Source organism: Deefgea chitinilytica (genome assembly GCF_016881405.1).
Classification (GTDB): domain Bacteria; phylum Pseudomonadota; class Gammaproteobacteria; order Burkholderiales; family Chitinibacteraceae; genus Deefgea; species Deefgea chitinilytica.
In genome coordinates, this window is the sequence record NZ_WOFE01000002.1 from 1 (window position 1) to 57,671 (window position 57,671).

The 57,671-nt window shown below is 48.2% G+C and carries 54 protein-coding genes and 1 other RNA gene; 25 read left to right on the forward strand and 30 right to left on the reverse strand.

Annotated features, from left to right (window positions below):
• Positions 1–196: hypothetical protein (locus tag GM173_RS05625; RefSeq protein WP_203570392.1), on the forward strand; the 196-nt coding region annotated here is incomplete at its 5' end.
• A 108-nt stretch (positions 197–304) separates the two neighbouring features.
• Positions 305–1,660 (forward strand): sodium-dependent transporter, encoded by a 1,356-nt coding sequence (locus GM173_RS05630; protein WP_203570393.1) that lies wholly within the window; start codon positions 305–307, stop codon positions 1,658–1,660.
• 73 nt (positions 1,661–1,733) lie between these two features.
• On the opposite strand, the gene GM173_RS05635 is transcribed toward GM173_RS05630, so the two are convergent.
• On the reverse strand, positions 1,734–2,342 hold the full coding sequence (locus GM173_RS05635) for a TetR/AcrR family transcriptional regulator (RefSeq protein WP_203570394.1): 609 nt from the start codon (positions 2,340–2,342) through the stop codon (positions 1,734–1,736).
• Positions 2,343–2,450: 108 nt separating this feature from the next.
• Here GM173_RS05635 and GM173_RS05640 point away from each other — a divergent pair, with 108 nt between their 5' ends.
• From GM173_RS05640 to GM173_RS05675, 8 genes are read left to right on the forward strand one after another with little or no spacing between them, the layout of a single operon-like run.
• Positions 2,451–3,731: an NAD(P)/FAD-dependent oxidoreductase gene (locus tag GM173_RS05640; RefSeq protein WP_203570395.1), complete on the forward strand. Its 1,281-nt coding sequence runs from the start codon at positions 2,451–2,453 to the stop codon at positions 3,729–3,731.
• On the forward strand, positions 3,728–4,543 hold the full coding sequence (locus tag GM173_RS05645; protein ID WP_203570396.1) for a DUF1365 domain-containing protein: 816 nt from the start codon (positions 3,728–3,730) through the stop codon (positions 4,541–4,543). Before GM173_RS05640 ends, GM173_RS05645 begins: the two co-directional genes overlap by 4 nt.
• Positions 4,540–5,751, forward strand: a complete 1,212-nt coding sequence (locus tag GM173_RS05650) for an SAM-dependent methyltransferase (RefSeq protein WP_203570397.1) — start codon at positions 4,540–4,542, stop codon at positions 5,749–5,751. The genes GM173_RS05645 and GM173_RS05650 overlap by 4 nt, the downstream gene beginning before the upstream one ends.
• Before the next feature lie 4 nt (positions 5,752–5,755).
• Positions 5,756–6,286: a chalcone isomerase family protein gene (locus GM173_RS05655; RefSeq protein WP_239078398.1), complete on the forward strand. Its 531-nt coding sequence runs from the start codon at positions 5,756–5,758 to the stop codon at positions 6,284–6,286.
• A complete protein-coding gene (locus tag GM173_RS05660) occupies positions 6,283–7,563 on the forward strand; it encodes an MFS transporter (RefSeq protein ID WP_203570398.1) in 1,281 nt (426 codons plus the stop codon). Before GM173_RS05655 ends, GM173_RS05660 begins: the two co-directional genes overlap by 4 nt.
• The gene (locus tag GM173_RS05665) at positions 7,560–8,084 is read left to right on the forward strand and encodes a DUF3833 domain-containing protein (protein WP_203570399.1); all 525 of its coding nucleotides are present in this window, start codon (positions 7,560–7,562) and stop codon (positions 8,082–8,084) included. Before GM173_RS05660 ends, GM173_RS05665 begins: the two co-directional genes overlap by 4 nt.
• Before the next feature lie 2 nt (positions 8,085–8,086).
• Positions 8,087–8,869 carry an SDR family NAD(P)-dependent oxidoreductase gene (locus tag GM173_RS05670; protein ID WP_239078401.1) on the forward strand — a complete coding sequence of 261 codons (783 nt, stop codon included), beginning with the start codon at positions 8,087–8,089 and terminating at the stop codon, positions 8,867–8,869.
• Positions 8,866–9,297: a nuclear transport factor 2 family protein gene (locus GM173_RS05675; RefSeq protein WP_203570400.1), complete on the forward strand. Its 432-nt coding sequence runs from the start codon at positions 8,866–8,868 to the stop codon at positions 9,295–9,297. Before GM173_RS05670 ends, GM173_RS05675 begins: the two co-directional genes overlap by 4 nt.
• A gap of 103 nt (positions 9,298–9,400) precedes the next feature.
• Here GM173_RS05675 and GM173_RS05680 read toward each other — a convergent pair whose 3' ends face one another.
• Entirely contained in the window at positions 9,401–9,856 is a 456-nt protein-coding gene (locus GM173_RS05680) for a glycine zipper 2TM domain-containing protein (protein WP_203570401.1), read from the reverse strand.
• Between the two features lie 278 nt (positions 9,857–10,134).
• Here GM173_RS05680 and alaS point away from each other — a divergent pair, with 278 nt between their 5' ends.
• From alaS to GM173_RS05695, 3 genes are all read left to right on the forward strand, one after another.
• Positions 10,135–12,750 carry an alanine--tRNA ligase gene (gene alaS / locus GM173_RS05685; RefSeq protein WP_203570402.1) on the forward strand — a complete coding sequence of 872 codons (2,616 nt, stop codon included), beginning with the start codon at positions 10,135–10,137 and terminating at the stop codon, positions 12,748–12,750.
• 74 nt (positions 12,751–12,824) lie between these two features.
• On the forward strand, positions 12,825–13,703 hold the full coding sequence (locus GM173_RS05690) for a restriction endonuclease (RefSeq protein ID WP_203570403.1): 879 nt from the start codon (positions 12,825–12,827) through the stop codon (positions 13,701–13,703).
• A gap of 326 nt (positions 13,704–14,029) precedes the next feature.
• Complete coding sequence (locus tag GM173_RS05695) at positions 14,030–14,254, forward strand: DUF1653 domain-containing protein (RefSeq protein WP_203570404.1); 225 nt, start codon at positions 14,030–14,032, stop codon at positions 14,252–14,254.
• Positions 14,255–14,387: 133 nt separating this feature from the next.
• Here the strand turns inward: GM173_RS05695 and GM173_RS05700 are convergent, their stop codons facing one another.
• From GM173_RS05700 to GM173_RS05755, 12 genes are all read right to left on the reverse strand, one after another.
• Positions 14,388–15,236, reverse strand: a complete 849-nt coding sequence (locus tag GM173_RS05700) for a CPBP family intramembrane glutamic endopeptidase (RefSeq protein WP_203570405.1) — start codon at positions 15,234–15,236, stop codon at positions 14,388–14,390.
• Between the two features lie 96 nt (positions 15,237–15,332).
• On the reverse strand, positions 15,333–15,902 hold the full coding sequence (locus GM173_RS05705; protein ID WP_203570406.1) for a PEP-CTERM sorting domain-containing protein: 570 nt from the start codon (positions 15,900–15,902) through the stop codon (positions 15,333–15,335).
• Between the two features lie 363 nt (positions 15,903–16,265).
• Positions 16,266–16,622, reverse strand: coding sequence for a glutathione S-transferase N-terminal domain-containing protein (locus GM173_RS05710; RefSeq protein WP_203570407.1), 357 nt, complete (start codon positions 16,620–16,622; stop codon positions 16,266–16,268).
• 834 nt (positions 16,623–17,456) lie between these two features.
• On the reverse strand, positions 17,457–17,636 hold the full coding sequence (locus GM173_RS05715; protein WP_203570408.1) for a hypothetical protein: 180 nt from the start codon (positions 17,634–17,636) through the stop codon (positions 17,457–17,459).
• Positions 17,637–17,802: 166 nt separating this feature from the next.
• The gene (locus tag GM173_RS05720; RefSeq protein WP_203570409.1) at positions 17,803–18,309 is read right to left on the reverse strand and encodes a hypothetical protein; all 507 of its coding nucleotides are present in this window, start codon (positions 18,307–18,309) and stop codon (positions 17,803–17,805) included.
• A gap of 81 nt (positions 18,310–18,390) precedes the next feature.
• The gene (locus GM173_RS05725) at positions 18,391–19,488 is read right to left on the reverse strand and encodes a ribonucleotide-diphosphate reductase subunit beta (protein ID WP_203570410.1); all 1,098 of its coding nucleotides are present in this window, start codon (positions 19,486–19,488) and stop codon (positions 18,391–18,393) included.
• A 31-nt stretch (positions 19,489–19,519) separates the two neighbouring features.
• Positions 19,520–20,158 (reverse strand): hypothetical protein, encoded by a 639-nt coding sequence (locus tag GM173_RS05730; protein WP_203570411.1) that lies wholly within the window; start codon positions 20,156–20,158, stop codon positions 19,520–19,522.
• 57 nt (positions 20,159–20,215) lie between these two features.
• Positions 20,216–20,782 (reverse strand): hypothetical protein, encoded by a 567-nt coding sequence (locus GM173_RS05735; protein ID WP_203570412.1) that lies wholly within the window; start codon positions 20,780–20,782, stop codon positions 20,216–20,218.
• A 2-nt stretch (positions 20,783–20,784) separates the two neighbouring features.
• A complete protein-coding gene (locus GM173_RS05740) occupies positions 20,785–21,810 on the reverse strand; it encodes an adenosine deaminase (RefSeq protein WP_308439580.1) in 1,026 nt (341 codons plus the stop codon).
• Positions 21,811–22,559: 749 nt separating this feature from the next.
• Positions 22,560–25,427: a ribonucleoside-diphosphate reductase subunit alpha gene (locus GM173_RS05745; protein ID WP_203570414.1), complete on the reverse strand. Its 2,868-nt coding sequence runs from the start codon at positions 25,425–25,427 to the stop codon at positions 22,560–22,562.
• A 360-nt stretch (positions 25,428–25,787) separates the two neighbouring features.
• Positions 25,788–26,267 carry an FKBP-type peptidyl-prolyl cis-trans isomerase gene (locus GM173_RS05750; protein WP_203570415.1) on the reverse strand — a complete coding sequence of 160 codons (480 nt, stop codon included), beginning with the start codon at positions 26,265–26,267 and terminating at the stop codon, positions 25,788–25,790.
• Between the two features lie 5 nt (positions 26,268–26,272).
• On the reverse strand, positions 26,273–26,740 hold the full coding sequence (locus tag GM173_RS05755) for a peroxiredoxin (RefSeq protein ID WP_203570416.1): 468 nt from the start codon (positions 26,738–26,740) through the stop codon (positions 26,273–26,275).
• Positions 26,741–26,797: 57 nt separating this feature from the next.
• Between GM173_RS05755 and GM173_RS05760 the strand changes: the two genes are divergently transcribed.
• From GM173_RS05760 to ssrA, 6 genes are all read left to right on the forward strand, one after another.
• The gene (locus tag GM173_RS05760) at positions 26,798–27,931 is read left to right on the forward strand and encodes a cupin domain-containing protein (RefSeq protein ID WP_203570417.1); all 1,134 of its coding nucleotides are present in this window, start codon (positions 26,798–26,800) and stop codon (positions 27,929–27,931) included.
• 46 nt (positions 27,932–27,977) lie between these two features.
• Positions 27,978–28,412, forward strand: coding sequence for a DUF7931 domain-containing protein (locus GM173_RS05765; RefSeq protein WP_203570418.1), 435 nt, complete (start codon positions 27,978–27,980; stop codon positions 28,410–28,412).
• 201 nt (positions 28,413–28,613) lie between these two features.
• Positions 28,614–28,820 carry a hypothetical protein gene (locus tag GM173_RS05770; protein ID WP_203570419.1) on the forward strand — a complete coding sequence of 69 codons (207 nt, stop codon included), beginning with the start codon at positions 28,614–28,616 and terminating at the stop codon, positions 28,818–28,820.
• 239 nt (positions 28,821–29,059) lie between these two features.
• The gene (gene ubiG, locus GM173_RS05775; RefSeq protein WP_203570420.1) at positions 29,060–29,770 is read left to right on the forward strand and encodes a bifunctional 2-polyprenyl-6-hydroxyphenol methylase/3-demethylubiquinol 3-O-methyltransferase UbiG; all 711 of its coding nucleotides are present in this window, start codon (positions 29,060–29,062) and stop codon (positions 29,768–29,770) included.
• Positions 29,770–30,441 (forward strand): HAD family hydrolase, encoded by a 672-nt coding sequence (locus GM173_RS05780; RefSeq protein ID WP_203570421.1) that lies wholly within the window; start codon positions 29,770–29,772, stop codon positions 30,439–30,441. Before ubiG ends, GM173_RS05780 begins: the two co-directional genes overlap by 1 nt.
• A gap of 32 nt (positions 30,442–30,473) precedes the next feature.
• Positions 30,474–30,837, forward strand: a transfer-messenger RNA (tmRNA) gene (gene ssrA, locus GM173_RS05785).
• A 200-nt stretch (positions 30,838–31,037) separates the two neighbouring features.
• Here the strand turns inward: ssrA and GM173_RS05790 are convergent.
• From GM173_RS05790 to GM173_RS05800, 3 genes are read right to left on the reverse strand one after another with little or no spacing between them, the layout of a single operon-like run.
• Positions 31,038–32,354, reverse strand: coding sequence for a TniQ family protein (locus tag GM173_RS05790; RefSeq protein WP_203570422.1), 1,317 nt, complete (start codon positions 32,352–32,354; stop codon positions 31,038–31,040).
• Positions 32,351–33,388 (reverse strand): AAA family ATPase, encoded by a 1,038-nt coding sequence (locus GM173_RS05795; RefSeq protein WP_203570423.1) that lies wholly within the window; start codon positions 33,386–33,388, stop codon positions 32,351–32,353. Before GM173_RS05795 ends, GM173_RS05790 begins: the two co-directional genes overlap by 4 nt.
• An 8-nt stretch (positions 33,389–33,396) precedes the next feature.
• The gene (locus GM173_RS05800) at positions 33,397–36,096 is read right to left on the reverse strand and encodes a TnsB C-terminal domain-containing protein (RefSeq protein ID WP_203570424.1); all 2,700 of its coding nucleotides are present in this window, start codon (positions 36,094–36,096) and stop codon (positions 33,397–33,399) included.
• 140 nt (positions 36,097–36,236) lie between these two features.
• Between GM173_RS05800 and GM173_RS05805 the strand changes: the two genes are divergently transcribed.
• On the forward strand, positions 36,237–36,503 hold the full coding sequence (locus GM173_RS05805; protein WP_203570425.1) for a DUF6471 domain-containing protein: 267 nt from the start codon (positions 36,237–36,239) through the stop codon (positions 36,501–36,503).
• Positions 36,504–36,872: 369 nt separating this feature from the next.
• Here GM173_RS05805 and GM173_RS05810 read toward each other — a convergent pair whose 3' ends face one another.
• Positions 36,873–37,679, reverse strand: a complete 807-nt coding sequence (locus GM173_RS05810; RefSeq protein WP_203570426.1) for a GNAT family N-acetyltransferase — start codon at positions 37,677–37,679, stop codon at positions 36,873–36,875.
• Between the two features lie 66 nt (positions 37,680–37,745).
• Here GM173_RS05810 and GM173_RS05815 point away from each other — a divergent pair, with 66 nt between their 5' ends.
• The gene (locus tag GM173_RS05815) at positions 37,746–39,545 is read left to right on the forward strand and encodes a DUF7380 domain-containing protein (protein WP_203570427.1); all 1,800 of its coding nucleotides are present in this window, start codon (positions 37,746–37,748) and stop codon (positions 39,543–39,545) included.
• A gap of 170 nt (positions 39,546–39,715) precedes the next feature.
• Here the strand turns inward: GM173_RS05815 and GM173_RS05820 are convergent, their stop codons facing one another.
• The 6 genes from GM173_RS05820 to GM173_RS05845 all read right to left on the reverse strand — a co-directional run bounded on the left by GM173_RS05820 (position 39,716) and on the right by GM173_RS05845 (position 48,101).
• The gene (locus GM173_RS05820) at positions 39,716–40,858 is read right to left on the reverse strand and encodes a Wadjet anti-phage system protein JetD domain-containing protein (protein WP_203570428.1); all 1,143 of its coding nucleotides are present in this window, start codon (positions 40,856–40,858) and stop codon (positions 39,716–39,718) included.
• Positions 40,858–44,478 (reverse strand): SbcC/MukB-like Walker B domain-containing protein, encoded by a 3,621-nt coding sequence (locus GM173_RS05825; protein WP_203570429.1) that lies wholly within the window; start codon positions 44,476–44,478, stop codon positions 40,858–40,860. The genes GM173_RS05820 and GM173_RS05825 overlap by 1 nt, the downstream gene beginning before the upstream one ends.
• A 14-nt stretch (positions 44,479–44,492) precedes the next feature.
• On the reverse strand, positions 44,493–45,173 hold the full coding sequence (locus tag GM173_RS05830) for a DUF4194 domain-containing protein (protein ID WP_203570430.1): 681 nt from the start codon (positions 45,171–45,173) through the stop codon (positions 44,493–44,495).
• 96 nt (positions 45,174–45,269) lie between these two features.
• Positions 45,270–46,010: an IS21-like element helper ATPase IstB gene (gene istB, locus GM173_RS05835; RefSeq protein WP_203570431.1), complete on the reverse strand. Its 741-nt coding sequence runs from the start codon at positions 46,008–46,010 to the stop codon at positions 45,270–45,272.
• Positions 46,004–47,563: an IS21 family transposase gene (istA, locus tag GM173_RS05840; protein ID WP_203570432.1), complete on the reverse strand. Its 1,560-nt coding sequence runs from the start codon at positions 47,561–47,563 to the stop codon at positions 46,004–46,006. Before istA ends, istB begins: the two co-directional genes overlap by 7 nt.
• A 235-nt stretch (positions 47,564–47,798) precedes the next feature.
• A complete protein-coding gene (locus tag GM173_RS05845) occupies positions 47,799–48,101 on the reverse strand; it encodes a helix-turn-helix domain-containing protein (protein ID WP_203570433.1) in 303 nt (100 codons plus the stop codon).
• A gap of 85 nt (positions 48,102–48,186) precedes the next feature.
• On the opposite strand from GM173_RS05845, the gene GM173_RS05850 reads away from it, so the two are divergent.
• Both GM173_RS05850 and GM173_RS05855 read left to right on the forward strand, forming a co-directional pair.
• Positions 48,187–48,753, forward strand: a complete 567-nt coding sequence (locus GM173_RS05850; protein ID WP_203570434.1) for a helix-turn-helix domain-containing protein — start codon at positions 48,187–48,189, stop codon at positions 48,751–48,753.
• A gap of 25 nt (positions 48,754–48,778) precedes the next feature.
• Complete coding sequence (locus GM173_RS05855; protein WP_203570435.1) at positions 48,779–49,333, forward strand: hypothetical protein; 555 nt, start codon at positions 48,779–48,781, stop codon at positions 49,331–49,333.
• Between the two features lie 177 nt (positions 49,334–49,510).
• Here the strand turns inward: GM173_RS05855 and GM173_RS05860 are convergent, their stop codons facing one another.
• The 5 genes from GM173_RS05860 to GM173_RS05880 form a co-directional block, all read right to left on the reverse strand.
• Entirely contained in the window at positions 49,511–52,201 is a 2,691-nt protein-coding gene (locus GM173_RS05860; RefSeq protein ID WP_203570436.1) for a carbohydrate-binding protein, read from the reverse strand.
• Positions 52,161–52,376 (reverse strand): hypothetical protein, encoded by a 216-nt coding sequence (locus tag GM173_RS05865; protein WP_203570437.1) that lies wholly within the window; start codon positions 52,374–52,376, stop codon positions 52,161–52,163. The genes GM173_RS05860 and GM173_RS05865 overlap by 41 nt, the downstream gene beginning before the upstream one ends.
• Before the next feature lie 12 nt (positions 52,377–52,388).
• The gene (locus tag GM173_RS05870) at positions 52,389–52,652 is read right to left on the reverse strand and encodes a hypothetical protein (RefSeq protein WP_203570438.1); all 264 of its coding nucleotides are present in this window, start codon (positions 52,650–52,652) and stop codon (positions 52,389–52,391) included.
• 8 nt (positions 52,653–52,660) lie between these two features.
• A complete protein-coding gene (locus GM173_RS05875; RefSeq protein WP_203570439.1) occupies positions 52,661–53,407 on the reverse strand; it encodes a hypothetical protein in 747 nt (248 codons plus the stop codon).
• A gap of 337 nt (positions 53,408–53,744) precedes the next feature.
• Positions 53,745–55,172 carry a Wadjet anti-phage system protein JetA family protein gene (locus GM173_RS05880; protein WP_203570440.1) on the reverse strand — a complete coding sequence of 476 codons (1,428 nt, stop codon included), beginning with the start codon at positions 55,170–55,172 and terminating at the stop codon, positions 53,745–53,747.
• A 280-nt stretch (positions 55,173–55,452) separates the two neighbouring features.
• Here GM173_RS05880 and GM173_RS05885 point away from each other — a divergent pair, with 280 nt between their 5' ends.
• On the forward strand, positions 55,453–56,337 hold the full coding sequence (locus tag GM173_RS05885) for a BrxR family transcriptional regulator (protein WP_203570441.1): 885 nt from the start codon (positions 55,453–55,455) through the stop codon (positions 56,335–56,337).
• A gap of 144 nt (positions 56,338–56,481) precedes the next feature.
• Complete coding sequence (locus GM173_RS05890; RefSeq protein WP_203570442.1) at positions 56,482–56,814, forward strand: helix-turn-helix domain-containing protein; 333 nt, start codon at positions 56,482–56,484, stop codon at positions 56,812–56,814.
• A gap of 96 nt (positions 56,815–56,910) precedes the next feature.
• On the opposite strand, the gene GM173_RS05895 is transcribed toward GM173_RS05890, so the two are convergent.
• On the reverse strand, positions 56,911–57,666 hold the full coding sequence (locus GM173_RS05895; RefSeq protein ID WP_203570443.1) for a DUF6933 domain-containing protein: 756 nt from the start codon (positions 57,664–57,666) through the stop codon (positions 56,911–56,913).
• Positions 57,667–57,671 lie beyond the last annotated feature (5 nt).

Genomic DNA, 57,671 nt, shown 5'->3' on the forward strand with positions numbered 1-57,671 from the left:
CCTGCGCGCAAATAAAATCCACACAAAACAACAAACCTTTGATAATAAAGAATTATTATTTTATGAATATTTTACTTCAAAGCTCATCGTGCAAAGAAGCCAACAGACTGAGACAGCCCCCACACACCCAATTTCACCGCAACTCCATTCAATTGCTGCAATCCACCCAAAGCAAGCAACACAATCTAAGACATGAGAAAAATCAAAATACCGCTTCGTGGCGGGTTTTCCCGCATGGACAAGTAACGTGCTTAATATGAATAGTGTAAGGATATTAAATTAAACAATATCCTAGGGAGACATCATGAGCAGCAATCGTGACGGATTTACTTCCACCTTTGGCGTTTTAGTCGCCACACTTGGCTCAGCAGTCGGTCTTGGCAATATTTGGAAATTCCCCTATATGACAGGCACCAATGGGGGTGCCAGCTTTCTCGTTGTATATCTACTAGCGACACTTTTGGTGGCACTGCCCGTGATGATTGCCGAAATCATGCTCGGCCGCGCCTCGCGCGCTAATGCAGTTACCGCTTTTGAAACACTCGCACCGAAGTCGCAAAAATTCTGGCCCGTCATTGGCTATATGGGGCTAATTTCTGCGGTCTTGATTTTGGCGTTTTACACAGGCGTCGCGGGTTGGGTCTTTGCTTATATTTTCAAGTCAATCACTGGCAGCATTCACAGCACTGACCCTGCCAGCGCGAAAGCTGCTTTTGGGGCAATGGTATCGAACCCACTACAAGCACTCTTTTGGCAGTGGGTTGTCTTAGCTTGGGCTGGCGCGATTATTATGCTCGGGGTATCCAAAGGGATTGAAGCCGCCGCAAAAAAACTAATGCCGATCTTATTTCTGCTCTTGGTATTACTTTGTGTGCGCAGCCTCACACTACCAGGCGCAATGGAAGGCGTTAAATTCTTGTTTGCGCCTGACTTTAGCAAAATCACCGCTTCAGTCATGCTCACCGCCGTTGGCTTGGCATTTTTCAAGCTCTCAATTGGGATGGGAACGATGCTGACGTATGGCAGCTACTTCCGCAACGAACAAAACATTCCCTTGACCGCAACGCGCGTGATGCTGGCAGATTTATCGGTATCGCTACTTGCGGGCCTAGCAATCTTCCCTGCGGTGTTTTCATTTGGCTTTGAACCCGCAGCAGGCCCATCGTTGGTCTTTATGACCATTCCAGCTGTTTTTGCCAGCATGCCGTTTGGACAATTCTTTATGGCACTGTTTTTTATTCTTGCCGCAATTGCCGCCACCGGCGCGATTTTGTCGATTTTAGAAGTGCCCGTCGCCATGCTTTCTGAGCGTTTTCAGTTCAGTCGCAAGCAAGCCACATTGATGAGTATTAGTGTAATTGGATTATTCGGGGTTCCGGCGACACTCTCAATGTCACTCACTGCAGGCTGGACTGTATTTGGCCTAAATCCATTTGATTTATTTGATTACATCAGCTCCAACATTCTGATGCCGATTGGCGGGATTTTGATTTGTTTATTTGTGGGCTGGGTGTACGGCTTGCCACAACTACAGAAGCAATTGAGTAATCAAGGTCAATTAAATAATGGCTGGATCATTAAAGCTGTATTTATGCTAGTTCGCTACATCACGCCAGCACTAATTTTAATTATCATGCTCAAAGGACTTGGGTTAATCTAAGGTGTATTGCCTGCTAATGCTTATTTGGCAATGCTTAGCAGGCAATACGTAAAAGCCACTCCGAACCCATACCTTATTTAGTTAGTCCACCCAAGGCAACTTGCAGCATATGCTGAATAATGGCCTCATTGTCCATTTTGCTAAATCGCTGCAAATATTCAACCGCCGGATCACATGTTCGCGAGTAATAACTAAATAAAATCACATCGCTGGGCAGCTCTGGATTGAGATCGCCAGTTTTTTGCGCTGCCAGTACCAGCTTTTCGATTTGACCATTCAACTTGAGCACCCGCGTAATGTATTTCAAATTACGCATCAGCATCTCTCGCACGTGATTGCTAGTGGACGGCAAGAACGGCATCCCCCCCTCTAAGCGCACTCGCAAAGCCCATTCGAGTAAAGACTTAAGCTTCTCAAAAGGAGGCAACTCATCATCTAGCTGCGCCAAAAAATCAATTGCACCATCGATCAAACGAATCAATGCCTCACCCACCAAGTCTTCTTTCGATTTGAAGTGCTTATACAAACTAGGCTTAGAAATGCCGACTGCGTTGGCGACATCATCCATCGTCATCAGATCATAGCCTTTCGAACCCAAAATGCTCGTGGTTGCATCCAAGATCGCATTTTCACGCAGCTTGAAGGCTTGATCTTTGAAGCTTAACTTGCTAAAAATACTCATCGGTAAATTTCCGCTACTAATTAGTAGATATTATTTTAAATTAGTAGTAATCTTAGCATTGAAGTATAAAAACACAAACCATCCATTATGATGAACGGTAGAAAAATCATGAATTCAGCTCGGCAACGCATTGCAGTGATTGGCTCTGGCATCTCTGGCTTGGCCAGCGCTTATTTTTTAAGTCGCAGCCATGATGTTGTGTTGTTTGAAGCTGGATCTTATTTAGGTGGTCACACCAATACGGTCGACATCACTGTTGAAGGCCAAACCCATCCCGTCGATACGGGTTTTTTAGTGTTTAACCATGCCACGTATCCAAATCTAATCGCCTTATTTGCTGAGCTAGGAGTCAATACCTATGCTACCGATATGTCGTTTGGCGTTTCATTGGATGACGGCGATCTTGAATGGGCGGGTACCAATCTTGATACCGTATTTGCCCAGCGCCGTCGGCTGATTTCGCCCTCGTTCATCGGCATGCTACGTGATATTTTGCGTTTTAATGCAGCGGCACACGACAACTTAGCCGCATGCTTAGCCAACAAAGCGACACTAGGCCAATTGCTAGCAAGTGGCAATTATGGCGACACCTTCCGCGATGCTTATCTATTACCGATGGCGGCCGCAATTTGGTCGAGTTCGCCCAATGATATTTTAGAATTTCCAGCTTCTACCTTTTTGCGCTTTTGCCTTAATCACGCACTATTGCAAGTCAATAACCGCCCGCAGTGGCAAACCGTCCAAGGCGGCGCGCGTGAATACGTGCGCAAAATCGCCGCCACGCTTAACGACGTGCGCTTGCAATCTCCAGTTTTCCGCGTCGAACGAATTTCGACGGGCGTGATGGTACATACGGATGGAAAAGCGGAGCAATTCGACTCGGTCGTATTCGCCACGCATGCGCCCGATACGCTGGCCATCCTCAGTGATGCCAGCGAAGCCGAAACGGCGGTGCTTTCTGCGGTACGCTACCAAGCCAATACCGCGATACTGCATACCGATCCACAGCAATTGCCGAAATCAAAAAAGGTCTGGTCCGCATGGAATTACCTTGGCGGTGCCAATATCGATGGGCAACGCCCAGTGTGCGTCAGTTATCTGCTCAATCAATTGCAAAATTTACCGTTTACAACGCCCGTCGTCGTTACGCTTAATCCATTTACCCCACCCGCTGCAGATAAAATCCTTGCGCAATTTGAATATCAACACCCGGTATTTGATCACGCAGCGATTGCAGCACAAGCACAACTACACACCATTCAAGGCCAAAATCGGACATGGTTTGCTGGCGCGTGGACGGGTTACGGTTTTCACGAAGACGGTTTGAAATCGGCCTTGCGGGTTGTTGCTGACTTTGGCCTCACACCAAGCTGGACGACCTTACCATGATTGCACCCGCCCAAATCATTCGTGGTCAAGTGATGCACGAACGGTTGCGTCCCGCCAACAATCGCTTTGTCTATCCGGTTTTTTGCTTGCGAGTCAATCTAGCGAAACTCGATGAAATCAAAGTCACTGGCTTTGGCATGAACCGCCTGCGACCCGTCTCAATTTACACCGCCGATTACGGCCCCAAAGACGGCAGTAATCTTGAGCAGTGGATGCGCGACTTGCTAGCGCAACACCATATCGATGCCGATGGCGAAATCTGGCTGCATACTTTTCCACGCGTTTTAGGCTTTGTGTTTAATCCGGTGAGCTTTTGGTATTGCTACGACCGCCAAGGCGGGCTGCGTGCGGTTCTGGCTGAAGTCAACAACACCTTTGGCGAAACCCACCAGTATCTAATTACAAGCCATGATCAACAATGCATTGATGGTAATACCCAGCTTAAATGCATCAAAATGATGCACGTATCGCCATTCTGCCAAGTACAAGGCCACTATCAATTTACATTCCGCGATACCGCGCAAACGGCATGGGTTGGCATTGATTATTTTGATGATGATGGTTTACTCATCAAGACCTCAGTCGGCGGTAAACGGCTAACACTCAATCAAACAAGCTTGTGGCAAGCGCTGCTCGCCCAACCTTTACTAACCATTAGTGTGTTTGCCCGCATCCACTGGCAAGCCTTTCTACTATGGCGCAAACGGGTGCCCTTTTTTAGCAAACCCGCTGCACCCACAACGCAATTAAGCACTTCAACACCTCCAACAGCACTCAAGACCTTGACGCAAAATCAGGAGCTCGCATCATGAATCAAACTCACGCTATGCAAAGTGTTGCCCGCAGCGCGCCAACCGCTGCCAAAGTATTTTTGAACTTACTTGCCCGTTTGCAGCAAGGGCACTTGCAACTGATTACGCCAGAAGGCACACATTTGATGTTTGGCGACATGCATCAGCCACCTTCGGCGACGTTGCAAGTTCACGATTGGCGTGCTTGCAGCCGCATTTTGCGCGCTGGCGACATTGGTTTTGCGGAAAGCTATGAAGCAGGCTGGATTGATAGCCCCGATCTGACTGCCGTACTATCACTCGCACTGCGCAATGAAGCGGTTCTCGATCAAATGGTATTTGGCGGCAAATTAGCCACATTGTGGTACCGGATCAAGCACTGGCTGCGCCCGAATACCCGCGAAGGCAGCCGCCGCAATATTCATGCGCATTACGATATTGGCAATGCTTTTTACCAACGCTGGCTCGACCCAAGCTGGACGTATTCCAGCGCAATTTTCCATGGTGACTACGGGCAATCGCTGCAAAACGCACAAATTGCCAAATACCAACGGATTATCGACGTGCTCGGCCTACGTGCTGGCAGCCGCGTGCTCGAAATCGGATGCGGCTGGGGCGGTTTTGCCGAACATGCAGCACGACTTGGCATTCATGTACATGGCGTGACGATTTCACCAGCGCAATTGGCCATCGCCCAAGAGCGCATCGCAGCACAAGATTTAGGCGAACTCGCACAGCTCGAAATCTGTGATTACCGCGATTTGCAAGGCGAGTACGACGCAATTGTATCGATTGAGATGTTTGAAGCGGTGGGCGAGCGCTTCTGGCCTGAATACTTCAAAACCGTCGCCGCACGCCTTAAATCTGGTGGTAAAGCCTTAATCCAAACCATCACCATCGCCGAATCAGCATTCGAGCGCTATCGCAGCAGCACCGACTTTATTCAGCAATATATTTTCCCCGGTGGCATGTTGCCTAGCCCAGAACGTTTTAACGCCAAGGCTAGCCAAGCCGGTTTACGCACAACCGATCAGTACCACTTTGGCCGTGACTATGCCGAAACCTTGCGCCGCTGGCGTGCTGCTTGGGAAGCAGAAAAAGCCAGCATCAGTGAACAAGGTTTTGATGAAAAATTCATGCGAATCTGGCGACTGTATTTTGTCTACTGCGAAGCGGGCTTTGACGGTGGCAAAACCGATGTCGTGCAATTTTTGCTGCATAAAGATTAAAGCCATGTTTAGCCAACGTATTTCCGCTATAGCATTGATTAGCATGGCCTGCATCGCAATACCCGCACATGCCACGCTCTGGCGCGAGCACATTCCGCAAGCGCAAGCCATCGGCAGCGGCGATTTACGCTGGTTTGGCCTGCGAATTTACACCGCCAAATTGTGGAGTGAAAAAAAGCCATTTGATTTGAATGCGCCGTTTGCCTTAGAGCTGACCTATCACCGCAATATCAGCCGTGAGCAATTTGTTGAAACCAGTTTGGACGAAATAAAGCGACTCTTTGGCACGCGCTACAACGCGGAAACATTAAAGCGTTGGGAAGGTGAAATGCAACGCGCATTCACTGACGTCAAAGAAGGCGATCAACTGATTGGCGTGTTTATTCCCAATGAAGGTAGTCGCTTTTATAGCCGCAATAAATTGCTCGCTGATATCCGCGACCCCGAGTTTGCTAAAGCCTTTTTTGCCATTTGGTTTGATGCGCGCAGCAAAGACAAAGATTTACGTGCGCAACTATTGGGCAATCAGCCATGAAAACCACCCGCCCTCTCGCCTACGCCAGCTATGGCCTGCTCGGCCTGCCACTGGCAATGGCGGCGCTACCCGTCTATGTGCAAATTCCGGCGTATTACAGTGGGCAACTTGGCTTGGCATTGGGTTTAACGGGCTGGGTTTTATTTTTGGCGCGCTTGGTTGACACCTTGCAAGATCCACTGCTCGGGCGCTGGATTGATCGCCTCAACGACAAGATCACCGCGTGGTTTTGGAGTGCTGCTTTGATTTTAGCTGTGGCATTTCTAGGTTTATGGCTACCGCCAGTTTCAAGCAGCAACACGATGTATCTGTCGCTATGGCTTGCTGTGATGTTAGTTGCAGCCTATACCGCGCACAGCATGCTCAATATCGCCTATTTAACTTGGGGCGCGCGCATTGATGCAAAAGCCGCCAATCACGACCAAGGCTTACTCGGTGCGGCAGCGTGGCGCGAGGGTGCTGGTTTATTTGGCGTGATTCTCGCCAGTGTGATTCCAAGCTGGATCATGAGTCGGCCCGCAAGCACGCTCAGTAATAATTTACTCAACTACAGCCTTGGCTTTGCCGCAGTTTTACTCATCGCGGTATGGGTATTGTTGCGGTTTGCCCCCAAATGGCAACGTACCAAGAACACAGAAACGGTGCCTAGCTGGCGAGCGACTTGGGCTTTGATGAAAGCGCATCAAGGCTTTCGCCAGCTCTTACCACCTTACTTTCTCAATGCGATTTCAGTAGCGATCCCATCGACGTTGGCGCTGTTTTTTATCAACGACCGCCTGCAAGCGCCCAGCTACGCGGGGGCCTTTTTAGCCAGCTACTTTATTGCTGCCGCCATTGGCTTGCCACTGTGGGTCACCGCCGCGAAGAAAATCGGTGTCTTGTGCGCTTGGCGTTGGGGCATGGTGCTGGCGATTTTGGCCTTTTGCAGTGCGGCGACCTTGGGCGCAGGCGACATCATCGCCTACCTTATCGTCTGCATCGCGGCGGGTTTGGCACTCGGTGCTGATTTGGCTTTGCCACCGGTGCTGCTGGCCAAATTGATTCGGCAAGACAGTTCACCTGCCAGTTATTTTGGGGTTTGGACTTTACTAGGCAAATTAGCGCTGGCCTTATCTGGCTTAGCACTACCAGCCTTAGCCGCGCTCGATTATCAACCAGGCAGCCCTGCTGGGCCTGAGCTAGCTTGGGTTTACGCTGGCGTGCCCTGCGCTTTCAAATTAATCGCCTTTTTGTTGCTCACTCGAATCAAAACCGAACCCGCAGGAGTTTCATCATGAAAAAATCAATCATCGCCGCCTTATGTGGCCTGCTGACTGCCTGCGCGTCACCCGATATAACGCAATATCAAAAGGCTGAGCCTAAACTCGATTTAGTGCATTACTTCGTTGGCAAAACTGACGCGTGGGGCATGTTTCAAAAGCGCAGCGGCGAGGTCGTAAAGCGTTTCCACGTCGAAATCACCGGCACGCACAACAACGGCAAATTGGTGCTCGACGAGCAATTTAAATATGACGACGGCACCACACAGCAACGAATCTGGACGCTAACGCAAACCGCAGATGGCTCATGGCGCGGCACGGCGGACGATGTAAAAGGCGAAGCGGTGGGCAAAATTGCAGGCAACGCGCTCAATTGGCGCTACACGATGTATTTGCCGGTCGATGGCAAAACCTATGAAGTGCAATTTGACGACTGGATGTTTCTGATTGACGACAAATCCATGCTCAATCGCGCCAGTATGCAGAAATTTGGCTTCGAGCTGGGCCAAGTGACACTCTTTTTCAAAAAGAGAGATTAATCATGTTTGCCCCACTGAATCAGCCAATAGAAAACTGGACTGCTCAGCGCATCTGGTTAATTGGCGCCTCCAGCGGAATTGGTGCCGCGCTGGCGCAGCAGGCACTCGCCGCAGGTGCGGCGGTGATTTTATCGGCGCGTCGGCAGACGCAATTAGAAATTGTCGCGCAGCGGCATCCGAATGCCATGATTTTGCCCTTTGATGTACTGGATACCGCAGCTTGGCAACGCGGTTACGCAGACATCATCGCGCAGTTGGGCGGCGTGGATTTAGTCATTTTTTGCGCAGCCGACTATCGTCCAGAACGCAGCTGGGAAGTTGACCCAGCCACCGCAGCCCAAACGCTGCAAATCAATCTGGGCAGCGTCTACACCGGACTGGCGACGATTTTGCCCGATTTGATTGCGCGCGGTAGCGGCGGTATCGGCCTGATTGCCAGTGTCGCTGGCTATATGGGTTTACCCAACGCCACGGTGTACGGCCCCAGCAAAGCCGCGATGATCAATTTGGCAGAAATCCTGTATGCTGATTTGCACCCGAAAGGATTAAACGTCTATCTAATCAATCCGGGTTTTGTTAAAACGCATTTAACTGCCAAAAACGACTTCACAATGCCCGCGCTACAAACGCCAGAACAGGCTGCCACCGCGATTTGGCAAGGAATCAGTAGCGGCAAATTTGAAATCCATTTTCCGCGCCGCTTTACGCAAACGCTGAAATTACTGCAGTTGCTACCCTATCGCTGGCGATTTAACTTGCTATCAACCTTTGTGAAGACGTCATGAACACATTACTTCCTTTACTCAACTGGTACGGCACACTCACCCCACATACGGTGCAATTTGCCGCGCAGTTTTATGCACCAATGGCAAGATTTAAAGATCCATTTAACGATGTGACTGGTGTTGCTGCCATTGAAAATATCTTCCAGCATATGTTCACCACCACCGAAAATCCGCGCTTTATTATTGGTGATCACATTACACAAAATCAGCAAGCCTTTGTGACCTGGACATTTAAATTTAGCCTTCATGGCAAACCCTACCAAATCGTTGGCGGCTCACACTTGATATTCGATGAAGCGGGTTTGGTCACGCTGCATCGCGATTACTGGGATGCGGCGGAAGAATTACTGCAAAAACTACCGATTGTCGGTGCACCAATTCGCTGGCTCAGAGCGAAATTTGCAGTCCCGCAGCAAGCTAATACTTAACAGCGTATATGACTACAGAGCTGATTTAATAAAGGCTATAAATTAATACCCATAAAAAAAGCACAAACTCATGTTTGTGCTTTTTTAAAATCAAATGCAGTCATTATTGGCGTGGGGCAATCCGTGCATTATTGCCTTTGCCTTCGATAAACACTTGCTGACCCACACGCAAGCTACGATCAGCGGGTTGTTGATTCACCACCACCAACACACCGCTCTCAACACGCACCACCACCTGCTGTGTTGGCTCTCTATCATTGTAATTGCGCTCAATCGTGCTACCCGCCACCGCGCCACCGACTGCACCGGCCACAATCGCTAAATCACGGCCTGTACCGCCACCAACCAATGAGCCCAACAAGCCACCCGCACCTGCGCCTAACACCGCGCCGACGCCCAATTGGCGACCACTACTAATTTGCACATCAGAAAGCTGCTCAATGGTGCCCATCTGAATTTTCAAGGGCTCTTCTGTTGTCGCGCAACCGGCAAACAAAATTAAAGAAGCCATCGCCAAACCCGCTTTCATACGGCCAGAGATTGTCATTTGATTTTTCATTTCGTGATCACCTTGCAGTTAGAGATAAATTTAAAGTATTTCTTGAGGCGTAAAATGCTGATTAATTATAACGCAAGAAAATCTTTTAGCTTGCTGAAATTATCTTTCAAACAAGCCGCGAGCTGATTGCCAAACAATCAGAGCCCCCAGTCTCGAAGCATCGAAAGTGCTGCGATTGCCACCAAAAAACAAAGAAATATCAGCACATGCGGACATGACTACCGAGTACGGCACTTTTCCCGTAAAATCGGCGTTTTGCTTCTAACTCTCAGGCAACCATGACATCAGCACAGATTCGCCAAAAGTTCTTGGACTTTTTCGCCAGTAAAGGCCACCAAATTGTGGCGTCTTCCAGCTTGATTCCTTTGAATGACCCGACCATTTTGTTCACCAATGCCGGGATGAACCAATTTAAAGACGTATTTTTAGGTTTTGACAAACGCTCATACACACGCGCGACATCCAGCCAAAAATGCGTACGCGCTGGCGGTAAACACAACGACCTCGAAAATGTTGGCTACACCGCCCGCCACCACACTTTTTTTGAAATGCTCGGTAACTTCTCGTTTGGCGATTACTTTAAACGCGACGCGATTTTCTACGCATGGGAATTTTTAACTGGCCCAGAATGGCTGGCGATTCCAAAAGAAAAACTGATGGTCACCGTGTATGCCACGGATGACGAAGCCTACGATATTTGGCACCAAGAAATCGGCGTTCCCGCCGATAAAATCGTTCGTATCGGCGACAACAAAGGCCCTGGCGCATCCGATAACTTCTGGCAAATGGGCGATACTGGCCCATGCGGCCCATGTACTGAAATTTTTTACGATCACGGCGCACACCACTGGGGTGGCCCTCCGGGATCGCCAGAAGAAGACGGCGACCGTTTCATTGAGATCTGGAACAACGTCTTTATGCAATTCAACCGTGACGAAGCCGGTGTCTTGCATCCACTGCCAAAACCATCGGTCGATACCGGCATGGGCTTGGAGCGGATTTCTGCCGTGATGCAAGGCGTACACGCCAATTACGAAATCGATTTATTCCAACATTTGCTCAAAGCCGCGCAACGCGAAACCGGCGCAACTGATGCTGATTCACCGTCATTACGAGTCATCGCCGACCATATTCGCTCTTGCGCTTTCTTAGTCGCTGATGGTGCCTTACCCTCCAATGATGGTCGTGGTTATGTATTGCGCCGCATTATCCGCCGCGCGGTACGTCATGGTTACAAGCTCGGTCAAAAAGGTTATTTCTTCCACAAGCTGGTTGCACCGCTCGCTGAAATCATGGGCGATGCCTACCCAGAATTGCGCCAACGCCAAGACCACATTGTTGAAGCGCTCAAAAACGAAGAAGAAATCTTCGGTCGCACGCTCGAAAACGGCATGGCCTTGCTCGACACCGTATTGGCTGGCGGCAAGCAAGTGCTTGATGGCGATGTCGCATTCAAATTGTCTGACACCTACGGCTTCCCAATTGATTTGACCGCCGACGTATGCCGCGAGCGCAATGTCACCGTCGATATCGCGGGCTTTGAAGCCGCGCTTGAAGTTCAACGCAAGCAATCGAAAGCCGCTGGCACGTTCAAAATGACCGCGGGTTTAGCGTACGAAGGCGAGGCATCATGCTTCCACGGTTACACCGAGGCGAGCCGTTCGGCCAAAGTATTGGCACTATACAAAGGCAGTGAGCCAGTGCAAACGCTTGAAAATGGCGACGAAGGCGTAGTTGTACTTGATCACACGCCATTTTACGCTGAATCAGGTGGCCAAGCGGGCGACGTAGGCGTGATTGCTGGCCCTGGCGTATTTAATGTGACCGACACACAAAAAGTGAAAGCCGATGTATTTGGTCATCAAGGCCAAATCATCAGCGGCACGTTGAAAGTGGGCGATGAAGTCACCGCCAGCATCGACATCGCCAAACGCCAAGCTAGCCAGCGCAATCACTCGGCCACGCATTTATTGCACGCCGCGCTACGCGAAGTACTCGGTACGCACGTTGAGCAAAAAGGCTCTTTGGTCAATGCTGAGCGCACCCGCTTTGACTTCTCGCACCCGAAAGCAGTTACCGCAGAAGAAATCGCCAAGATCGAAAGCTTGGTCAATCACGTCATCATGGCCAACGAAGAAGCCCAAGTTCGCTTAATGAGCTACGACGACGCAATCAAATTCGGCGCAATGGCCTTGTTCGGCGAGAAATACGGCGACGAAGTGCGCGTATTGAAAATGGGCGACTTCTCCACTGAATTGTGCGGCGGTACACACGTGACGCGCACTGGCGATATTGGCTTATTCAAAATCGTCGCCGAAGGCGGTATTGCCGCTGGTGTTCGCCGGATTGAAGCCATCACTGGCACAGCCGCACTCGCTGCAATGCAAGCGCAAGATGCTGAACTCAAAACCGCAACGTCTATCGTTGGCGCGCATCCGGGCGAATTGCTGGGTAAATTGGAAAAACTGCAGCTTGAGCTGAAAGCCGCGCAAAAAGAAGTCAGCGCGCTCAAAGGTCAAATGGCATTTGCCCAACTCGACCAACTACTCAGCGTGGGCATGCGCACCATCAACGGCGTGCGTTGCATTGGCAGCATCGTAGAAGACGTCGATGCCGCCACCTTGCGCGAGATGAGTAATAAGCTGATGGATCGACTCGAGAGCGGCATCGCGCTACTCGCTTGTGTATCGGAAGGCAAAGTCAGCCTGATCGCCCGCGTTTCATCTGATTTGACCAGCAAAGTCAAAGCCGGTGAACTCGTTAACGTCGCCGCGCAAATCGTAGGCGGCAAAGGCGGCGGCCGTCCGGATCTAGCGCAGGCGGGTGGCACTGAGCCTGCTAAGTTGCCAGAAGCAATGCAGGAGGCAGCGAGTTGGCTGGAAGGCAAGCTTTAAAAGTTAAATCTTACACAATTCAGCCACCCTTGCGGTGGCTGAATTTTTTCATAAAACAACAACCGAGGCTTGCGATGGATTTACCAAAATTCAATGAAACATTTATCCCCATTCTTGAAGTTTTAAGCGATGGCGAAATCATCACAGGTCGTGAACTAATTAAGAAAGTTGAAGAACGATTTTATTCACATTTACCAGACGATCTACTTTCAGAAGTAACGAAAAGTGGAGAGCGTTTACTAGAAAATCGAATTGCGTGGGGAAAATCCTACCTAAAAAAAGGCGGATTAGTTCATTACCCACAAAGAGGCCATGTTCAAATCACCGCAAAAGGAAAAGAAGCAAAAGCAGAAAATCTTTCATTAGAGCAAGTACACTCTAATGTGATTACGTTCTACGAGCCGGAAAAATCAGTCAATTCACCAACAAGCGTGATTAGCACCTCTAGCCCGCAAGACTTAATAGATAGCGGCATTGAACAAATCGAACTCAGTGTCAAAAACGAACTACTAGAAAAACTTAAAACCGTAGATCCATATTCTTTTGAGAAAATAATTTTAATTCTGTTAAAGAAAATGGGATACGGCGACTTTATAGAGACATCAAAATCAAGAGATGGCGGAATTGACGGTATTATTAATGAAGACCAGCTAGGTCTAGAAAAAATCTACATACAAGCAAAACGCTACGCAGAAAATAAAGTTAGAGAACCAGACATTCGCAATTTTATCGGTGCGATGAGTGGCGACACAAGCAAAGGCATTTTTGTAACAACCTCCGATTTTGATGAAAACGCTCAAAAAAAAGCAAGAGATGCACACCATACAATTATTCTTGTGAACGGCGCAAAGCTTGTTGAACTCATGCACAAATATAATATTGGCGTTCAAGTCAAAAGCTATTACGAAGTTAAAGTTCTTGATAACGACTTTTTTGAAAGTGAAGACTTATAATTATTTATATTTACGTATAACCACCAAGCCATTGAAAAAGAAAGACTAGAGAGCAATACCCATGACCCCACGCCCACCAATCGCCCTTGGCGAATATCAGCATTACAAAGGCAATCGCTACCACGTGATCGATTTAGCATCGTAGCTCCGATTAGCGCAGCGTAATCGGAGGAACAGTTTGCGTACGATTACGCTGCGCTAATCGTACCTACTTTTCAATGAGCGGCTGCTGTGAGTCGAAAGTCGCGTTTTATGATCAGCAAGTACATAATTAAGCATGTATATGCTTGAAACCATTAATAAATAATCATTAGAGAGCAATACCCATGACCCCTCGTCCGCCACTCGCCCTTGGCGAATATCAGCATTACAAAGGCAATCGCTACCAAGTGATCGACTTGGCGCGCCACAGTGAAACGACCGAATGGATGGTAGTGTATCGGCCACTGTACGGCGAAGGTGCGCTGTGGGTACGACCGTATGCGATGTTCGTTGAGAACGTGGACGTTGATGGGATCGAGCAAGCACGATTTGCCAAAGTGAGCGAATAGGCACAGCCAGAATTGTGCACGACCAAGCCGCACCAGTATCGGGGCGAGCAGCACAGCAACCCTGCGCGGCGCAATCAGCAAATTGCTACCGCCGTTGACCTGAACGGCAAGCTAGGCCGCTGATGAATTCAGATTAATGCCTAGCCAACATCGGATAACTCCACCCAGCAAAGTGCACCAGATTCAGCCCCGCATGCACGGCAATCGCCGCCAGCAATCCACCATAGCGGTATACGGTGCCATAGATTAATCCGGATAGCGTAGCGAGCAATACCCATTGCCAACCACCCGCCGCGTGTGCCAAACCAAATAAGCTGGCAACCAGCACACAAGCCAGCGTCGCCCCATACGGCAGCGCAGACCAACGTGCTGCCAGCTGCGTTTGCAAATAGCCGCGAAAGAACACCTCCTCCGCCATCGCTACCACCAGCACATTATTGGCTAGCCATAGCCAGCCCCACGCTGGCCATTTTGGCGCCCAAGCAATCACGCCCAGCAGCAGAGCCAACGGCAACACCAAGGCCAGCGCAGCCAAGAGCCCCCAAGCGAAACTGCGCCCAACGTCAAACCACGGCGGGCGCTGCGCCATGCTCGGCCAAATCGCCAACAGCGCCAAGCCAATCAGCGCTTTATCTAAATTGAAATACCAAGACCACGGCACCGCACCCGGCGACAAGACTTGTGGTGTAATCAACGCCGGATTATTAAATCCTGCAAACGCATGCAGCGCCAAACCAATACAAGTGAGCAACACCACCCCTTGCCCCACCACAATCCAGCGCTGCTGCGTTTGCCGCAGCAACATCGCCGCGCAAAGCAGTAAAGTCAGCGGCAACAGCACTACCCAAGTCACCCAGCCCACCACTGCCGCGCAAGCAAAGGACATCGCCAATAGCGGCAAAAACACCCAGCGCGATGTGCCCAGCAGCGCGAGTAAAGAGGCCGAACAAAGAAATGCACCAGTTAGAATTTCAAACTTCATGATGGAGGCAAACCAATCAAGGTATTCGCACTTTCAATCGTCAAAAAAAAGCCCAACATCGCTGCTGGGCTCACTATCGAATCGATGCGCTAGGAATTATTTATGCTTACGACGGCGAGCGGCCAACAAGCCCACTAAACCAAGCCCCATCAATGCATATGTTTCTGGCTCTGGAACAGGCGCAACGGCAACTGAAATATTACTAACCGCAAATGATTCATCAGAACCACCTTGCCAAATTGGGCCGTTAGCGAACCATTCAACTTTCAGCTTGCCACCCGTCACCAATAAATTTTGGAATGTTGGCTGTATACTCATATTGTAAATACTGGTTCCCCATCCTGATCCTTGCTGAATCACACTACCTGCAACAGGGTGAAAGCTAGTATCAGCACCAAAATGATCAAAGACCTCTGAGAATACGAGACTATCATTTACTTTCACATTAAAACGATCAGGCCCCCAACCATTGTTGCCATCCCACGAACCAATAATATTTAAATCAAAACCAAGATTGACTAAACCCGTTGTTGGTAAATTATTCAATTCCAATACAAACGAGTTATCACTCCAGTGGCTTGTTACATCACTATAAACCGTTGTAAATGCTGCATTTGAAGCGCCAGCAGAAGCACACAAAGCCAAAGCAAGTAGCGTTTTTTTCATCTCAGTCATCACCCTTTTATATGTCTATGTATTAAGAGCCGTCAATTCTGAGTTAGAACGCCTCAAAATGGCAACAAAACATCAGAATTAAGTCAGCAATTTGTAACAAAAGTCACAAAGCAATTACGAGACAGGCTTTTAAAAGCGCATTTGCTACATCACACCTGCTTTACTGTGTGGCAATAACGCATCCAAGCCCCTTACAAAACAAGCAGCCGAGCGCAAGTCGATACGATCAAAAAACGGCAGCTATTTAAAAAACGTACGATGCATCGCGCGCAACCCAAAAAAAACCGCCAGCATTCATCTGGCGGTGTTGAGCGATGACGGTGCCGTTGTCAGATTGCGCCGCCGATGGTTGCCTTAGGCAAAGCGTTGTTCCAAATACTGAATAATACTGCTCGATTCATACATCCATTGCACTTCGTTGTTATCTTCGATGCGTAAACACGGCACTTGCACTTTACCACCCTGCTCGGCCAGCACCGCTTTATGCTCGGCTTGTTTGGCATCGATGATTTTGATGTTCAGGCCTTGCCGGCGCAGAGCACGGCGCACTTTGACGCAAAAAGGGCAGGCTTCGTATTGGTAGAGGGTGATCGTGCGGGTTTGTTGATCCAACCAAGCTTGGCGCTCCGCCGAATGCTGTGCTTTTTTCGGCGCAAATACGGCGTTTAAAATCAGGATAAGGCGGCCGATGAGCCAACGTAGTGCGCGCATGAATGTCTCGATATTTCAGTAATTTAAGGCGGGCGATTTTATCCAATCGTGGGCGATTGGGCTATGGGTTTGTTGGGGTGGGATACCGATTGCGTCCGAGTTCTCTCAATGTGAGTCGCGCTGATGCCGCGCGGCACCCACCTTATCTTTGCTTCGCCAAAGAAAAGTAGGCCAAAGAAAACAAGCCGAAGGCGCAGTTTCTGCGAAGCTAAAGGCGACCCTAGTATCTGCGCGGGCTACGCCCGTTCCCTCGCTGCGGACAATCGAGGCGGTTGCGGTCAAAACTCGGCCTGCGGCCTCAAACATTGACCACAAAAACCCCGCCCCGCTTGTTCCTCGCTCGGCTTGATACAAGGGATCTTGCGTAGCTCAACGAGGTTTGAAATTAAGTCGATGTATTGCCTTCTGGGCACTGCTATTCATTGGCTACGATTAAATACATCTACACCTTTACCAATAAACTTGTCATTCCGGTGCAGGCCGGAATCAAGCGACAATGTAATGTCAGCACCAGCCAGAAACCAAGCACACCATTGGTGGAATCATGGTTTTCCATCCCGTCTAAGCGCACCGAGTGCGGAGCGAGACGAACAGTTTTATCGTTTGGCTCGCGACAATCGAGGGCATCGGGGACCGATGCGCGCCCGGGGCTCGTTTTCTTTGGTTCGTTTCTTTTGGAGAAGCAAAAGAAATGAACCTGCCGCGGGCAGCCCCCGCCCCAAAATCGACGCGGCGCAGCCGCATAAAACAAAACCGCCAGAATCAATCCGGCGGTTTGTTCATCGCAGTAAACGTTGGGCAGCGCAAGCTTAGCCCAACTTGCTGCGATTTATATTATTTGAAATCTTTAAGTGAACCAGCAAATACCCGGCCTTGACCACCAAGAGGCGTAGCAACATCAGCCATCCTCTTTAAACTACTTGCGACATCAGCCCGAAATGAATTAGATATTGCAATAGATTTAGCCATTGCGAGCCGAGACGACGCCGCCTTTACTTTATCAGATGCTTTCATCAAAACTCTCACTTTAGTCGCAAAAAAGGCTACGCAGGATTTTACGTAGCATTAGACGATTTGTTACTTAAACATACATATCCAAATCGTCCTTGCCTAAATATACCAATCCATCGATATTCAGGCAATCTGTTTCACAATCAGACGGGATTATTCCCGACAATCGTTACAAACCTCCACGATAAAAAATAGTGTTACTGTCTGCGTCAAAGTATGCATCTTGCCCAAATTTTAAGTACATCGCATGTAACTCAGGCAAGGGATCTTTAACTCCTATAGATATGGATGCTTCAGAAACATTTTGTATAAGTGAATGTGTAGTTTTAGTGACCGCAAGCGCAAAATTTGCACCCAACAAGCATTTAGCTTCCAACGGACAGTTTTCAAACCTCTCTACGTGAGACAGCAAAACTGCTTCGTTTTTATAAGCAACTTGGAACGCATAAACCGCCTTAACATTTGCAGGGTGAAACACTCCATATGCAGCAACGTCACGAGCACCCTTGGCTCTCTTAATCACTCCTTGCCAGTTCAAGCAACTGTCATCTGGAATATTGTTAAAACTAAGTCGTTTAAATGTAAATCCAAGGGCAATAAGACTTGGATAGAAATCAACCGTAACATCAATACCTAACTGAACAAATTCCTTAAACTCATTCGGTTCAAAATCCATTTGATCTCACTTTCGAGCAATTCTGATGCGATTAATTGATTTTAAATGAACAAGGCCGACACACTGCCGGCCTTGTTCATATTAATCCCAGCTCAATGCCCCACCCGTTTGATATTCCGTCACGCGTGTTTCAAAGAAGTTTTTCTCTTTCTTCAAATCAATCATTTCACTCATCCACGGGAATGGATTGGTGACGCCGGGGAATAATTCATTCAAACCAATTTGCTGCATCCGACGATTGGCGATGAAACGCAGATACTCTTTAAATTGCGCCGCATTCAGGCCCAATACCCCACGTGGCATGGTGTCTTCGGCGTAGGCGTATTCCAACTCAACCGCTTTGCGGAATAAATCGGTGATTTCGGTTTTGAAGGCTTCGGTCCACAATTGTGGGTTTTCCATTTTGATCGAATTGATCAAATCGATACCGAAATTGCAGTGCATCGATTCATCGCGCAGGATGTATTGATATTGCTCAGCCGCGCCGGTCATTTTGTTTTGACGGCCTAGCGCCAAGATTTGTACAAAGCCGACGTAGAAGAACAAGCCTTCCATAATGCAGGCAAACACGATGATCGAGCGCAACAAGGCTTGGTCGGTTTCGAGCGTGCCGGTTTTGAAGGCGGGGTCGGTCAATACGTCGATAAACGGCATCAAGAATTGATCTTTATCGCGGATCGATTTGATTTCGTTGTAGGCGTTAAATACTTCGCCTTCGTCCAGACCGAGCGATTCAACGATGTATTGATAAGCGTGGGTGTGAATCGCTTCGTCAAACGCTTGGCGCAGCAAGAATTGGCGGCATTCTGGCGAGGTGATTTGGCGGTAAGTACCGAGCACGATGTTATTGGCAGCGAGCGAGTCGGCGGTAACAAAAAAGCCCAGATTGCGTTTTACAATCCGCATTTCGTCTTCGGTGAGCTGGCCAGTTTTCCATTGCTCGATGTCGCGCTGCATATTCACTTCTTGCGGCATCCAGTGGTTGGCACACTGAGCAAGGTATTTTTCCCAAGCCCATTTGTGTTTGAATGGCACCAGTTGATTGACGTCGGTAGTGCCGTTGATGACGCGCTTGTCGTCGGCGCTGATGCGTTTGGCAGTCGTTGCGGCGCTCACCGCGCTCGTGCCTTGCGGGGCTGCGGCTGGGCGGGTGATGATGTCTTCATCGAAACTAAGCATGGTGTTTCCTTTCTATTAAACTATCGTATTGCTATTGAACAGTCGTGGCTGCATTGAACGGCCGCATGATGATATTGCTAAAATCGGTGACGCCTCGACGGGTCTCTAAATCAAAAAAATCTCGTTCTAGGTTTTGGCTTAATTCCACCACCGAACGAAGACTCATATTCACGTGGACTTGGCCCAGATAAACTACTTCGCCTGCGGCAAGGTGAAACGGCTGCTGAATCGCAACGTTCACGGTTTCCAAATTGGACGACTGAATACCTTCGCGTAGCCATGAGCCAGTGGCATTGCTCACCATATAATCACCCGCTGGCAGCGGCAGCACCAACACGCGACCACGAACATTCTGGGTATTGCCCACTTGCACGCCTAAAGGTCGAAACGAAAACGACAAGCGGCGAGTATTTAAGTAATTAGGATCGCTCGGCGCACGAATCAAATCGGTACCCAGAGCGATTTGCTCGCTGATTTTCCCTGCGGGGCCATCGATGTGCAAAGCAAGCTCGGCTGATCGCTCATTAAACGACTGAGCCGTGAGCGCGATAATCGCGATGCCCTGCCCCGCTGGCGGGCTAAGGCGCCCTTGCTCCACCACTACTGGCGCAGGCGTACTGGCGCAACCCGCAACAACTAAACTCAATCCAAGCACGAGGCTTTTCCACATCTTTTAATTCCTTTTTTCATTCACAAGACGGCGATACATTCAACCCGCTTTGTTTCTTTATCTCACAGTGGCTGCATTGAGCGGCCGAATAACGATATTGCTCACATCAGTTACGCCACTGCGCGCTTTTAAATCAAAAAAATCACGCTCGATGTTTTGGCTAAACACGGCATCAGAGCGGAAATTCATATTCACATGCACTTGGCCTAAATAAACCACTTCATCAGCGGCCAAGTGAAAAGGCTGCTGAATTTCAACATTGATAAACTCGCGCATGAACAATGAACTCGAGCTATCCCGCCGCCATGAGCCCGTTGCATTGGTGATCATGTATTGCCCCGCTGGCAACGGTAAAACCAAGAGTCGGCCAGTTGAATTGTGCGTAATACCTGGGGCACGAATAAAGTCAGTCGACAGGCGCATAAACGATGAAGTTCTGCCCGCTGGACCACTGATATGCAAGGCCAAATCAGCCGTATCGTCGCTAAACGATTGTGCGGTCAGCGCAATAATCGCAATCCCCTGACCCGGTGGCGGCGTTAAACGCCCATTTTCCACCGGGGGGCGCATGCTAGCACAGCCTGCGATCACCAAACACAAAACCAGAACCAGGCTTCTCCACATGATTAGCTCCTTGCAGTGCTCACTACTCGCTCAACTTCAGCCTGCCAGTGTGTTTTTTGCTCCGCGCTGAGCCAACTGGCTTCAAAGCTATTCAAAATCAATTGCACAATCTCTGCTTCCGTCAAATCCAGCGCCGCGCGACAGGCCAGTAGATTGGTATTGAGATAACCACCAAAGTACGCCGGATCATCGGAATTAACCATCGCGCACAGACCAGCGTTGAGTAATTCACGAAGATTGTGATCACGTAAATCTTTCACCACGCACAACTTCAAATTCGATAATGGGCATACCGTCAACGGCATCCGCTCGGCCGCCAAACGCTGTACCAATTGAGGATCTTCAGTACAACGCACACCGTGATCGATACGCTTGGACTTGAGTAAATCCAGTGCTTCCCAGATATAGCTCGCAGGGCCTTCTTCACCCGCGTGCGCCACGGCTGGCAAACCGAGTTCAGCACAGCGCGCAAAGAGGCGCGCAAATTTGCTCGGCGGATGACCGAATTCACTGGAATCCAACCCTACACCATCAATCTGCGCCAAGTACGGCATCGCTTGCTCTAGCGTAGCGAAACCATCTGCTTCGGATAAATGGCGCAAGAAGCACATAATCAATTTGCTAGAGATACCCAATTGCTGATGCCCATCAGCCAAAGCGCGATGAATCCCCGCCAACGGCACCGCAAAATCAATCCCGCGTGCGGTATGCGTTTGTGGATCGTAAAAGATCTCGGTATGAACGATATTGTCCGCTTTAGCGCGCAATAAATACGCCCAAGTCAGATCGTAAAAATCTTGCTCGGTAATCAACACCGACGCACCGGCATAATACAAATCTAAAAATGATTGCAAGCTATCAAACTGATACGCCGCGCGCACCGCATCGACATCCGCATACGGCAGCGCCACACCATTACGCGCAGCGAGCGCAAACATCATTTCCGGCTCGAGTGAGCCTTCGATGTGCAAATGGAGTTCTGCTTTTGGTAAGCGGGTGATCAGTAAGTCGAGCGGTTGTTGGGTCACAATCATTCCTATTTGTTAAAGCAAAATTCACCTAGCTGCGTTACTTCGTCTGGCCGTACTACTTGTACTGTCTGCGACAAAGTGCCTTACTAGGCGGCTTTTGCATCAATTGAAAATCGGGATCACCGATATTAAAACGCACTGTTTTCAATGGGTTTTAATATCGGCACCGCAGAGCGATGCTTAGAGTATATCAATGCAGCAGTTATTTAATAATGCCTATATTCAAATACCCCTGCGATATATATCACTTCATTTCTAAATTGTTATGCTCTTATTGCCATTGCAGGCGCTAATGCCGCGCGGCACTTACTTTCTTTGCTTCGCCAAAGAAAGTAAGCAAAGAAAAGCGACCCTGTATCTGCGTCCGGCTACGCCGGATACCCTCGCTGCGGACAATCGAGGCGGTTGCGATCAAAACTCGGCCTACGGCCTCAAACATTGATCGCAAAAACCCCGCCCCGCTTGTTCCTCTCTCGGCTTGACACAAAGGATCCCGTGCAGCCCAACGATAGCAACACAAATAGATGTATTGCCATCAAGAGCTTATTAATAAAAACCCCCGTCCAAGCACACCGAGCACGAAGGGAGACAAACAGCCTTATCGTTTGGCTCACGCCACGCGAGGGCATCGGGGACCGATGTGCGCCTCGGGTCGCCTTTCTTTGGTACTTTCTTTGGCGACGCAAAGAAAGTACCCCCGCCGCGGGAGCGGCACCTAAACGCAGGTGCCGCAGGCACATCACTGATTACTGGCAAGCCTCGCAGTCTGGATTGTCAATCGAGCAGAACTTCGCGTCGGTTGCTGGCGTGCTATCGACAGCCGCCGCAGCAGCAATCGCCGCTTGCGCTGCCGCAGCTGCAAAACCGCCATCCACTGGCACCGCGTTCAACTCACCACCACGACCCGTTGATTTCTCAGCGGCAGTCGCGGCCAGAGTACGCAGGTAGTAGGTAGTTTTCAGGCCGCGCAACCAAGCGTGCTTGTACAACTCGTCCAATTTCTTGCCCGATGCTCCGGCCATATAGATATTGAGCGATTGCGCTTGGTCGATCCATTTTTGACGACGGCTAGCGGCTTCCACCAACCATTTCGGATCCATCTCGAACGCTGTCGCATACAGATCACGCAGGTCTTGCGGAATACGATCGATTTGCGCCACGGAGCCGTCGAAGTATTTCAGATCCGACACCATCACTTCGTCCCACAGGCCGCGCGCTTTCAAGTCACGCACTAAGTGTTCATTGATGACGGTAAATTCGCCCGACAAATTCGATTTAACGAACAAGTTTTGGTAAGTCGGCTCAATGCACGCATCGACGCCAACAATGTTAGAAATCGTGGCCGTTGGCGCAATCGCCAAGCAGTTCGAGTTACGCATACCGTAGGCTGCGATTCGATCACGCAACATCGTCCAATCCAGACGCGAGCTGCGATCCACTTCAAGGTAGCCGCCACGCTCTTCTTCTAGTAAACGCAATGAATCTTGCGGCAAAATGCCCCTATCCCACAAGCTACCTTTATAAGAAGCGTAAATACCGCGCTCTTGCGCCAACTCAGTCGATGCCCAGTAAGCGTGATAGGCCACAGTTTCCATTGAGACATCAGCAAACTCAACCGCACCTTCCGATGCATATGGAATACGTAAGGCATGCAAGCAGTCTTGGAAGCCCATAATACCCAGACCGACCGGACGGTGTTTCAAGTTGGAATTGCGCGCTTTACGAACTGGGTAGAAGTTAATGTCGATCACATTGTCGAGCATGCGCATCGCCACTTTGACTGTGCGCGATAGTTTTTCAGCATCCAACTCACCATTTTTCAAATGGTTGTACAAATTGATCGAACCCAAATTACAAACCGCAATTTCTTCTTCGTTAGTATTGAGCGTAATTTCAGTACACAAGTTCGACGAATGAACCACGCCAACATGTTGTTGCGGGCTACGGATATTGCATGGGTCTTTAAAGGTAATCCATGGATGGCCGGTTTCGAACAGCATCGTCAACATTTTGCGCCATAGGCTTAATGCTGGAATGGTTTTCGCAACGCGCATTTCACCGCGTGCGGCTTTCGCTTCGTAAGCGGTATACGCAGCTTCAAAGGCTTTACCCACTTTATCGTGCAAATCAGGCACTTCGGACGGACTAAACAAAGTCCAATCGGCGCCTTCCATCACACGTTTCATAAACAAGTCCGGAATCCAATTGGCTGAATTCATATCATGCGTACGGCGACGGTCGTCACCGGTATTTTTACGCAATTCGAGGAATTCTTCGATGTCCGCATGCCAAGTTTCTAGGTAAGCGCAGACCGCGCCTTTGCGTTTACCACCTTGGTTTACTGCCACCGCAGTGTCATTAACCACTTTCAGGAACGGCACTACGCCTTGTGATTTACCATTGGTGCCTTTAATGTGGCTATTCATCGCACGCACTGAAGTCCAGTCATTACCTAAACCACCGGCAAATTTCGACAAGAGCGCGTTTTCTTTCAACGCTTCAAAAATGCCATCCAAGTCATCCGGCACTGTCGTCAAATAGCAGCTCGACATTTGGCTATGGCGCGTACCTGAATTAAATAGCGTTGGCGTTGACGACATAAAATCAAAGCTCGACAACACATTATAAAATTCGATAGCACGTTCTTCACGTTGCACTTCATTGAGTGCTAAGCCCATCGCCACCCGCATAAAGAACACCTGTGGCAATTCGATACGTTGTTCATTGATATGCAAGAAGTAACGATCGTAAAGGGTTTGCAAACCCAAATAACCAAATTGGTAATCACGATTATGATCAAGTGCGGCGGCCAGTTTCGCCAAATCAAACTGACCTAACTTTTCATCGAGCAACTCTGCCTCAATCCCTTTTTTGATAAAACGAGGGAAGTAAGTGGCGTAGGTTTCTGCCATTTCTTCGTGACTAGTTTCTGCACCTAATACTTCACGACGAATGGTGTTCAGCAACAAGCGCGCCGTCACTAAGCCATAAGCAGGGTCATTTTCGAGGAAGGTACGTGCAGCCAAGACCGCAGATTTACGTAACTCATCGGCAGAAACGCCGTCGTACACGTTTTTTAGCATTTCAGCCAAAATCACATTTTGGTCAGTGTATTGTTCGAGCCCAGTGCAGGCCGATGCAATCAACGCCTTGACTTTACCTAAATCGAGTGGGCGCTTGCTGCCGTCTTCAAATACAACATGAATATCATGCTGCTCAGCTTCGTTCTCGTGACGAGCAGCGGCTGCTGCAGCACGTTCACGCTGACGCTCATTCCGATACAACACATAAGCACGCGCCACATCATGCTCACCTGAGCGCATCAAAGCCAACTCAACTTGGTCTTGAATGTCTTCAATATGAATTGCGCCACCTTCAGGCTTACGGCGCATCAAGGCTGATACTGCAGCATCGGTGAGCAAGTGCACCTGATCGCGCACCGCGGCGCTGGACGCTGCATGACTACCTTGCACGGCAATAAATGCCTTGGTCAATGCCACCGAAATTTTCGATGGTTCAAACGGCACCACCGAACCATTCCGGCGGATAATTTTGTAGTTGGCGTAGGCAGCCGCATCATGGGTAATGCTGTGTTGTAGCGTGGTATCAGTCATTCGTTCACCAGTAGTGCCTCAAGTCAGATCGTTTATAAGCGACCTACTCTAGCTTGTGGATAAATTTGTGGGTTATTTGTGAAGAAACACTACATCTTGTGTCGCTTCTTGCTTATAGACACAAATACTAGTGTAAAGAGGGTAACTGGTGCAACTGGCGCGGGATGTGATAGTAGATAAACGGTCAAAAATAAATCAGAAAGCCACCGTAACTTAGAATTTACTGGGCTGAATTCAATTGCAATCCAATGACAGGCAGTTGCAAGTTTGCAACAACCGTCATAGATTGCCGCACATCAAGGAATAGCAAAATAAAAGACGGCCTCAGCCGCCTTTCAATCACCGATAAAAGACTAAATTTTAGTGGTGATGACCATGTGCACCATGAACGTGGCCATGCGCTAACTCTTCGCTACTGGCTTCACGAACATCAACCACAGAAGCAACGAAACGAATTGTCATACCAGCAAACGGATGATTACCATCAACGGTCACAGTACCATCAGTCACATCAGTAACACGGAATAAAATCACATCACCAGAAACAGGATCATCCGCTTCAAACATCATACCCACTTCAACTTCTGGCGGAAAAACGTCTTTGTCTTCATCACGCACCAATTCTGGCTCGAACTCGCCAAACGCATCTTCTGGTGACATTGTTACTTCAACGGTGTCGCCAACCGATTTGCCATGCAAAGCTTCCTCAACCAAAGGCAGAATATTGTCATAACCACCGTGCAGGTAAGCAATTGGCTCTTCGGTTTTGTCGATTTGTACACCTTCAGCGTTGTACATTTCATAGTTAATCGTTACTGCGGAATTTTTTGCAATTTGCATCGTGTTTATCCTAGCTGTTTAACAAGGTCTAATATTTCAGCCGCGTGCCCTTTTGGCGTCACGTGGTAGAAAGCATGACGAATAACGCCCGACTGATCAATCACAAACGTCGAGCGGTCTATACCGTATCTTACCACGCCCTTGGCTTCCCATTGATGCAGAGCATGATACAAAGCACTGACTTCACCCTCTGTATCTGAGAGCAAATCAAACTCTAAGCCATGTTCATCCGAAAATGACTCATGCGCCATACAGTCATCCATACTCACACCAAGGATAACAGCGCCATATTTCGCAAATGCTTCAACACGATCAGAAAATTCAATTGCTTCTAAAATACCACCCGGCGTCTTGTCGCCATTAAAAAAATACAACACCACAATTTTTTTATTTAAAAAATCAGCGAGCTGAACCAGCTCCATTTTCGCATCCGGCAAGGCAAATTGTGGTGCGAGATCGCCAGAATTAAGCATAAAGTCTCCAGTCGGTGCGATAATTAGTTATCTTTTTTTTCGTTATAGTCATAAGCCATGCGTAAAACACTATTAGGCAATATTTCCCCCGAAGAATTTTTACGTGACTACTGGCAAAAAAAACCGCTACTCATTCGGCAAGCGTGGACCGACTTTCCTGAGCTAATCGATTTTGTCCGCTTGGCCGAGCTAGCCGCACGCGACGACGTTGAATCAAGACTAATTGAATATAAAAATCAAAGCTGGAAGCTCGAAAACGGCCCATTTTCGAGCGCTAGACTCAAACGACTCGGCGAAACTGACTGGACTATCTTGGTGCAGAATGTAAACCATTTAGTTCCGCATATTTCCGATCTACTCTATCGGTTTAATTTCCTACCCTATACCCGCCTTGATGATTTAATGATTTCCTACGCACCGCCTGGCGGCACGGTTGGCCCACACTACGATTCATACGATGTATTTTTATTGCAAGTGGGCGGGCAAAAACGCTGGCAAATTTCCAGTGACGACGCCAGTGGCTTTATTGAAGATGCACCAATTCGAGTGTTAAAGGATTTTAACCCTGAGCAAGAATGGGTGCTAGAGCATGGCGACATGCTGTATCTGCCACCGAAATACGCCCATTATGGCGTAGCCCTTGAGCCCGGCATGACCTACTCCATCGGTTTTCGCGCCCCTAAAACACAAGAAATCGCGAGTAAATTCCTAGAGTATTTACAAGATGAGCTCTGCCTTGACGGCATCTACGCCGATCCCGACGCGACCGTCACCAACACACCGGCGCAAATTGATCAACAATTTGCCACCCGCATCGGTGATATGCTCAAAAAAGTGACTTGGAACGAAAAAACCATTACCGATTTTATTGGCCGATATTTCTCCGAACCCAAGCCGCACGTATTTTTCGATCAGACAGAAGAATTACTCGGTTACGATGAGTTTGCCGCCACAGTATGTGCGCATGGCATCATGCTCGATCTAAAAAGCCAAATGCTTTATAGCGATGACTGCATTTACATCAACGGAGAAGTAATTGAGACCGAGCCGGACACGTTTGCTGCTTTGCACGAACTGGCCAATCGACGACAACTCGATGCTGGTGAATACGACGACAGCCTGTTAGAAACCTTATTTACATATTATGAATATGGCTACCTTATTCCAATCGTTCCAAAATCCGCTGATTAATCCAACAACAAGCGTAAAGCCATTTGATCGCAAGCAAAACTATCAAATGGCATTTCAAGCAACGCTAGAATTGGCACAGCGTGAATTACTATTATGTGAAAACAACTTTGCCGAGAGTGCTCTAAACAGCAAAGCATGTCATGACGCTTTATGGTCATTTTTTACACAAGCACCATCCAGCCAGCTAAAAATATTGCTACATAGCGCGGATTTTCTAGCCGCGCACTGTCCGCGCTTGCTGCAATTGCGTGATCAATTCGGGCATCGGATTGAAATTCGGCAAATCAGCGAAAGCGAGCGCAGCTTTGATAAGGGCTTTATCATCGCGGACCAACAGTATTTTTTACAACGCCACCATCACAGCAGTTACCGTGGCGAGTACGGAGCAGAATCACGCACCGTCGCTTTGTTGCAACACGATTTTGACTTACTATGGGAACAAGCTAGCCCACCAGATGGCTTGCAACGCCTTTATTTATAAGACTGTACACAGCGTTACACGAAGTATCGAGATTCAATCTAAATACCCCCCACTTTTACCAGTACAGCACTAGCCAAGGACAAAGACTGTGCTTAGAATTCGTCCTGTCGCTTGTCACAACAAGCAAAAATATATAGTGAATGAGCATTTTGCTGGTTCACTTTAAATACCAAACCACTTTTTAGCTAAAAGGCCTTTAAAATGAAAAAATCTCTATTGCTTGCTGCTTTGTTCGCTGTTGCTTTGTCTGCTTGCGGCAAAAAAGAAGAAGTAGCTGCTGATGCAGCTTCTGCTGTTGTTGAAGCAGCTTCTGCTGTTGAAGCGACTGCAGCTTCTGCTGTTGACACTGCAGCTTCTGCTGTTGTTGAAGCAGCTTCTGAAGTTGCTTCTGCTGTTGAAGCTAAGTAATTAGCCTCCAGCCGTAGAGAAAACCGACCCTCGGGTCGGTTTTTTTACGTCTATCGCACAGGTTTACCCCGCACCCCAGCAAATCTCACCTCGAAGCGGCATGCAAGCATGGCCTAGCCGTGCTACGATTGCCTATCATTTTTTAACTGCTCAACTTCAACATTATCAGCATAACAATGCAATTAAATGCCTGAATTTTAAGCAAGTATAGCCATCTAAGCATTACAAGGAATAGCTCTGTGACCGATACCCACGTGAATGTAGATCAAACTGAAATCGAAAAATTTTCGGCTCTCGCACATAAATGGTGGGATAAAACCAGTGAGTTCAAACCACTGCATGAAATTAATCCGCTACGAGTCGGCTTTATCGATCAATACGCGGGCATCAGCGGGCAGAAAATTCTTGACGTTGGCTGCGGCGGCGGCATTTTGGCCGAAGGCCTTGCCGAACGCGGCGCACAAGTTACCGGCATCGATCTGGCTGAAAAATCTCTCAAAGTCGCCAAACTTCATCTATTCGAATCTGGGCTTACTGTTGATTACCAAAAAATCCCCGTCGAAGAACTCGCCGAGCAACACCCCGAATCATTTGACATCGTCACCTGCATGGAAATGCTCGAGCACGTCCCGTCCCCCGCCAGCATCGTCGCCGCCTGCGCGCGCCTTGTGAAACCGGGTGGCTGGGTGTTTTTCTCGACACTGAATCGGAATCCCAAGTCGTATTTACTCGCCGTTGTTGGCGCAGAATATGTACTGAACATGCTCCCACGCGGCACACATGACTATGCCAAATTCATCAAACCTTCCGAATTGGCACGCATGACGCGCAGCGCCGGGCTCGATACCGTTGCACTCACCGGTATGACTTACAATCCAATCACAGATATTTATAAACTCACCGATGATACCGACGTAAACTACATCGTCGCCACACGGAAGACGCTCTAATGAACTCGCACATTCGCGCGGTATTGTTTGATCTGGATGGCACACTAGCCGATACCGCACCCGATTTAGGCGCGGCACTCAATCGCCTTTTAATCGAAAAAGGCCAAGCGCCACAACCCTACTCCGCAATCCGACCACTGGCCAGCCACGGCGCCCGTGGGCTAATTGAACTCGGTTTTGGCATCACACCGAATGACACTGAGTTTGCTGCGCTGCGCGAACGCTTTCTCGACCTCTATGAGCAAAGCATTTGCGATGAAACCATTTTGTTTGACGGCATTCATGAACTCATCGAACAAATCAATGAGCGTGGCTTGGCTTGGGGCATTATTACCAATAAACCGATGCGCTTTACTGACCCACTAGTTGAATTACTCCCCCTACCTATTGCGCCACAGACCTGCGTTTCCGGTGATACGGTCGGCATACCCAAGCCTAATCCAGCCCCCATGCTGCATGCTGCTGCGCAACTGGGGATCGACCCCGCGCATTGCCTATATGTGGGTGACGCCGAGCGCGACATTGAGGCGGGACGCGCCGTTGGTATGCAAACGGTACTTGCTAACTACGGCTACATCAGCGAAACCGACGACACGCCCAGCTGGGGTGCAGATATAAAAATCGAACATCCACTGGAACTACTAGCCCATTTACCGCTCAAACAGGTATAATCGTTTTTCTTCTTACGCAGAAGACCACTATCGGGGGTGCTTTTGGTTTCGACAGGGGTTGCAAAGCGGATGGGGGCATGTCGGGGTCTCAGATGCCCGTAAAAACAGCTGAAAATATATAGTCGCAAACGACGAAACTTACGCCCTAGCAGCTTAATGCTCTAGGCTCTACGCCACAGGGTCCATCGGGTGGGTTGGGAAACCAATAGTAGAGTCATTAAGATGGAATCGCCTTAGCTTGGGTTACTTAAGTTAAGGTTAAATTAAGGTAACTCGCCTTCCTCAAGCCTGCCCATCGGCGTGAACGGAGGTTAAAACCCAAATGAGAAGGCTAAACATGTAGAACTCACTGTAGAGTGCTTCTGGACGGGGGTTCGAATCCCCCCACCTCCACCAATTACTTGTTCCACGAAGAGCGTGGAAGTTGTGGCGTTAAGCATAAAGTGTCGGAAACGACACTTTATGCTTTATTTGACGATGCGCCACATTATGCTTTTTTTATTTTATGTGCTAGGCGATGTAGGCCAAGCACTGTTGCTGCAAATGTAAAAAGGCCGACATTCAATGTCGGCCTTTTTACGTTCAAGACTCAGGGTTTAATCCAGCTTCAGAGTCCTCTTAATTTCACGTATCACGTCGAAGATGCTCTCCACACTATCGAGTATCTCCCGAGGAACACGCATTTCAAGTTCCCGCAGATTGATGGCATAGCCTTCAGCGACTATTGCACGACAAGCCTCTTCCAGCTGGATACGAATAACGGCTTGTTTCATTTGGCGCTCTCGTTTCTGGCAATCCCTCCAACGCGCGCTTATAGTACGCGATTCTTTATTGGCTCGCAGATACAACATCCGCTCATCAACACCAAGTTGGCGAGCTGACTCTGCCAAACTGATAACTTTCTGCTGGCAAACAATACGTTGCATCTCAGTCCGAATAACATCCCAATCCAACATGCGCGGTGGCTCACGCTTTTCCGCCCCCTCCGTAAACAAATCAAGCATGAGCTGTTTTGCTAACGTTGGCGGCTCCCAATCTTCAAGATTACCGGCTAATAGCTTTGATAATTCAAGGTTACTGTGCGCCGCAATACGTAGCCCAGCGTCGAGTGTTGGGACTTTATTTTCTTTTAACCAGTAGTGCAGAGCTCCTTTGCTCAACCCAATACGGCGAGCAAAATGCGCGCTTTTGCCAGCATCTAATCGATTGATAATCACCCGAATCGCATCCAATAGCGGCTCCAAGGTCACAGGTATAGCTCTTTCGTCATGCGTAGTCATAAGCAATCCAATCTGCCGTGCAATCCAGAGCTTTTCTAACGAGATTGCATCCGAGTCGGCACCTGTTGGCACTGTTCTCGCCGCGAGAGAAGCGCCACAATGGGAACACCAACCAGGCATAACATAATTTGCTTTGTGACGAGCATGTTTTCGGCCACATTCTGAGCAGGTATCGATAAGTGGTGTGTGATGCTTATGGCACACTCCTACTACGCCCACATCCCAGCCCAGACGAAAATACCGTGGTCTACCTGAAGCATGGTCGTCAGCAAAACAATCTGGACACCAACGACCAGACTGAGCTGCCAACCCTTTCTGTGCAACGACTGGACGCCATTTTACCAAGGTCAATTGGTCTAAATATCCTACCCCAGTTAACGCAGACAACGTACACGCCCAAGTTTCTGCGGACTCACCCATACCGCTCAAATTGCGCTCATGCCACTTGAAGTTACTCCTCAGCAGATGCTCTTGCGTGTCGACGACAAATTGCGCAAGCGATAACAGTGAAACACTATGAGAGACCGCCAAACGACAAAAGTAACTGAGCAGGCTCTCAACATCTGGCGTACCTAGACCTAATGGCTGCAGTGCATGTAGAGTTGAACGAGGGTTAGCCATGGCAAGATTCATACAGTTTTCCAAGCTTTATGCATACCGCTGCTTTTGACCGGTTTCGGCATTGTCCGAGTAAGGCCAGGATTAATTGCTGATTCTCCATCCACAATCTCACTAAGGATTTGCATGCACTGTGCTTCTGTAAGCAATGCACGGCGCAAAGCATCTTCGCTCCAGTGACCATCCTTTTGAGCTAATTTGGCCGCTCGTATCAAAACCGTACGAAGCGTACCAATGCAGCCAAGCGTATTTTCATGGAGCGCATCGCAATATTTCATCAAGTCCTGCCCCCAGAGCTCAGGCAAGGCGCTTTGAAATTTAAGTACACACGCACGAAATGCACGCAAATCTTCTTCATTGTCTTGACGATATCGCTCGAAATGCAAAACATGAGCTCGACGCGTTAGTTGCCCAGAAAAATTCACCAGTGGATACAAATCGTAGGAGCCCAGCAGAATTAACTGGGTTTTACACTTATTCGCTAGGGATTTAAGCGTGCTGATTTTTTTATTTAGCTTAGTGTGGCTAGTGGATTGCATAAAAATGTGCACGGCCTCATCAATAACAAGAAACTGTGTTTTTCGTTCTTGTAAGGCTTTTTCGACTGCTTTGCGCAAAGCCGGAATCGTATTGCGATTTGCTCCTCGTGCACGATAGTAGCGACCAGATTTCTCATCTACATCAAACTCAGCCCGCGGCATATCAAGATTACCATCGAGTTGTTCTAGGATGCTTTCATAGAACATGCGCCATGAGAATTCCTCTTCCCCCGATGCTATTGCTTCAATATATACGGCAGGGATAATCCCTGGATTAGCATTCATCTCACTAGCAGCGGCATTTAATGCAGACTCGCACATATATCGAGCAAGCGCCGTCTTTCCAACACCTGTTGGACCACAGACAAGCAGGAGGCCCTCCTGGCTTTCTGGGTAAATCAGGGTCTCTAGCTCTGACATAACTTGGGCAATGCGCACGTGCTTAATTCTCATCGCCAACAAATTAGTTGGGCTTGCTGGGACAGAAGAAATTGGGTTAGATGAGGTCATTTGGTACCTTAAAAAGTGTCAAAATCAGGTAGATTGTTAAGTGCTTTTGACTCAGTCAGTGCACTGGAACTGGATGTCTTTTCTGACCTCATTTCTGCCGAACTACTGGCAGTCAAACTCATTTCCCTCGTGATGCGATGTTGCTGTACGGCAACTGGATTAATATTTCCCAGTTGAAGGGCGCCGTATAACGCCCGGTTTTCACGCTGTTGCTCGAGTGCTTTCGCTAATGCTCCTTTAGGTGTAAAGACTTGCATGAACTCGCGAAGGCGCTGCTCCACATTAGGGTCATCCAGCTTCTTGTGATTGCGTTTGCCATATTCGGCGGTTAATAACTTGCGCTCGACATCTGTCAGTTGACCAAGTCCAATCAAGCTTCTGCATACAGCCTGTACCCATTTGTTTTTCAGGCGAACGTATACCGATGAAGCATCCCATGGGTCATAGCGCACGGGAAACTTTTGACCAGCAAGCTGCAAGTTATGAAAGTCTGGGTGCCAGTAATACAGATTGTTTACCTTGATACCGGTTTGCTGATGCAAACGTCGCTCGCCCGTCCGGTCTACTGGTGGGCACGTCGCAATCAAGAAGTCTTGATTAAAAAGCACTTGTCGTTGTGGGCGATGACCGTTTTCAGCTAAGCCACGCTGAAAAGCTTGGCGCGGACTGCAGCCATGCGCAGGATGAACTTCTTGGTCATAGAATTGGAAAGCCCAATACTCTAGGCCAAAGTACAACGCTTCCAATGTCCATTCGGCAAAATTCGTGGGAAGATGCTTGCCAGTTGTCATCCTGACGTTCTTAGTTGCTTTGGTATTGCCAGCCAGATTATGGATGTATTCAGTATTAGCACGACCAAACATACGCTCCAAAACAGCACCCGCGCGTGGCTGCCCAGCAGGGCGCAAGCGAAGATTTACCCCCATAACTTGCAAAAATGACTTGAACGAATCTGCGGTGAAATCACGTCCGTTATCAGTCACGATGCACTCAGGAAGACGACCATGGCGACGAACCATGTCACGGATGAGCATCATGACCGAATGGTAGGATGGAGGGTCATAGCTAAGATACATACCAACGACTCGACGTGACCATTCATCAACAGCTAAAGTTAGCCAGGGGCGGCCCAATAATTGATTGTCTGAGCCAGAAACCCCCTCAAGGTCTACTTGAGTATGGTCAATATGAACATATTGAAATGGACGACTACCATGAATCGGAGTGTCGACTTGCAATACTTCGACAAATTTGCCCTGCTGGTAAGCCATGCGTTTACCATGTCGGGTACGAATATCTTCATCTGTGTGATTGGCCTTGATGTATGCAATCATGGTCGGATACGACGGCGCAACAATACCCTCTTTCGCACAGGCAGTTTGAAGATAACGAAAACAGGTTGTGAATGTGATGGCCTTATTATTTCGCCAGTGGGTTTCAACCACCTGCGCCATAATTCCAAGCTGTTCCTCTGTTAAGCGTGAAGTTCGGTTGCCACGAGCATGAGTATTAGGCACTAATGCTAAAACTTCATTCCCACCATTCAGCACGGCAAGATGCTGACGCTGATGCCAACGCTGCAATGTGCGTTCACTGATATGTTTTGGTTTACCACTTGTCTCAAGTATGGCTTGTCGCCGCAAGGCATCTTGCAATTGGGCTTCGGTATACTGGGACAAGTTCTGACTTGCATCGGTTTGGGGTGCTAGAACTTCAATACGTCCGTGCTCGTGAGCTTCGATAAGCCAATCTCGCTCCAAGGTGATTGTTCTTCCATTCCAGTCGCTGCACACAAAGTTTTTTTCGGAGACTAGGTCGATAGTTAACAGCTGACCTTCGTAGTGAAATTGCAATCCAACCTGAATATGCAGGCAGAAATTGTCCATACCCGGCATATGCACAGTACGAACTGGCTTAGTCAGAAAATCCCGTAGAGTTTTGTCTCGAAATAAACGAAAGCGTCGAATGTCAGTTAAAGATTCGTTATCAAGGTCGACCACGACTAAATTATCAGCGATAGCTTTATTGAGAAAATCAGCCTTGAAGCCGAATGGGGCATTACACAGCACGTGGAATGTACAGTCACCATGCTCCAATAATGCCGCATGTAGCCGCTTGAGTTCACGCTCGTCACATTGTTCTGCGGCAGAATCAAAATAATCAGCAAGATGCTGCAAATTCTCTACACGACGACGTGAAAGGCTTTCCTCAGAATAAATCCGATACGCAATACCCAGTTCAGCCAGTTGTTCTTCAATCTGTGGTGAGTACCAATGGCCATCACTTCCTTTTACATAGCGATAAGGTTGCTTGGCAGATAAGTGGGCCAACTTCGACTCTGTTTTCCATTCTTCGAGCGTAATGCCGTCTTCACGTATTACAAGAAAGTCTGGAAAGTGACGAACATTATGAATTTCGCCAGTTGCAGTTTCTGTTAAGGACAGCTTTAACTCCATCGGCTGCGCGTAATATTCCACGACGGATGGGTCGTACTCGTAGCTAACCGCGGCGGCAAATTCTATGTGGCGACTTTCCGTTCGAATTTCACAATCCATTTTTCGGCTATTCAACAATGTAATGACGTTACTACCTCTTGAGTTTACTTGGCGAACCGGGGCAGAGATTCTCGCCTGCAGTATCAGCTTGCGCCCCGCCTGCGGGATTGATAAGTTGTCCAGCAAATTAGTAATCTGTTCTTTGTTCAGCATTTGAGGCTCGATACACAGATGGCATTAATAGCGTCTAGCTGTACAAGATTGGCATGACAGCCAATCCGGTCGTATACGACTTTTAATAGCGGTAAACTGTGACTGTTCACTTCAAACAGCAAACAATCGAAGGAAAAATAATGATTGAAAAACTGGAGGCCGGTACGTCTGATACTGTGCAGACGATGATTCCGTGGGAGGACAAAGCAAAAGACTTGCTGACTACAGAAATGAAGCGATGTAAGGTCGGCTACAAACAGCTGTCTCGAATGCTGGAAGCTTACGGAATTGAAGAATCGGCAGGTCAGATAAACAGGAAAGTGAATCGAAAACGGTTCTCGGCCGCATTCCTGATTGCATGTTTGAGCGCTATGGGCGTGGAAACTATTGCACTCACCAAGCGATAACCATCTACGCTTTCGTTGCGCGATGAGACCAAAATTAGAATCCACCATCACACCTATGCCCTCCATACCCTCTCATAAAAAGGGGACTATTCGCTTAGCTTGGCGACAAGCGAGTATGGAACGCTAGGTGGTGGTATTCAGTGCCTCATAGAGACTGATGAGGTATATAACAACTTAGTAGGTAATGCGAAGTCATGCAAATTCCTTCAACATCCGGCAGTTAGCGCTGCCAAGCGAGCTACAGGGCGAATGGATGCGCTTTAAACTCCTATCTTTAGTGTTCACTCGAACGACACGCTATGCCAGTCGACGAATAACTGAGTTTCTACTATGCTTGTAACGACCAGCATAGAAGCAAGTTTTTGAGATTCAGAGGTTGATGAGTATCTTGTTGTTGACCCAAAAGCCTAGAAACATGGCTACAAAAAAAACCGTTGTACAGTAAAACACCATCCAGGCTCGACGCCCAATTTCTTGTTCCGCCTTCTCGGCACGTTTCTGCGACTCCCTAACTCGTTTTTGAACATAAGCATGTTCCATTTCAAGCGACCTAAGTTCGTGGAATAATTTAGGTAGGTAATCAGATAAGGGCTGTTGTTTTATATTCTGCTGCCATGATTCGACCTCCTTGAGCTGGTTGGCCTTCATTGGTTTTGAGTAGCCCGATTCTTTGTTGCTTGGTTCGGCATATTCGAATGCAATACCAAATCTTTCATAAAATCGGTTTCGCCGTTCTGTACAGAATTCGTGAGATTTACCAGCTTGGTTACTCAATAGCGTAATTGGCTTCACATCTGCCAAAGGCCATTGCTTTGCCCACATCACTACTTCATTCATGAGGTACGTCCCAATGCGATTACCACGAATTTCACTAGGGTCTAAAAATACACTCGAGGCCTGAAGAGTTCCAGTAATACAAACATTTCCACCCTCTCCTTGGTAGCTACGCTGATAATGAGCATCAAAGGCGTGCATTTTCCAGGGTTCATATGAGGTCAGTAATCCATATCGAATATCCAACTTAGCTTCGCAAATTGCGCCGTTATCGTAGTGGTATTTTTCCTCCATTTCGACCAAGAGAATAATATTTTTTTCCTTGTCTTTCGGAGCACAGTGTTCAGTTGGCTTTACGGTTAACACTCGGGTGACAATTTTGTTTGGTTTAATTGCGTACATGCGACAAACTCTGCCTAATCAGATTACAGTGATGATGGTTGGAATTAACTACATTGGAGAGAATGCATGCCGCTTGACTGGGGACTCATCAATAGCACCAATCTTACGTCTATCAATTTGGACATGCTACTCCAAGATGTTGAGCAATTTGATTGCGTTACTTTCTCTGGAAAAATTACACAATTAGAACAAGATGAAACCCACTGGACCGCCGAGCAGCGCGAATGCCTACGTTTCGTAAATTCTGTCCTGCAGATGATGCTTCGAGCAGAGCAAGCTGCAGAACCCTTTGGGCCTATGTTTGTTATGGGCGAGCAGCGAGCCGCTATTCCCGCTGATTTTCCCAAAGATGCGTTACGAAGCTTGGAATCATGGGTAATGTCTCTGATTGACCCTGAACTTCGTGCCCGATTTCTAGATGTACTGTGGGTTCAAGCTCGCTCGTTCCCAGCTGCTCGTGCCTCGGTGGAAGCATATCTTTCATCAGCATTGAGGTTGGAGCACCCCGATGATTGGCCTTTGTGCCAGGAGCGTCTAGAACGCGCGTTACGTCTTTCGGCTGGTCTAGGTAAAGGCGGAGCAGAGCTGCGGTTGCAGGTATTGAATGCAATAGATGCCATGTTGCAACGTCATCGCGGCACCGACCCTCTCTATCTGAGTCTGCGGTTAATCCAATTGCTGCTGGAGTTCAAACATGGCGATGCAAAACAATTCGCCGATTATGCGCTTGTAGCCGCAGCGGATGCAGAGGAAAAACAAGATTTTTGGAGGGCGAAAGACTACTTCCAACTCGCCGCCGAATGTTATCGAAAAGTTGGTCAGACAGTTGGAGAAAACGATGCGCTACGCTACTCAGCTGAAAGCTTAGTTAAAGAAGCAGAACTGGCCTACAAACAGCCTGGGCGTGGGGCTATGGCGGGAGCCGCAATTTTGTCTGATGCTATTGAGGCAATGCGCCAAGTCCCTGGTGGGCGGGAGCGAGCAGCTGAACTACATGAAAGGTTGCTTATTTTACAGCAAGAATCGGTGACTGACTTGAAACCCATCTCGACCAGTTATGATTCAACTGAATTGGTTCAGCATGCTTGTGCCGCGGTTCGAGATAAACCTATTTATGAAGCCATCCTTGCGCTGTGCACAATGGCAAAGCCACCATCAGTGGATAAATTAAAGCAAGAGGTATATAAGCAAGCTCGTAACTCGCCTCTTGGCAGTCTATTCTCCAGCGAAGTCATGAATTCTCGGGGCCGAGTCATTGCACGAGCCCCAGGTCTGGACGATAACGCGGATGACCCGACACACGAAGGGCTTCGTTGGCGTATGTATCGACAAGCCCATCTTGGTAGAAGCCTTACCGTACAGGCCATGCTTAATCCCGCCAGAGCTGAAATTCTTGCTGCTCATGCTCCAGACCGACATGACCTCGCGAGTTTGATTCAGTACAGCCCGTGGATTCCGCCAGGCCATGCAGAAAGTGTGCTTCGTGCGTTAGTGGCTGGCTTTCACGGGGATATGCTCGTTGCTGGACATATGGTACCTCCGCAACTCGAGGCGATGGTGCGCCATGTCGTCGAGTCAAAAGGAGGAACCACATCCATGCTGGAGCCTGGAGGCGTACAGCCCGAGCGGTCGTTGGGCGTATTGCTCGAAACTCCAGAAGCGCTCCAAGCCTTTGGGGCAGATGGTGTTTTTGAACTGCAGGACCTACTCATCGACCCCTTGGGTAGCAACCTGCGAAATGAAATGGCACATGGCCTACTCGACGACTCTGGTTTGTTTGGAGAAGATGTCTTCTTCGCGTGGTGGCTATTACTGCGATACTGCGTGATGACATCGAAGCTTGTGGAGCGTGATTTAGGACAATAGGCTTAAATTATGGATGGACATCCCGCCTTGATATGTCAGCCCAGCTAATTTAATACTGGAGCCTACAACTTGTTAGGTCTAGTGGCACTCTGAATTTTGCCATCTGATTAGTAATGTTATGCTGGACCTCGTAAGTAACTTGGACTCTCAGACACTATCCTAAGGGCTAGTCATCCACCCACCTCTTGGTCTACAAATTTTCCAGTCAATACCATAGCGGGAATTAGCTCCAAGTCTGCATATGCACAACCAGTAGCCTCAATTATTAGCTGCCCAGTTTTGGCTCCCGATTCAGGAGTATGTCCTTGGCCAGCAAGTAACCGCTCCAACATAATTCGATAGCCTGGTTCCCATGCTGATGTTTCATCAAACACCTTTCGTAGGGCTGCTAGAATTCGCATGCCTGCATAGTCTAGGTCCCCCCAAAACCAGCAAGGTAATTTGAACTCCTCCCGCCAAAGCCAAGCTTGAAATTTATTCCTTTGTTTTTCATCCAAAGAGCCATGACCAGCGAAATACACCGATGCCCCAGAGGCTGACCGTAATCTTCGCGCGCTCCCCCTGAACCCACTCGCAAAAATTAATGCAAGGTTTGAATAATGTTCAGCCCCTGACCGAGTTGCTTGCTCATAAGTAGCGGAGTTCTCTACAAAGAGCACCCCCGTAAAATCTTCTGATGGCAGAAAAACCAGAAGCTGAATGGGCATCTCGGGAAACGGGCAGTCATCGACCTGAAGTATTGCCGCAACCAATTGCTGTCTACCATCTAGGACCTTGGAGAGCCCCCAAAACAACCGGGCCGACACCTCGCGAAGTAATAACGGCTCCTCAGCAATGGAGGGCAGCAATGCTAGTTGCTGAACAATCTCATGAGCCGTACGGCCCGGAACATCGAGGCGCATTCGCGAAACGACTTCCTTCACAGAGTCATCGAGCCCCAGCAATGAATACACGGCATCTCGCCACAATTCTCCGGAAGAGCGATTTCTTATCAGTCGTCCAGTCGTTTGACGAAGCGCAGCCTCATCCTTAATGACTAGCCGTGGATTGCACTCATACGGCGCACGCCCTGGCTGTTGACGTTCAGCTTTCAGCTCAAACCAGCCCCAGGCTACCATGTGTTCGAGCTGAATCCACTGTCGCTCGCGCTCCTCCTCAAGACTTGCTTTGTAAAGTGCGGGGAACGATTTCACATCCAGCTTAACCGCTCGGACAAGTTGCCTCCCCTGAGCGTCGGCGGCATCTAGTTTATCTACTAAGAAATTCAGTAGATGCGTAACACCAGGCTCACTAAGCCATAATGGAACGGTCATTAAGCCCCCGCAGTCTCAGTAGCCTCGAATAGAATTTGCGCCTGCTGACGCACCTCATTCCGACGCTTTTCCCAAAGTTCGCGGAGCCTGTCGGGATTGAGTTCCCGCTCATCAGCCTCGGATACGAAATCAACTTCGCCATTGCCTTCTGCCGCTGTTCGAGTAAAGCACCATTCCTTGGTAAACTCCGCCTTCAACGCACCGGCATGCTTGGTAGGCATGGCGCAAATCAATTGCATCCCAAGGCTATCCCGGATGAATTTCATTACGTCTTGTGCCCGACGCTCGTCCATTTTGGCAAATGACTCATCGTTGACCAGTAATTTGAGATTCATCCCTTTCTCAAAGTGCTTCAACCGGTTTGTGACAACTGCCGCACGCACGATATATGCTGGTGTTTCCAATTGTCCACCAGAGCCAGTTCCCCATTCTGACAAGGCAACCTTAGAGCCTGAGTCCGACTCCTTCCAGATTTCATATCGACGGTAATTCCGATAGTCAGCGATACGTTGAAGTTCCTTCTGAGCACGCTCCTGGTCGTCGGCGAGGAGTAGTTTCAGGAGGCGGTCACGAACCGAACAATTTTCCGGACTGAGGGCCGTCTCATCAAACAAACCACCTGACTCTTGGGTTTCTGCTAGTTCATAGGCTGCACTGAAGAACTTATAGTATTCCTCGAATTCAGGGACCCAATGGGACCAGTCGATACGGAATCGGTCAGTTCCGAACTTGAGCTTGTCGAGTTCAGTATTCAGTGCTTTGAGCGTTCGAATCCCAGTGTCTACTGCATTTCGAATCTCGTAACAGAACTGCTTGGTAAAGACGTCTTGAAATGAGTTCTCTGCCTGGCGCAGCTGCTCAAGGTTCTTGTAAAGACCAGTATCTTTTTGCAAGCGCAGTTGCTCGCGCACACTCACATGTAACTGGACCAGCAGACCATAGATGGGTGCAAAACTTCCTTCTCGCTGCTCACCGTAAGGAAAATCCAGCTTTTCATCTTGAAGGGCATACTGGTTGTATATACCTACATTTTCACGGACATCACTGGTGTACTCGCGTGCTGAATATTGCAGGGTCTGCACGGTTTCCAAAAGGTTCTGCGGCCCCTCGCCAGACAGCAATAAATTATCAATTTGGCTTTCCATTTCGATGTAAGAAAGAGCACCACTGACTTCAGTCAACGCCTTTAGCTTCTCAAGTTCTTCAATGACTTTGGCTTTTCGGTTCGGAATCGCTACTTCCCTCTGAGTAACTGAGCTCTGAAACATTCCAATTTGACTATTGAACTCGCCAATTTGCCGGTTCGCGGCTCCAATAACTTCATCACAACGACCCATCTGGGTGCTTAGTAATTCCTTTTCACCCAACAAAGATTCCACTTCAGTAAGGTCAAGGCGATTTGCAGCCTCCCAAACCAACTCAAGTTCAGATACAGTTTGCATCGCCAGTAAGGCAGCGTCGAATGTGGGAAGCTTTACTTGCTTCACTAAGTCAAGCAACGCATTCAGCCCTTGCCTTTGCTCTTTCATCTGCCCCAACTCTTTCGTTGCTGCAACATGCTCCTCTTCGGCCTTTTGCCGAGCAATAGCTTGCTGGGCTTTCCCGAAGACCAAATTTTCAGCGTCGGCAGTGAAGAAAGTGCGGCCGCCGGCAGCGCGACCATCCTTCATCACGCCGCGTGAGGTGAATCGCAGGGTTTCAAAATCGTGAACCTTGACCACCGGACCGTACATGTCGATTAGATAAGCTTGCGCAATGGGATGTTCGGTTGCCAGTTCGTGAATGATAGAATCGCTTGGCACCAGTTCAGGCTTTGCCTTACGTTTACACAAGGCCCCCTGAATGACACGTACCCGTGGAAATCGCCCTTTCACAAAGCGGGTTGCACGCTCCTCGTCCTCTTCCGGCACAATCAAGTTGAAACGGGCGCCGTCCAAGTAACCTTCGATAGCAGGCATCCACTCCTGGTCGACTGGCTCAATTAAATCGCAGAGCACCTGAACTGGAATGTTCGGCAAGTCGCTGCGAAAGGCTTTGAGCGCATATTGCACTTCGCGGGGGTAATCCGCACCGCCTTCAGCCAAGTTCTTCTTACGCTCGGCAGCCGCATTTTCTCTTGCGACTGCAGCATCCACCAAGGACTGCAGAGCCCCCAGTTGGCTATTCACAGCAGAAACAAAGCTTTGAGTAGCCCCAGCCATCACCTCATACAGCGGTTCAAAAGAACCGTCGATACATTCCAAGTCTCGAAGCAACTTGAATACTACTAACGTTTCCGTCAAAACCTCCTGAGACCGCAATGCTTCAAGCTGCCCGTGCCATATGTCAAGTGGCAGACGGCTCAATTTGGATAGCTCATGTCCAATCATTGTCATTGCTGACTGGATTGCGCGGAACTCAGGAGGAATCGGTAACGCAATCAGCTGAAGAGCCGTTTTCTGAAGGCTAGCTACTTGCAACAGAGCAGTCTGCAGCTCAGAAATAGACGTCTTGAGGCTTAGGTAGGCTCGCTTCTCGCGTTCATCAAGCTGTGCTTTTTCATTGGCCGCTGGAATTCCCGTCAACCTTGCCTCAATATTTACTAGGCCCTCGTGGTAGCTGCTCTTTTCAGTGTTAGCCTGCAAAGCGGAGTCATTGGCTACCTTTATTTTTTCACCTAACTCTGCAACACGTAACTTGGCCTGAGTCAGAAGGCGCTCATCTTCCGCGAGAAGGCGCTTTGCTGATAGCGCCTGGTAAAGTGTCGCATCTTCATATGCTTTCTTGGCTTGTGAAATAGCATCGCCGAGGAGTTGCAGACGCTCAATGTTAACCTCAAGGCGTTCACCATCTTTTCGCAGATTGTGGACTTGGCGAATTAAATCACTGATTTGCCCAATTCGTTGCGCATGCTGAAAAGGGTCATGCTCAAGAATCTGGGATTTAACTAGTTCATCGACGCTGCCAATAGGCTTATGTGCAATTGCCTGAGTCCAAGCCTTGGCGGCAGCTTCTGCCTCTTGGAAGGAGACTACTTTTTGTCCTCGGAAGCGACCATATAACTGGCAAAGATACTCACGTTTATTGTCCCTAAGATTCAATACGTGTGGATAGAATGATTTTAGATGCGATTCAACGCGCTCGACCTCTACCACGCTCATATTATCTTCATTGTCCACATCAACTAGGTCTTCAAACTTGAGTTCGGCGTCATCGATAATGAGTAGTGCCAGTCGTTCTTGGACGGCTTGCCGGCGGTCTCCTGAGCCATCGACTTTCGCTGCCGCACCAACAAGTGCTGTGAAACTTTTGCCAGTTTCTCCCTCACTCGGTCGAAAGACCAGCCCCACATAACCATGAGCGCCATCTGGTCGAGCAAACAGGTTATCCTCGGCCCCAACGATGTAAGACCATAGAGTGCGCTTCGTCTTGCCGTTACGCGCGCTCTGGTGCGTTTCATCCTGCCCTGGGTTGTAGCTGAAAATATGCTGGTATACAGCAGTCATCCCTGTTTGAAGGGCATCAAGCATCGTGGATTTGCCTGAACCAGTCGGCCCCGTCAGCAAAGTCATGTTACCCATTGGATATTCACCGGGTCGCAATGAACCCCAGTTAATAAGAATTAGGGATTCGAGTTTCATTGGGCAGACTCCTCCTATGGTTCTGCTGCTCCGACTTCTAGCGCAGCTGCAAGCGCATCTTCACTGATAATGCCGAGAATGGTTTGGCGAATAGCGATAAGACCATCTTCATCAGCCATTGAAAATGTAGGACTCAGTCGTATTAACCGATGGCGGCGCAATTCCCGAAGGAGCTTGTCCCTGTCTACAACAGCTTCGGGTAACGGCCGTTTTAGCTGGGTTTGAAGGGTTGCCGCGAGGTCTTCAAAACGGGTCAGCACCTCACCCTCATCAGTAAGGTTTAGACCACCTTCCATGAGCCCTTTCTGGTAGAGAAATCGAAGAGCGAGTGCCGCAGCCACGAAGTCAGGAGTAAGTTTGGCCTTCAGCGATGGGACAGGCTCAATACCATCCGGAGTGATGCCCGGTGCCTGCGCTCCTGGGGCATAGAGTCTGAAGAATTCAGCCTTGGAGTCATGGTGTAGAAAGAACCCCGCTAGGTCAAAATAGTCAACTAGTAGCGCCTCAATACGGCGAGCATCGTCGTAAATGCGTGCCTCGACTCCATCTTCGGCCCTAACAACAATGCCATAGGCAAAAAGCCGGGTAACAATCTCCTGAAATCGGTCGAGCTTCAACCCAGACAAATTAAGTTGCTCAAGGGCGTTTTTTTTCAGGTTCATTATTAAATGCGAAATGTCATTCAATTTAGCCATGCTGACTCACCTCTCGTAGCCACCCCGCTTATTTGATTCATCCACTGCCGTTCATACAATTTAGCCACTCCCAGGGTGTGAGAGTGGCTAGTTTTCTTACAGTTCGTTGGCCTTCAGTTTCCTCATAGATTCACCCTGTAGTTGTAAGGAATGAGAGCGATGGACAATACGATCTAAGATTGCATCTGCGACGGTTGGGTCATTAAACAGGTCATACCATTTGCTTGTTGGGTACTGACTGGTAATGAGCAAAGCGCCTTGTAAGGTCTGCTGGTCAATAATATCCAACAACACAGGCCCAAGCGCAGTGTCCACGCCGCCAATGCCCAAATCATCCAAGATAAGAAGTCTTGTCTTGATTAGCAATCGCCGTAATTTAGGTAGAGAACCGTCGGCTTGGGCATGAGCAAGGTCTTCGTACAGTTGCGTCGCCGTGGTGTAGTAAACAGAAAACCCGTTTCGGCATGCTTGAAGCCCAAACGCGCACGCCATCCAGGATTTTCCAGTACCTGTCGCGCCCGTTAGAATCAAATTCTGGCGACGATCGATCCAACCACAATCAGATAAAGACATAATCAACGGCTGGTTTAATTTTCGGCTTGGTTGATAATCAATGTCCGCCAAGGTTGCACGGCCGTGGCGTAGCTTGGCCGACTTCAGAAACCGAGCAATTCGTCGATTATCACGGTCGCATACTTCTGCATCTGCCAGTAAACCAACACAATCTTCAAAACTGATGTTTTGACTTTCCGGTCGCTGAAACAGTTGTTCAAATGCGCGCGCCATGCCTGACAAGCCAAGTGTTTGCAACTTCTGCTGAGTTTGATTAATTAGCATGATGCAGCTCCTTGACCACTGTAATAATCTGCACCACGTAAATTGCTATGCTGAGTCACCCAATTTGTGTTTTCAATCGGTTGCCGCAAATCACTTTTATTGCGGATAATCGATTGCATACGCTCAAAAGTAAGCACGTTGATCGTCAATGCAAACGCAGCAGCAGATTCAAGCCGATCATGATTCTGTTCTTCACGAACCCATTGGCGCAATTTTTTGACGTTGCGCCAACCATTTGCGAAATTATTGCGCTGTTCTAGTGCCTTGGTGACCCACTCTTTGAACTTTGAACCGATTGTTTCTGCCCATTCTTTCAGAAGCGCGGGTTCATCCTCACTGAAGCGCAAGTGCTCAATAGGCATGTGCTCTTGCTTTGTTGATTGCCCTGCAGTTGTACGCAGAAGATGACTCGCAATGCGTTTATTACCCCGAAAAATTTCAATCGTATACTGAGTAGAGCGTACATCGACTAACTCTTGCCGAAATTGGAAAGGAACAGAGTAATAGCTGTCATCATGAAAAATATGGTAGTCATGTGGAACACGCTGATTGCATTTCCACTCAGCGAGCTCAAAGCGCTGTACAGGGAGCGGCATTAGCGCGGGCTGATCAAGTAACGCAAACTGTTCACGTCGGCTTTTTAAATAGGTCTTGCTGGTTTTATTATTGAGGAAGGTTATGCGGCGCATAATCTCAACATTCAATTCATCGATGCTAAAGAATACGCGGTTACGTAGAGGGGCAAGAACCCAGCGTTGAACAATTTGCACGCTCACTTCGGCCAACGATTTATCTTTTGGCTTACGGGGACGAGCAGGATTGATGATGACATCGTAATGTTCCCCCATGTCCGCATAAGCACGATTCAAAAAAACCTCTTTGGTCGTGTTTTTGATCACCGCCGACTTGAGATTGTCCGTCACGATTTGTTGCGGCACACCACCAAAGAATTCAAAGGCTTTGACGTGGCATTCAACCCAGTCAGGGATTTTTTGCGACGGCACTGCATGTGCGAATGTATAACCCGATGCCCCCAGCACGCCAACAAACACTTGAGCAAATGAGACCACACCCGTGTCAGGGTTGGTGATGGACATCGTTTTGCCGCAAAAATCGACAAAGAATTTATCGCCAGGGCGGTGGGTTTGACGCATGCTAATGCGCTGTTTTTTCTGCCATACGCGATAGCGGCGCGTGAATTGTGGATATGAAAGTGTATTGTCCAGCTCATTACTATAAGCCAGCCGGTATTCTTCCCACACTAAAGCCAGCGTGACATCCCGCGTTTGAAGTTGGGTTTTGACATTTTCCCAATCTGGCAAAATACGGTCACTTTTACCTACTTTTAATGTGCTATCCAGCTGACGAACGAAATTGGTATCGTCCAAGTCGCATAGCTGCAATGGATCTAAGCCGCTTTGTTCCAATTTCGTTCGGACGGTGCCAACGGTTGAGTGATGTAGCTTTAAACGTTGCGCAATATTGCGATTAGTTAGGGTGCGCGTGGCAATCAATTTCACAATTTCACGCTGCTGAGTAATAGAAATTCTCATGATTGATGTCCTTGATTACTGAGTTACACATGGTTGTTTTGTGCAAATCAGCCAGTTATCCAAAATTTTGGGCAACACAAGGCTCAGCGGCTTGACGCCGCTGAATATGGAACGGACAATTGAGGTGTCAGCATGCCTATGTTTGACAACTCTTCGGAGGGCTTGGGATCTCTAGTCCTAAGCCCTTCGTTCCTTCCATGACCTTGATCCAGCAAAACTTCCGATCAGTTCTAAGTCATGGTTTTTCTCCTTGGTTGTTATTTAGTATTTTGCAGCGACTCGGACGGGCTTTAAAAACGTATCGTTCAGGCCATAACTCGTGCACAGAAACATTCAACATCTCGGCAATGCATCGGGCAATCACGTAGCTAGTACCTCGACCGTGGATGACGTTATTGACTACACCAGGCGACACTTTTAACGCTGACGCTAACTTCGCCTGACTCCAGCCTAATCGCTTCAACTTATAGTTTATTTCAGCGGCATCACACAACGGCTGATCACAAACGCCTGTTAAATCTGATACTATTGAATTCATGATCGCTCATTGCTGATGTTATTAAACTCATTAGAGTATATTTGCATCCTTTGGCGTTCGTCAAGAGCAACAACAAAGAGGTTATATGCTGAATACCTTTGGTCAACGGTTGGCGCAGCTACTAACGGCTAGACAAATGACGCAAGGCGAATTTGCACGGGCGCTGGGAGCGTCCCCAGCATTCATTAGCGATATGATTCGCGGTGTTAAAAAGCCAGGCGCGGATTTTTTGAGTCGGCTAGCAGTGCAATTTCAAGTGAGTTTGGATTGGCTATTACTGGGACAGGGCACTTTGGAAGGCGCTTCAAGTATTGATGGGGAGTGGTTTCGAATTGTTGTGCTGCGTGTTGAACTGGCGCGGCTTGCTGCCCAAGGTCACGTAGAAGCATTACGGCTTGTTGATGAGTTAATGGGTAGGAGCACGCCGCAAATCCCAGTCACACCCGAGCGTGAAATGTTACTTGGACAACTAGCAAAAGCGAATGAAAAAAGTGCGCTCATTTCAGGGCTATATAACGGCTTCTTTACCCACCCAGACCCAACTATGCGAGCGCGTGAAGTACTTTCAGCGGCGCTGGTTCACTTTCAGTCAAACCATTCAGATCCTTTAGCTGCAATGGTGGCGGCACACACATCGACAAATAAAGAATAAAAAGCAGTTTTCAAAAGGACTAAGAATGCTAAAAACAATATTTTCACGTTTTAAAAAAAGTTGGCCAAAATCAGATCGATCTCCATTAGTTCATTTCGAAGTTAATATTTTTCAGCGAAAACAATGCGTTGGCTACAACGAGGAAGAGTTGTATTACTACTCACTCACGACGCCATCCATATTTAAAGAGCGATTTGGCTTTGAACTCAACGAAGATGAGCGTCGGCAGGTATTAGATTTGCAAGCGCAATTCAAACTCTGTGATTGGGAAGTTAAACTACTCAAACGAGCCGGTGACTTACGTCGGAATAAAAAGGGTGAATTCGGTCTAATTGCGGAGCGCTGGTCTTGGTGGTACGGCTGCACTTTAACGCTCTATACATCACTCAGCATTGCGGTGACAGCGTTGGGTATCGCTGTATCTGATAGACCCCCACTGATGAAACTTGCCGCTTTTTTATGTTTAATTGCAATTTATGCCCCCGCACTTTGGTTTAACTTCCGAATTATGATGCTCCCGTGGTTGATCCTATTACGGCGAGGCTGTCAGCCAGGGAAGTGGCATACCGTTCAAGCCTAACCCGCTTGCATTGCATGTAGGCGGGCATAGTAACCATTGCGTCGATTGACTAGCTCTTGATAATGATTTCAACTGCCTGTTATTGTCTATTTCAGGTTTTTAAGTTAGCCACCGCAATGTGAAACAAACCCCAGAAAAAATCTGGGGTTTGTTTTTTACGTCATAACTTTCAATGCGTTATTGGCAAACACCATCCTTAACCCAAAGACTCTGGGCAACGCTTGGATTCCAATTAGCCCCAACTGGTGGAGTATGCGTAATAATAGCTGTATACACTGCGCTGTTATACTTCACTGCATCCCCAGCCACAAAGGCAGTCCCCTCAGTCCAAGCTTTGCAACTTGGTACGACAGGTGCGCCGCAAACCCCACCGACTTGCCAGAGTGAAGGAGCATTGGCTGGACTCCACGATGCCGTGCTTAATGCTGTATGGCTTTGCAAGGTGGTATAAATTTTCCCACTAAAAGAAGTTACGTCGCCAATCTTGTAGGTTGCGCCTTCTTGCCATGCCTTACACTGTCCACCCAAAGAGAAGTCGCCAATCGCCAAAGTCGCAGTGACCTGACCGTTTACTACTTGATCCATGTCGAACAGCCCACCATCCTCAAGGGTAATTGCGATCTCGCCTTTACCAAAGGCTGCGTTGTTGAGTCCACTGGCTGGAATTTGCTGCCAAGGCTCATTTAATTTACCTTTTACTGGTGACCACAGCGATCCTGCAACTAAGCGCGATGGTAGCAAAATCGTCAAGCTCTTACCTGTGCCTTCGCTCAAGGTAAAGGTACTGGCACCCAGTAGTGGCGATGCAATATTGGCATTGGCTGGAATTGGCTTGTTATTGAAGTTGCTGAATACACTGCCATTATTGCCAACGAAAGATAGATAGAACGTATGGTCTGCACTCCAAGTCGACACGACGCGAGCTTGTTGGAAATCAGGTACACCGTCGCCATCGTTATCTAACAATGGATCGCCACCAGACAAGCCCTGTTCGGAGATGTCCGCCACTCCATCCCGATCAGTATCTTTGTGTACTGGTTCTTCGCTAGAAATCGAAGTGCGATTCTCATTTAGTCCGCTACCCGTCGTGATGGTGGCCGTTACCTGCAAGTCATCCGTCATCCCCAAAGGCAGCAGAATATCTGCATCAATATATGCAGTACCATTCTTGCTCAGCTTGACCGTGTTGCCGCTTGGGTAGCTGACAGTACCTGCAGAAGGTTGCACGTTCAACGCGACATCACCATCAACTAGGCTGCTGACCAGATAACGAATGACAGCATGCTGTCCTTCTGCGAATGGATTGTTCGCCCAAACCGTATCCAGTTTCAAGTTCTTACCGCCGTAAAGCTTCGGTAACATCCGTTGCACTTTATTACCTTTGCTATCGCTTCCAATAACCACCAGTTTGAAGGCAGTTTGTGGTACGGTGATTTTTCCCATATACAGGGCTGTCGTACCATCTTGTAGCGTTAGTGCCGCGCTTATCAATTCACGCCCACTAGCATCCATCAAAGCAATGCGGGGATTTAGCAACGGTTTACTCATCTCGACGCGCACAGTTTGCTCTCCGCCCAGCGGATCGCCAGCTAGATTGAACCAGCCCTCATGATCTGGTCGGCCAGACCACTCAACAAAATTACCCGTAATGACACGCTGTGGCGTATTTGTGGTGACATCCACAATAATAGGCATCGGCGTGCGCTCAGTAAGATCCACCTCCGCATACCATGTTCCCGGCTGTGGATTGTCAATGGCATAAATATTCGCGCTGGCTACACGACCTACAGCTCCCAGCGACTCAGTTGCTTCTCTGCCATCTGGTGCAATTAGGCGGAGAGTTTTGTAGGACATCGAACTAATGGTGGTTGTCATTCGACTAATAGATTCATCAATTTGCACGGGAACACGTTCCAGCGTCGAAGTAGGAGTTACCGTTGCATTAATGATACTCACCCCATCGCCCAATCCTGCCTGTAACAACGGATATATCGCTTCAGTTTCACGTTGATTATGGGAGGTTAGAATCACGCTGCCACCAGTTACGGCTGCAGTTGCATAGTATGCAGGGTCAATTGGCGAGCAAGAACCACTGGTGATGAAATGAATCTTGATCTCTTTAGCATTAGCCATGCTTTGAGCAACCGAGCTAGCCGATGAATCGCTTGAAGATGCATCTGTAAATACGTAAAGAGTGCTCTTGCGTCGTGCCTTTTTCAACGCATCAACTAAGCCAGAAAACGCCAGTTCAGGGCAATCGCCACCACCATAAATCGGAATACTAGCTGCCGCAGCACGGATTTGATCAGGGTTACCAACAACGGTTGGACCAAAGCCGGGATCATTAAACTGAGTTAGCAAAAACCGAGCGGCTTTATAGTTTTCTTTATTCTTAGTTTTGTACTCGTCAATGATACGAGTAATGTTGTTTACAACCCCTTGCTTGATCGACCCCATACTACCAGTGGTATCAACCACGAACCCAATTGGCTGCAAATTGACGTCAAAAAAGTCCATTAGCTTTTGGTCTTGCTCCTCGACATCAGGGAACGCTTTTCGGATTTCAGCGATCACCAATTCAAGATATTCCTTGGTAGCAGTTGTTGCTGCGGACTGTGCTGCTGGATGTAGGGCATTTTCACCATGGTGATCTTTGTTGATTCCAGAAACCAAATACTTCGTACCAAGGATTGTTTTGTTGAACCCATGATCACATTTATTGGCTGTCGCGCTGGATTTCTTAGCCGCTTCGGCTGGAGCTTCACCTGGTTTTTGTGGCTTATCAGTAGCAAAAACATGCAGCACACTAAAATAGCCAGAAGTTCGCTTACCTTTTGGCATTTCCTTGAGTAATTTCTTCAATAGCATTTTCGCTCATAACAATTTCAGAGCCATCGGACAATATTGTAGAAAGTTTCACGCCATCTTTGGTGATTCTTGCGTGCCCATATACAGCATCTCTTGGTTCAAATGCGTTCACAGGAATTGCAATCGAAAACATGCCACACATCGATAAAGCAAGAACGATATTTTTATATTTCATAATCCAACCTTATTATTTAGCGCAAAGTTCTTCGGCAGCTGATTCAACAGACCAACTTTGTTTTGATGCACATTTGTCGAATGATCCAGTTTGTGCGGCAGCACAAATTTCATTGCCTATATTTTTATCATCTATCCAGATCATTCCGAGCCGAGAATCTTGGCATTTAACGTGCAAGGTTTTAACTGACGTTCCTTTAATAGTATGATCACTAATTTCATTTGGTGCGGCATAACAAAACAATGGCACTGTTAACAACAACAAAAATTTTTTCATAACGATCCTTATTCACAAATTGGTGGGTTACTTTTTATAAAATTGATAAGATATGTGCATGCATTGCCATGAAACACCTCATCTTTATTTGCATATAACACTTTTCCCCCGTCGGGTACTTGAATATCAAATTCAACTTTCCCTAAGTGCAATGCATTTACCTCACATGCATTTGCTATGTACTCTATTGCGTCCGCATGACTACTTCTTGGAATATTCTTATATCCCGAAAATGTAAATTTATGAGCCATATGTCGAATACAAAAGTCACCTTTCTTATTAACGCTCATTAAGTCAGTAAGAAGATAATACTTAAGGGTGTAATCCCCTTTTTTTGGATGAATTTCAGTATATGGTTCTCCATTTTTTATATATTTACGTGGTGGAACTGTGGAACGAAAATCAATTCTTTTATTCGAGTCCTCATCACTTTCATATAGAATAGGCCATGGATTTATAAGTTCACTAGCGCCATTTGCACCGTGAAATTTAAATGGATAAGTTACGCTGAAATCTATTTCATACTCTATACCGAATGGCAACCCATCTTTTGTGTACAAATCTTTACGACGGACATTCGCTATTTTTGCACCATCAATATATTTTTTTGCCAGTTTTTCATTTCTTCCTGCAGCAATAAAGTCAACAATTCCAAATGACGATTGATCTGCAAAGGCGCTAGGACAAAGAAGAGCGACAAGCAGAGGTGAAAGCCAATAGACTATGCTCTTTTCTTGGGGGAGCGGAATCCACATACAAACCCCTATTAAATTTAATAAAAACCATTATGCGACCTTCTCCGCAACACTCATGGAGTAGCTCGTGACAAGGATAAGAAGCGCATTCATCAATACGGTGAGGCTTAAGCTTAAACTCGTGGCCAAAAGCTTTCAGAAGCTGTCTAAAATATTTTACAAATAGATGAGATATTGAAAGCACTTTCACAAAATTCAAATGTACGGGTAAATCCTTATTTGGTCAAATATTCTGACTATTTGTAAGGAAGTTGTTGCAGATTAACTAACTAAGGTTGGAGTGGTGGAGTTCGTGAGTCTAAGTGGATGCGTCGGATAAGAACGGGTGGCTAAATGGCTAAGAATACGCATTAAACTCAATCAGGTAATCGTGTGCGGAATAGAATTCGTTGTAGAGTCGTGTTGGCAATTTAGTTGCCTTAATATCGGCTGCGCGCGAACTTCGTATTGCTTCAACAGCCTGCATCGCATGCAGAACATCCGTCGCTGTCGCGACGGGTAAAGTTGATAGGCGAAATGTTCGACTACGGAGGTGAAGCTCTGTTCGGATGTTCTCTAACACGTCGTCGTTGGACAGCGCGAATGCCCCCGCTTCAGCCCGATGCATAGTGGCTGCCAGTCTGGACTCACGAGTAACACGAGGTTGTACGGTCACTGCCAAAGCCTTGCGTCTGTGCGATGCTGCCCGGAGTTTGAATGTTGCTGGGTCAAGTAAGCGGATTTCTGCCGAGGCGATGGCATCACCTAACCCCTCCAAGAAAGCCGTCTGCTGTTCCCCTGTCAAGTCTGCAACCATTGCGATAGCTTTACTGTAGTTGTGCCTAGACTGGCCACCACGAAGCAACATGGCTTGCTGCACAATGCTTGTGGCTCGACGAACATAGATATTCATAGCCTTGAGTAACTCGGGATGTTTGGTTGTGCAGGCTGCCTCAACCATCTCCTCGACACACTCCAACATCCAATCGAAAATGCTTTCGGCGTGATTATCAGGGTTTCCCCAAGGTGCGATGTCGCGTAGCTGTTGTTCAAAGGCATCAAACTTACCTTGGTCGATGCACCTGAGTTTATGAATAGCTTCCCGGATTGCCTGGCGATGCCGCTCGATGTTGTCGGCAGTCATCTGCTTCTTAAAGTCCTTTTCGAAACGGTTAAGGAACTCAATGAACTCTTCCCAAGGGGTTTGGGAAGCCTCGGACATCAAGCGACGCACCAATTCCTGAAAGTAATCCACGCCCTCCGACAAGTCGCTGATAACCTTCTCGGCATAGTCGTAAGCATCCACGAGGTCGTATGCATCAACGTTCCTCAATGCTGCCTCAAGAGAGTTGCGACAGCCACGAACGTTGCGTTGACGGCTACGGGTACGCAGACGACTCAAGGACCAGAGCGCTTCGGCGAACAATTTACCTGCACGGCTAAAACGGTATGCGGTGACAAGACCAACACGGTCACCAAATGTCTCCAACCAGCCGTCTTTCAGCAGCCCCCGAATCAAGACACCCGCAAGCTGTTGAACATCACCACTGTCGATAGTGGCTAGGTCATCCTCATCCGCAGCATCATCTTCGAATACATCAGTAGCGTGTTCTTGAATGGCGGGTATAAGAACATCGCGAAGATTGTCGCGATTCAGGCTCTGAGAATAATCAGCCCCTGGGCCGTGTAGACGTTCATACAGCGAACGAATACATGCAGCCACCAGCTCTCGGCGCTTACCGGTGAGCGGACGGAAAAAATTGTTTCGTTGGCTGTCGAAGAACATTTGACTGAAAACTAACTCAATGTAAGTTAGAAAACGTGCAGAACAAAAGTGTCGATACACCAATGTACTTAAGCAGTGCACACCAAGATTCATACTTAGCCGGGCTAACTCTAGGGGGTTAGTCAGTCGGCACAAACAACTCTTTCTATATTCAGCTGCAAGATAAGAAATCGGTTTACTCGCGATTATTGATTAATACCCGAAATGCATTACCGCATAAAAACTATACGCTTAAAATTACTATGGGTAAAGTTTTTATACGTATGCTACAGTTAGCACTATGAAACCGACAACGACCCAACTTCCCGATACCCGAAACGTCTCACGCTGGGGCCCTGAGAAACGGCTTGAATTCATTGACTTCAGATTGCGTTGGGATGGACGACTAAATCGAGGGGATATATCTGATTTTTTTGGTGTTTCGACACCGCAAGCTTCTTTAGACATTGCTCGTTATCTCGAGATAGCGCCAAACAATGCATCGTATGACCGGAGCGAACGAAGCTATTTGATAACAAACGAATTCCAACCAGTATTTTCATCAAGTCAGCCGCAGAAATTCCTAAGTGACCTGCTAGCCCATGCTTGCGGCACTTTTAATGAGGGCGATAGCTTTTTGGGGTGGATGCCCTCCGTTGCCGTGGCACCAGTTCCAGCTCGGAAGTTGAGTGCCGAAACACTAATTACATTATTGGGAGCAATGCGCCGAAGCAGTGCGCTTGAGATGACCTACCAATCGATGACGAGTCCCGCACCAAAAAAACGGCTCGTATCTCCTAAGGCGCTTGGACACGATGGACATCGATGGCATGTCCGAGTGTACTGCCATCTAGAAAATGGCTACCGCGACTTTGTTATCGCGCGAATTCTGTCCTTGGGAGCAGAGCAAATCGCACCGATTGCGCCACCAATAGACCATGATTGGGAGACAACCGTTACCTTAGTTCTGGCTCCAAATCCTGGATTGCCTGTAGCCCATCAGCGGGTCATCGAGCTCGACTATGGAATGGAAAACGGCGAGCTACATTTCGAGTGTCGACGCGCACTACTTTTGTATGTAGTCAGAAATTTGGGCTTAGATGAAAAAGAGGAAACAAAACCGCAGATTCAACAAATTATCCTGCTGAATCGCGAAGAAATTGCTCCCTTACTTCCGAAGCGCTGAGGACATACCCCTGAAATTTGCCTATCTAAGTGAGTCTCGTAACAAGAGGCAAAATTATGCCGACTAAGCTAATATTCTCGCTTTAAAGGCACAATATAGCCTCTTAATTGCGGAGAGAACTATCTATTCGTCATGGTAAGCAAAATGCAGATAATAAACAGAGCAACTTCTAGACTTCACACGCCTGAAGAGTTAGAGCAGCAGCTGGGCGAGAATTTGAAACGCTTGCGAATCAGCAAAAACTGGGAGCAGAAAGTCGTTGCTGAGCGAGCTGGCATCGGTCTGCGTACACTTAGAAATTTAGAGCTCGGGAATGGGTCATCACTGAATACACTCATCAAAGTGCTGCGGGTGCTGGGCCGTGAAGGTTGGCTTGCAACGATTGCGCCTGTCGCAACAATCGACCCGTTGATGCTGACCCGTGAGGCACAGCCAAGACAGAGGGCAAGCAAACCGCGCCAGAAAAAAACAACCTGAAATGTCATGAGCTTTAAATCGTGTCGAAAAATGTCGCACCAATCGACACATCTAAAAAACATGTTTAAAAATCGTCAAAAAATCGACACATGCCCACTAATGCAGCGATTTTTTGCCTTTACTACCCTGTGCCAGCAATTGCTCAATCAGCGCCTGCATCGCATCGCCTTCCTGAGGATTCATCAGCTGCGCATGCCCGAGCAGCATCTCAGCGCCTTGCCGTCGTTTGGCCTCTTGCACCGCTTGCCGAACAGCCGAGAGTTTTCCCGCATCAAAGCCCGCAAAATCGCGGAGCGTATTGCAAAGCAGCTCTTGAGCCGGGAAAAAATAACTGCCACCACGTACACTACGCGGCATCTGATTCATGTTTTCGTCAAACCCAGCAGCTTCTTCGCGATTGTCTGGCAAATGGCCAACCGCATCGAAGCCATACTTACATTGCCGCGCAACTTCATTGATATGCGTCTGAACGCTGCGGTCGCTCCCCGCGTGAAAGGCCAAACTGCGACACGCCTCTAGTAATTGGTCGACCATCTTGAAAGCGGCTTGCTCATCCAGCGCCTGTGCATCTTCCACCAGCCAGAACACATGATTAGCCAACCGCTCGAAGAACAGTTGCAACAACGATTCAGCATCGCCTTTTTTAATTCCCCAGAACACCATTGCAAAGCGGGTATCGGCCTGCATGGCGATAAAAACCAGTTTGCGGTCGATTTTGACGGCATGCAGTTGCCATACCCACGCAGTTTGCTCAATCGGGGCTGGCTTGGTCTCTACGAAAGACTCAATCACCCCCTTACGGGTCACGGTCAGCGCCTCAGCTGCATCTTTAGTGCATTGGAACAGCAGCATTTATC

Coding starts and splice junctions, on each gene's coding strand:
- GM173_RS05705 (WP_203570406.1), bottom strand. CDS start 15,902: ATGAAAAAAACGCTACTTGCTTTGGCTTTGTGTGCTTCTGCTGGCGCT.
- GM173_RS05805 (WP_203570425.1), top strand. CDS start 36,237: ATGATTGAAAAACTGGAGGCCGGTACGTCTGATACTGTGCAGACGATG.
- GM173_RS05845 (WP_203570433.1), bottom strand. CDS start 48,101: ATGAATTCAATAGTATCAGATTTAACAGGCGTTTGTGATCAGCCGTTG.
- GM173_RS05790 (WP_203570422.1), bottom strand. CDS start 32,354: ATGAATCTTGCCATGGCTAACCCTCGTTCAACTCTACATGCACTGCAG.
- GM173_RS05700 (WP_203570405.1), bottom strand. CDS start 15,236: ATGAAGTTTGAAATTCTAACTGGTGCATTTCTTTGTTCGGCCTCTTTA.
- GM173_RS05810 (WP_203570426.1), bottom strand. CDS start 37,679: ATGTACGCAATTAAACCAAACAAAATTGTCACCCGAGTGTTAACCGTA.
- GM173_RS05865 (WP_203570437.1), bottom strand. CDS start 52,376: ATGAAATATAAAAATATCGTTCTTGCTTTATCGATGTGTGGCATGTTT.
- GM173_RS05895 (WP_203570443.1), bottom strand. CDS start 57,666: ATGCTGCTGTTCCAATGCACTAAAGATGCAGCTGAGGCGCTGACCGTG.
- GM173_RS05715 (WP_203570408.1), bottom strand. CDS start 17,636: ATGAAAGCATCTGATAAAGTAAAGGCGGCGTCGTCTCGGCTCGCAATG.
- GM173_RS05730 (WP_203570411.1), bottom strand. CDS start 20,158: ATGTGGAAAAGCCTCGTGCTTGGATTGAGTTTAGTTGTTGCGGGTTGC.
- GM173_RS05750 (WP_203570415.1), bottom strand. CDS start 26,267: ATGCAAATTGCAAAAAATTCCGCAGTAACGATTAACTATGAAATGTAC.
- GM173_RS05655 (WP_239078398.1), top strand. CDS start 5,756: ATGTTTAGCCAACGTATTTCCGCTATAGCATTGATTAGCATGGCCTGC.
- GM173_RS05640 (WP_203570395.1), top strand. CDS start 2,451: ATGAATTCAGCTCGGCAACGCATTGCAGTGATTGGCTCTGGCATCTCT.
- GM173_RS05735 (WP_203570412.1), bottom strand. CDS start 20,782: ATGTGGAGAAGCCTGGTTCTGGTTTTGTGTTTGGTGATCGCAGGCTGT.
- GM173_RS05880 (WP_203570440.1), bottom strand. CDS start 55,172: ATGTTCTTCGACAGCCAACGAAACAATTTTTTCCGTCCGCTCACCGGT.
- GM173_RS05725 (WP_203570410.1), bottom strand. CDS start 19,488: ATGCTTAGTTTCGATGAAGACATCATCACCCGCCCAGCCGCAGCCCCG.
- GM173_RS05755 (WP_203570416.1), bottom strand. CDS start 26,740: ATGCTTAATTCTGGCGATCTCGCACCACAATTTGCCTTGCCGGATGCG.
- istB (WP_203570431.1), bottom strand. CDS start 46,010: ATGCTAATTAATCAAACTCAGCAGAAGTTGCAAACACTTGGCTTGTCA.
- GM173_RS05760 (WP_203570417.1), top strand. CDS start 26,798: ATGCGTAAAACACTATTAGGCAATATTTCCCCCGAAGAATTTTTACGT.
- GM173_RS05665 (WP_203570399.1), top strand. CDS start 7,560: ATGAAAAAATCAATCATCGCCGCCTTATGTGGCCTGCTGACTGCCTGC.
- GM173_RS05830 (WP_203570430.1), bottom strand. CDS start 45,173: ATGGCTAAATTGAATGACATTTCGCATTTAATAATGAACCTGAAAAAA.
- GM173_RS05765 (WP_203570418.1), top strand. CDS start 27,978: ATGGCATTTCAAGCAACGCTAGAATTGGCACAGCGTGAATTACTATTA.
- GM173_RS05800 (WP_203570424.1), bottom strand. CDS start 36,096: ATGCTGAACAAAGAACAGATTACTAATTTGCTGGACAACTTATCAATC.
- GM173_RS05695 (WP_203570404.1), top strand. CDS start 14,030: ATGACCCCTCGTCCGCCACTCGCCCTTGGCGAATATCAGCATTACAAA.
- GM173_RS05860 (WP_203570436.1), bottom strand. CDS start 52,201: ATGCTATTGAAGAAATTACTCAAGGAAATGCCAAAAGGTAAGCGAACT.
- GM173_RS05850 (WP_203570434.1), top strand. CDS start 48,187: ATGCTGAATACCTTTGGTCAACGGTTGGCGCAGCTACTAACGGCTAGA.
- GM173_RS05710 (WP_203570407.1), bottom strand. CDS start 16,622: ATGCGCGCACTACGTTGGCTCATCGGCCGCCTTATCCTGATTTTAAAC.
- GM173_RS05870 (WP_203570438.1), bottom strand. CDS start 52,652: ATGAAAAAATTTTTGTTGTTGTTAACAGTGCCATTGTTTTGTTATGCC.
- GM173_RS05890 (WP_203570442.1), top strand. CDS start 56,482: ATGCAGATAATAAACAGAGCAACTTCTAGACTTCACACGCCTGAAGAG.
- GM173_RS05720 (WP_203570409.1), bottom strand. CDS start 18,309: ATGGATTTTGAACCGAATGAGTTTAAGGAATTTGTTCAGTTAGGTATT.
- GM173_RS05645 (WP_203570396.1), top strand. CDS start 3,728: ATGATTGCACCCGCCCAAATCATTCGTGGTCAAGTGATGCACGAACGG.
- GM173_RS05680 (WP_203570401.1), bottom strand. CDS start 9,856: ATGAAAAATCAAATGACAATCTCTGGCCGTATGAAAGCGGGTTTGGCG.
- GM173_RS05825 (WP_203570429.1), bottom strand. CDS start 44,478: ATGAAACTCGAATCCCTAATTCTTATTAACTGGGGTTCATTGCGACCC.
- GM173_RS05820 (WP_203570428.1), bottom strand. CDS start 40,858: ATGACCGTTCCATTATGGCTTAGTGAGCCTGGTGTTACGCATCTACTG.
- GM173_RS05690 (WP_203570403.1), top strand. CDS start 12,825: ATGGATTTACCAAAATTCAATGAAACATTTATCCCCATTCTTGAAGTT.
- GM173_RS05855 (WP_203570435.1), top strand. CDS start 48,779: ATGCTAAAAACAATATTTTCACGTTTTAAAAAAAGTTGGCCAAAATCA.
- GM173_RS05675 (WP_203570400.1), top strand. CDS start 8,866: ATGAACACATTACTTCCTTTACTCAACTGGTACGGCACACTCACCCCA.
- GM173_RS05795 (WP_203570423.1), bottom strand. CDS start 33,388: ATGACCTCATCTAACCCAATTTCTTCTGTCCCAGCAAGCCCAACTAAT.
- istA (WP_203570432.1), bottom strand. CDS start 47,563: ATGAGAATTTCTATTACTCAGCAGCGTGAAATTGTGAAATTGATTGCC.
- GM173_RS05875 (WP_203570439.1), bottom strand. CDS start 53,407: ATGTGGATTCCGCTCCCCCAAGAAAAGAGCATAGTCTATTGGCTTTCA.
- GM173_RS05815 (WP_203570427.1), top strand. CDS start 37,746: ATGCCGCTTGACTGGGGACTCATCAATAGCACCAATCTTACGTCTATC.
- GM173_RS05635 (WP_203570394.1), bottom strand. CDS start 2,342: ATGAGTATTTTTAGCAAGTTAAGCTTCAAAGATCAAGCCTTCAAGCTG.
- GM173_RS05885 (WP_203570441.1), top strand. CDS start 55,453: ATGAAACCGACAACGACCCAACTTCCCGATACCCGAAACGTCTCACGC.
- GM173_RS05780 (WP_203570421.1), top strand. CDS start 29,770: ATGAACTCGCACATTCGCGCGGTATTGTTTGATCTGGATGGCACACTA.
- GM173_RS05650 (WP_203570397.1), top strand. CDS start 4,540: ATGAATCAAACTCACGCTATGCAAAGTGTTGCCCGCAGCGCGCCAACC.
- GM173_RS05630 (WP_203570393.1), top strand. CDS start 305: ATGAGCAGCAATCGTGACGGATTTACTTCCACCTTTGGCGTTTTAGTC.
- GM173_RS05660 (WP_203570398.1), top strand. CDS start 6,283: ATGAAAACCACCCGCCCTCTCGCCTACGCCAGCTATGGCCTGCTCGGC.
- GM173_RS05670 (WP_239078401.1), top strand. CDS start 8,087: ATGTTTGCCCCACTGAATCAGCCAATAGAAAACTGGACTGCTCAGCGC.
- GM173_RS05770 (WP_203570419.1), top strand. CDS start 28,614: ATGAAAAAATCTCTATTGCTTGCTGCTTTGTTCGCTGTTGCTTTGTCT.
- GM173_RS05745 (WP_203570414.1), bottom strand. CDS start 25,427: ATGACTGATACCACGCTACAACACAGCATTACCCATGATGCGGCTGCC.
- alaS (WP_203570402.1), top strand. CDS start 10,135: ATGACATCAGCACAGATTCGCCAAAAGTTCTTGGACTTTTTCGCCAGT.